Source organism: Pedobacter changchengzhani (genome assembly GCF_004354365.1).
In the GTDB taxonomy this organism is placed as follows: domain Bacteria; phylum Bacteroidota; class Bacteroidia; order Sphingobacteriales; family Sphingobacteriaceae; genus Pedobacter; species Pedobacter changchengzhani.
Genome location: NZ_SJCY01000006.1, coordinates 57,672 through 115,342, shown reverse-complemented (window position 1 = coordinate 115,342; position 57,671 = coordinate 57,672). Strand labels below are relative to the sequence as shown.

Annotated in this window: 54 protein-coding genes and 1 tRNA gene (2 of these 55 cut by a window edge); 30 read left to right on the top strand and 25 right to left on the bottom strand. The window is 34.9% G+C overall.

Annotation, left to right across the window (positions count from 1 at the left end; genetic code table 11):
- On the top strand, positions 1-530 hold the 3' portion of the coding sequence (locus EZJ43_RS10305; RefSeq protein ID WP_133262630.1) for an AI-2E family transporter. It extends 592 nt beyond the left edge of the window; 530 of the gene's 1,122 nt are visible here — the last part of the coding sequence; its start codon lies beyond the left edge, outside the window; its stop codon occupies positions 528-530.
- A gap of 204 nt (positions 531-734) precedes the next feature.
- Here EZJ43_RS10305 and EZJ43_RS10300 read toward each other — a convergent pair whose 3' ends face one another.
- From EZJ43_RS10300 to argS, 3 genes are all read right to left on the bottom strand, one after another.
- The gene (locus EZJ43_RS10300) at positions 735-1,124 is read right to left on the bottom strand and encodes a GreA/GreB family elongation factor (protein ID WP_165953140.1); all 390 of its coding nucleotides are present in this window, start codon (positions 1,122-1,124) and stop codon (positions 735-737) included.
- Positions 1,125-1,264: 140 nt separating this feature from the next.
- Positions 1,265-1,648 (bottom strand): GreA/GreB family elongation factor, encoded by a 384-nt coding sequence (locus EZJ43_RS10295; RefSeq protein WP_133262628.1) that lies wholly within the window; start codon positions 1,646-1,648, stop codon positions 1,265-1,267.
- Positions 1,649-2,143: 495 nt separating this feature from the next.
- On the bottom strand, positions 2,144-3,916 hold the full coding sequence (argS, locus tag EZJ43_RS10290) for an arginine--tRNA ligase (RefSeq protein WP_133262627.1): 1,773 nt from the start codon (positions 3,914-3,916) through the stop codon (positions 2,144-2,146).
- Positions 3,917-4,218: 302 nt separating this feature from the next.
- On the opposite strand from argS, the gene EZJ43_RS10285 reads away from it, so the two are divergent.
- The 11 genes from EZJ43_RS10285 to pbpC all read left to right on the top strand — a co-directional run bounded on the left by EZJ43_RS10285 (position 4,219) and on the right by pbpC (position 16,527).
- Entirely contained in the window at positions 4,219-5,988 is a 1,770-nt protein-coding gene (locus EZJ43_RS10285; RefSeq protein ID WP_133262626.1) for a CotH kinase family protein, read from the top strand.
- 19 nt (positions 5,989-6,007) lie between these two features.
- Entirely contained in the window at positions 6,008-7,432 is a 1,425-nt protein-coding gene (locus EZJ43_RS10280; protein WP_133262625.1) for an arginine deiminase family protein, read from the top strand.
- Between the two features lie 55 nt (positions 7,433-7,487).
- Positions 7,488-8,492: a citrulline utilization hydrolase CtlX gene (gene ctlX, locus EZJ43_RS10275; protein WP_133262624.1), complete on the top strand. Its 1,005-nt coding sequence runs from the start codon at positions 7,488-7,490 to the stop codon at positions 8,490-8,492.
- Between the two features lie 1,044 nt (positions 8,493-9,536).
- Positions 9,537-10,115 carry a PhnA domain-containing protein gene (locus tag EZJ43_RS10270; RefSeq protein ID WP_133262623.1) on the top strand — a complete coding sequence of 193 codons (579 nt, stop codon included), beginning with the start codon at positions 9,537-9,539 and terminating at the stop codon, positions 10,113-10,115.
- Between the two features lie 294 nt (positions 10,116-10,409).
- On the top strand, positions 10,410-10,616 hold the full coding sequence (locus EZJ43_RS10265) for a hypothetical protein (protein WP_133262622.1): 207 nt from the start codon (positions 10,410-10,412) through the stop codon (positions 10,614-10,616).
- A complete protein-coding gene (locus EZJ43_RS10260) occupies positions 10,606-10,929 on the top strand; it encodes a type II toxin-antitoxin system RelE/ParE family toxin (RefSeq protein WP_133262621.1) in 324 nt (107 codons plus the stop codon). Before EZJ43_RS10265 ends, EZJ43_RS10260 begins: the two co-directional genes overlap by 11 nt.
- Before the next feature lie 217 nt (positions 10,930-11,146).
- Complete coding sequence (locus EZJ43_RS17150) at positions 11,147-11,305, top strand: hypothetical protein (protein WP_165953139.1); 159 nt, start codon at positions 11,147-11,149, stop codon at positions 11,303-11,305.
- A gap of 118 nt (positions 11,306-11,423) precedes the next feature.
- Positions 11,424-11,582, top strand: coding sequence for a hypothetical protein (locus EZJ43_RS17145; protein WP_165953138.1), 159 nt, complete (start codon positions 11,424-11,426; stop codon positions 11,580-11,582).
- A gap of 189 nt (positions 11,583-11,771) precedes the next feature.
- Positions 11,772-13,160, top strand: a complete 1,389-nt coding sequence (locus EZJ43_RS10255) for an arginine decarboxylase (protein ID WP_133262620.1) — start codon at positions 11,772-11,774, stop codon at positions 13,158-13,160.
- A gap of 75 nt (positions 13,161-13,235) precedes the next feature.
- Positions 13,236-13,868 carry a tetratricopeptide repeat protein gene (locus EZJ43_RS10250; protein ID WP_133262619.1) on the top strand — a complete coding sequence of 211 codons (633 nt, stop codon included), beginning with the start codon at positions 13,236-13,238 and terminating at the stop codon, positions 13,866-13,868.
- Between the two features lie 274 nt (positions 13,869-14,142).
- Complete coding sequence (gene pbpC / locus EZJ43_RS10245; RefSeq protein ID WP_133262618.1) at positions 14,143-16,527, top strand: penicillin-binding protein 1C; 2,385 nt, start codon at positions 14,143-14,145, stop codon at positions 16,525-16,527.
- Positions 16,528-17,121: 594 nt separating this feature from the next.
- On the opposite strand, the gene EZJ43_RS10240 is transcribed toward pbpC, so the two are convergent.
- Entirely contained in the window at positions 17,122-17,814 is a 693-nt protein-coding gene (locus EZJ43_RS10240; protein ID WP_133262617.1) for a lysoplasmalogenase, read from the bottom strand.
- Positions 17,815-17,926: 112 nt separating this feature from the next.
- Positions 17,927-18,613 carry a DUF421 domain-containing protein gene (locus tag EZJ43_RS10235; RefSeq protein WP_207924607.1) on the bottom strand — a complete coding sequence of 229 codons (687 nt, stop codon included), beginning with the start codon at positions 18,611-18,613 and terminating at the stop codon, positions 17,927-17,929.
- 235 nt (positions 18,614-18,848) lie between these two features.
- On the opposite strand from EZJ43_RS10235, the gene EZJ43_RS10230 reads away from it, so the two are divergent.
- The 6 genes from EZJ43_RS10230 (at position 18,849) to EZJ43_RS10210 (ending at position 27,757) form a co-directional block, all read left to right on the top strand.
- Entirely contained in the window at positions 18,849-19,478 is a 630-nt protein-coding gene (locus EZJ43_RS10230; RefSeq protein ID WP_133262616.1) for an autotransporter outer membrane beta-barrel domain-containing protein, read from the top strand.
- 362 nt (positions 19,479-19,840) lie between these two features.
- Positions 19,841-21,214: an exonuclease domain-containing protein gene (locus tag EZJ43_RS10225; RefSeq protein ID WP_133262615.1), complete on the top strand. Its 1,374-nt coding sequence runs from the start codon at positions 19,841-19,843 to the stop codon at positions 21,212-21,214.
- A 251-nt stretch (positions 21,215-21,465) separates the two neighbouring features.
- A complete protein-coding gene (locus EZJ43_RS10220; RefSeq protein WP_133262614.1) occupies positions 21,466-21,882 on the top strand; it encodes a VOC family protein in 417 nt (138 codons plus the stop codon).
- 236 nt (positions 21,883-22,118) lie between these two features.
- A complete protein-coding gene (locus EZJ43_RS10215) occupies positions 22,119-22,643 on the top strand; it encodes a hypothetical protein (protein WP_133262613.1) in 525 nt (174 codons plus the stop codon).
- Positions 22,644-22,650: 7 nt separating this feature from the next.
- A complete protein-coding gene (locus EZJ43_RS17140) occupies positions 22,651-22,818 on the top strand; it encodes a hypothetical protein (protein WP_165953137.1) in 168 nt (55 codons plus the stop codon).
- Positions 22,819-22,924: 106 nt separating this feature from the next.
- Positions 22,925-27,757, top strand: a complete 4,833-nt coding sequence (locus tag EZJ43_RS10210; RefSeq protein ID WP_133262612.1) for an AAA domain-containing protein — start codon at positions 22,925-22,927, stop codon at positions 27,755-27,757.
- A 274-nt stretch (positions 27,758-28,031) separates the two neighbouring features.
- On the opposite strand, the gene bioA is transcribed toward EZJ43_RS10210, so the two are convergent.
- The 3 genes from bioA to glmM form a co-directional block, all read right to left on the bottom strand.
- Entirely contained in the window at positions 28,032-29,309 is a 1,278-nt protein-coding gene (gene bioA / locus EZJ43_RS10205) for an adenosylmethionine--8-amino-7-oxononanoate transaminase (RefSeq protein WP_133262611.1), read from the bottom strand.
- A gap of 80 nt (positions 29,310-29,389) precedes the next feature.
- Positions 29,390-30,538, bottom strand: coding sequence for a cysteine desulfurase family protein (locus EZJ43_RS10200; protein WP_133262610.1), 1,149 nt, complete (start codon positions 30,536-30,538; stop codon positions 29,390-29,392).
- Between the two features lie 77 nt (positions 30,539-30,615).
- Positions 30,616-32,004 (bottom strand): phosphoglucosamine mutase, encoded by a 1,389-nt coding sequence (gene glmM / locus EZJ43_RS10195; protein ID WP_133262609.1) that lies wholly within the window; start codon positions 32,002-32,004, stop codon positions 30,616-30,618.
- Positions 32,005-32,279: 275 nt separating this feature from the next.
- Here glmM and EZJ43_RS10190 point away from each other — a divergent pair, with 275 nt between their 5' ends.
- The 4 genes from EZJ43_RS10190 to EZJ43_RS17130 all read left to right on the top strand — a co-directional run bounded on the left by EZJ43_RS10190 (position 32,280) and on the right by EZJ43_RS17130 (position 34,537).
- Entirely contained in the window at positions 32,280-33,011 is a 732-nt protein-coding gene (locus tag EZJ43_RS10190; protein WP_133262608.1) for a class I SAM-dependent methyltransferase, read from the top strand.
- Entirely contained in the window at positions 33,008-33,571 is a 564-nt protein-coding gene (locus tag EZJ43_RS10185; RefSeq protein WP_133262607.1) for a phosphatase PAP2 family protein, read from the top strand. Before EZJ43_RS10190 ends, EZJ43_RS10185 begins: the two co-directional genes overlap by 4 nt.
- The gene (locus EZJ43_RS10180) at positions 33,571-34,290 is read left to right on the top strand and encodes a ZIP family metal transporter (protein ID WP_133262606.1); all 720 of its coding nucleotides are present in this window, start codon (positions 33,571-33,573) and stop codon (positions 34,288-34,290) included. Before EZJ43_RS10185 ends, EZJ43_RS10180 begins: the two co-directional genes overlap by 1 nt.
- Positions 34,291-34,372: 82 nt before the next feature.
- Positions 34,373-34,537 (top strand): hypothetical protein, encoded by a 165-nt coding sequence (locus tag EZJ43_RS17130; RefSeq protein ID WP_165953135.1) that lies wholly within the window; start codon positions 34,373-34,375, stop codon positions 34,535-34,537.
- 23 nt (positions 34,538-34,560) lie between these two features.
- On the opposite strand, the gene EZJ43_RS17125 is transcribed toward EZJ43_RS17130, so the two are convergent.
- The 4 genes from EZJ43_RS17125 to EZJ43_RS10165 form a co-directional block, all read right to left on the bottom strand.
- A complete protein-coding gene (locus EZJ43_RS17125) occupies positions 34,561-34,704 on the bottom strand; it encodes a DUF5522 domain-containing protein (RefSeq protein ID WP_165953134.1) in 144 nt (47 codons plus the stop codon).
- Positions 34,705-34,793: 89 nt separating this feature from the next.
- Positions 34,794-35,738: an exonuclease gene (locus tag EZJ43_RS10175; protein WP_133262605.1), complete on the bottom strand. Its 945-nt coding sequence runs from the start codon at positions 35,736-35,738 to the stop codon at positions 34,794-34,796.
- A gap of 36 nt (positions 35,739-35,774) precedes the next feature.
- Positions 35,775-36,386 carry a dephospho-CoA kinase gene (coaE, locus tag EZJ43_RS10170; RefSeq protein ID WP_133262604.1) on the bottom strand — a complete coding sequence of 204 codons (612 nt, stop codon included), beginning with the start codon at positions 36,384-36,386 and terminating at the stop codon, positions 35,775-35,777.
- A complete protein-coding gene (locus tag EZJ43_RS10165; RefSeq protein WP_133262603.1) occupies positions 36,386-37,333 on the bottom strand; it encodes a YbbR-like domain-containing protein in 948 nt (315 codons plus the stop codon). The genes coaE and EZJ43_RS10165 overlap by 1 nt, the downstream gene beginning before the upstream one ends.
- Positions 37,334-37,513: 180 nt before the next feature.
- Here EZJ43_RS10165 and EZJ43_RS10160 point away from each other — a divergent pair, with 180 nt between their 5' ends.
- A complete protein-coding gene (locus tag EZJ43_RS10160) occupies positions 37,514-38,446 on the top strand; it encodes a toxin-antitoxin system YwqK family antitoxin (protein WP_133262602.1) in 933 nt (310 codons plus the stop codon).
- Between the two features lie 48 nt (positions 38,447-38,494).
- Here the strand turns inward: EZJ43_RS10160 and yajC are convergent, their stop codons facing one another.
- The 4 genes from yajC to EZJ43_RS10140 are packed head-to-tail and all read right to left on the bottom strand — an operon-like array spanning position 38,495 to position 41,384.
- Entirely contained in the window at positions 38,495-38,809 is a 315-nt protein-coding gene (yajC, locus tag EZJ43_RS10155; RefSeq protein WP_133262601.1) for a preprotein translocase subunit YajC, read from the bottom strand.
- 47 nt (positions 38,810-38,856) lie between these two features.
- Positions 38,857-39,303, bottom strand: coding sequence for a DUF1573 domain-containing protein (locus EZJ43_RS10150; protein WP_133262600.1), 447 nt, complete (start codon positions 39,301-39,303; stop codon positions 38,857-38,859).
- Position 39,304: 1 nt separating this feature from the next.
- The gene (gene nusB, locus EZJ43_RS10145; protein WP_133262599.1) at positions 39,305-40,255 is read right to left on the bottom strand and encodes a transcription antitermination factor NusB; all 951 of its coding nucleotides are present in this window, start codon (positions 40,253-40,255) and stop codon (positions 39,305-39,307) included.
- 40 nt (positions 40,256-40,295) lie between these two features.
- Positions 40,296-41,384 carry a Glu/Leu/Phe/Val family dehydrogenase gene (locus EZJ43_RS10140; RefSeq protein WP_133262598.1) on the bottom strand — a complete coding sequence of 363 codons (1,089 nt, stop codon included), beginning with the start codon at positions 41,382-41,384 and terminating at the stop codon, positions 40,296-40,298.
- A 139-nt stretch (positions 41,385-41,523) separates the two neighbouring features.
- Between EZJ43_RS10140 and EZJ43_RS10135 the strand changes: the two genes are divergently transcribed.
- Positions 41,524-43,314, top strand: coding sequence for an ABC transporter ATP-binding protein (locus tag EZJ43_RS10135; RefSeq protein ID WP_133262597.1), 1,791 nt, complete (start codon positions 41,524-41,526; stop codon positions 43,312-43,314).
- A gap of 76 nt (positions 43,315-43,390) precedes the next feature.
- Positions 43,391-43,714, top strand: a complete 324-nt coding sequence (locus EZJ43_RS10130) for a DUF3276 family protein (protein ID WP_133262596.1) — start codon at positions 43,391-43,393, stop codon at positions 43,712-43,714.
- Between the two features lie 457 nt (positions 43,715-44,171).
- On the opposite strand, the gene EZJ43_RS10125 is transcribed toward EZJ43_RS10130, so the two are convergent.
- The gene (locus EZJ43_RS10125; protein WP_133262595.1) at positions 44,172-44,639 is read right to left on the bottom strand and encodes a DUF5362 family protein; all 468 of its coding nucleotides are present in this window, start codon (positions 44,637-44,639) and stop codon (positions 44,172-44,174) included.
- 309 nt (positions 44,640-44,948) lie between these two features.
- Between EZJ43_RS10125 and ychF the strand changes: the two genes are divergently transcribed.
- A complete protein-coding gene (gene ychF / locus EZJ43_RS10120; protein WP_133262594.1) occupies positions 44,949-46,043 on the top strand; it encodes a redox-regulated ATPase YchF in 1,095 nt (364 codons plus the stop codon).
- A 123-nt stretch (positions 46,044-46,166) separates the two neighbouring features.
- Here ychF and EZJ43_RS10115 read toward each other — a convergent pair whose 3' ends face one another.
- From EZJ43_RS10115 to recR, 5 genes are all read right to left on the bottom strand, one after another.
- Positions 46,167-46,781, bottom strand: a complete 615-nt coding sequence (locus tag EZJ43_RS10115; protein WP_133262702.1) for an HAD hydrolase-like protein — start codon at positions 46,779-46,781, stop codon at positions 46,167-46,169.
- Between the two features lie 10 nt (positions 46,782-46,791).
- Entirely contained in the window at positions 46,792-48,168 is a 1,377-nt protein-coding gene (gene mgtE, locus EZJ43_RS10110) for a magnesium transporter (RefSeq protein ID WP_133262593.1), read from the bottom strand.
- A 168-nt stretch (positions 48,169-48,336) separates the two neighbouring features.
- Complete coding sequence (locus tag EZJ43_RS10105) at positions 48,337-49,167, bottom strand: alpha/beta hydrolase (RefSeq protein WP_133262592.1); 831 nt, start codon at positions 49,165-49,167, stop codon at positions 48,337-48,339.
- A gap of 129 nt (positions 49,168-49,296) precedes the next feature.
- A complete protein-coding gene (locus tag EZJ43_RS10100; protein ID WP_133262591.1) occupies positions 49,297-50,115 on the bottom strand; it encodes an SDR family oxidoreductase in 819 nt (272 codons plus the stop codon).
- Between the two features lie 105 nt (positions 50,116-50,220).
- Positions 50,221-50,838, bottom strand: coding sequence for a recombination mediator RecR (gene recR / locus EZJ43_RS10095; protein ID WP_133262590.1), 618 nt, complete (start codon positions 50,836-50,838; stop codon positions 50,221-50,223).
- A 149-nt stretch (positions 50,839-50,987) separates the two neighbouring features.
- Between recR and EZJ43_RS10090 the strand changes: the two genes are divergently transcribed.
- Together EZJ43_RS10090 and EZJ43_RS10085 are read left to right on the top strand one after the other, a co-directional pair.
- Entirely contained in the window at positions 50,988-52,496 is a 1,509-nt protein-coding gene (locus EZJ43_RS10090) for a sodium:solute symporter (protein WP_133262589.1), read from the top strand.
- Positions 52,497-52,513: 17 nt separating this feature from the next.
- Positions 52,514-53,221, top strand: coding sequence for an LOG family protein (locus tag EZJ43_RS10085; protein ID WP_133262588.1), 708 nt, complete (start codon positions 52,514-52,516; stop codon positions 53,219-53,221).
- A 117-nt stretch (positions 53,222-53,338) separates the two neighbouring features.
- On the opposite strand, the gene arsC is transcribed toward EZJ43_RS10085, so the two are convergent.
- From arsC to EZJ43_RS10070, 3 genes are all read right to left on the bottom strand, one after another.
- Positions 53,339-53,683 (bottom strand): arsenate reductase (glutaredoxin), encoded by a 345-nt coding sequence (gene arsC, locus EZJ43_RS10080; protein ID WP_133262587.1) that lies wholly within the window; start codon positions 53,681-53,683, stop codon positions 53,339-53,341.
- Positions 53,684-53,694: 11 nt separating this feature from the next.
- Positions 53,695-54,285 carry a DUF502 domain-containing protein gene (locus EZJ43_RS10075; protein ID WP_133262586.1) on the bottom strand — a complete coding sequence of 197 codons (591 nt, stop codon included), beginning with the start codon at positions 54,283-54,285 and terminating at the stop codon, positions 53,695-53,697.
- 151 nt (positions 54,286-54,436) lie between these two features.
- A complete protein-coding gene (locus EZJ43_RS10070) occupies positions 54,437-56,896 on the bottom strand; it encodes a bifunctional UDP-N-acetylmuramoyl-tripeptide:D-alanyl-D-alanine ligase/alanine racemase (RefSeq protein WP_133262585.1) in 2,460 nt (819 codons plus the stop codon).
- Between the two features lie 59 nt (positions 56,897-56,955).
- Here EZJ43_RS10070 and EZJ43_RS10065 point away from each other — a divergent pair, with 59 nt between their 5' ends.
- Together EZJ43_RS10065 and EZJ43_RS10060 are read left to right on the top strand one after the other, a co-directional pair.
- The gene (locus EZJ43_RS10065; protein ID WP_133262584.1) at positions 56,956-57,441 is read left to right on the top strand and encodes a regulatory protein RecX; all 486 of its coding nucleotides are present in this window, start codon (positions 56,956-56,958) and stop codon (positions 57,439-57,441) included.
- Between the two features lie 167 nt (positions 57,442-57,608).
- Positions 57,609-57,671 (top strand) — tRNA-Gly (locus tag EZJ43_RS10060); it runs 10 nt beyond the window's last position.

The following is a 57,671-nucleotide window of genomic DNA, read 5'->3' as shown; positions in this document are numbered from 1 at the left end:
TCAAAAGCTACTTAATCGGCCTGCTTATTCAAATTACCTACATGACTATCCTTTTGGGTGGAATTTTAATGCTCATTGGGATTAAGCATGCTTTATTAATTGGCGTAATTTTCGCGATTTTAAATTTAATTCCATACATCGGTGCGCTGATTGGCAATTTGATTGGTGTATTGCTTACCCTTACATCTTCCCAAGAATTATGGCCGGTGATTACCGTTTTAGGTGTTATTGCTTTTGTTCAGTTTTTAGATAACAATATTTTAATGCCACGTATTGTAGGTTCTAAAGTTAAAATAAACGCGCTATTCGCAATTCTCGGTGTGTTTATTGGGGGAAGTATAGCTGGAGTTTCGGGTATGTTTTTGGCTTTGCCGACAGTAGCTGTGTTAAAAATTATTTTTGATCGTACAGAAATGTTCAAACAGTGGGGTGTGTTGTTAGGGGATGAACGCCCAGCGAAAAGTCCTATGAGTTTTCCACGATTTAGACGTAGACAGCATGTTCCGAGTAAAGAAGGAACTGAAAAATAAGATATTGGTAATAAATCTACATGTTTGCTGTTATCAGCGCACCGATTTAAATCCATCAAACCTTTTACAGCGTAGTAAAAGATGTTTTTAGACGACACCAACCATGGATAATCCTAGGCATAACTATTAAAAAAAAAAGCTAATAAGCGGCTTATCATTAACCGCTTATTAGCTTTATCATTATAAGAAATAAAGAACTGAATTTTATAAATCACTCACTTCTTCAATTCTAAAGGCTTTTTCACCTTCTTCAGTATGCCACTCGATAATCGAATCAACTTCGTGACCTAATAGCGCAAGGCCAACTTCAGATAAAATTGAAATGGTACCATGTTTTGCACGGGCAACATTTGCCGGCACAAATAAATAAGTAAGTGCTTCGCCAGAATTAATTTCTCTAACTACTACTTTTTTGTAAACATCTACAATGTTTGCTGGTAAATCTCTTCTATTTACCTGTTTAGCGGTTCTTAGTTCAGATACAATTTGACCTTCATTTTTAGGGTTAATTTTTTTCCTTCTAATTTGATCTTTTAAAATATCAAACATTCCTGTTGTTAATATAATCTGTTTTTTTGTTTCTTGGGTAGTCATAATAAATGTGATAAAATTTAATTTAAAAATAATTTCCATAGCATATTCTTATCGCCCCGGTGGCTATAGTCCCCCGAGGCAGAATTACTAAAATCCATTATAATTTTAAATCTACATCTATTCATATTACTCTTATTTAATTAGGGTGCAATCACCTCCGTTATTTTAAATTGCTTTAATCCTGCCGGAACTTTCCACTTTACAACCTCCCCTTCTCTGAAACCAATAAGCGCAGCGGCAATTGGCGTCAATATCGAGATCTTTTTTTGCTTAATATCAGCATACTGAGGCAATACGATGATAATCTCCATGGCTTCTCCAGTGGTTTCCTCAACAATTTTGATTTTAGAATTTAATCTGATGGCGTTTTTCGGAAAAGCGTCGTCTTTAATCACCACTGCTCGACTTAATTCTGAAGAAAGCGACATGGCTTCATCAGGTTTTGAAATCTTACTAAAAAAAGGTTTCAATAAATTATAGTCACTTTCGGTGACAATAACTGGATTGCTTTCATTTAAGTTCATATTTTCATTTAAATTAAATAATTGTAATTGGGTTAGTTTTTTGTATCAGGAATTTAAAAAATTACCATTATCGCTGTTAACTGCGTTAAATTTTGTTCGGGATATTTTTAAAAAAAACAAAAGAATCATCACGCAAATGCGAATGTTCTAAATTTTAAATAATAAAAAGATACAAGGAATCCCCGGTCCTGAATTTGCTTTCTTTGTTTTAGAAGGCCGGGGCAATATTATCAAAATCCTTAAAGGAAGGAATGTAAAAAACGATACTACAAAAACCAAATGCAGTTTTAAGCACCATACCTTTAAATAAGGTAAAATGCTTCAGAAGCTTAAAGCCTCTTTCTTTTAGGTCGATATGTAGATATTTGTTTTTCAAACTTACCAAACATAGCAAATTAAATTGCTAAAACAAATTAATTGTAGCAATGGTAATGCAAAAGTTACTTAACATAACAGCCAGTTTTCTCCTCGCTAGAAAAAAAAATAAACCGAAGCTTACATCCTTTCTGGCGAAGTAATGCCCAATATAAGCATACCTGCGTTAATGATATCAGCGGTTTTTTTGCATAAGTTTAAACGAAACTGCTTTGCTTCTCCGGCTTCGGTTTTTACAATTGGTGGTACTTCATGGTAAAACTTATTAAACAACTTAGCCAATTCGTATAAGTAATTGGCTAAACTCGCCGGACTAAAAGCTTTTGCTGCAATTGCAAGCTCCGAAGGATATTTAGCCAACAGTAAAATCATATCTAACTCTACATCAGAAATACCAGAAAACTCACTTCCGTTAACTTTAAATTCGTAATCAGCTTTGCTTAACAGCGATTTTATTCTTGCATGTGTGTATTGTATAAACGGGCCCGTATTACCTTGAAAATCTATGCTTTCTGCAGGATTAAACAACAATCTTTTCTTCGGTTCTACCTTGAGCAAGAAGTACTTTAAAGCGCCTAAACCAATATTTTTATATAATTCTTCTTTATCGGTTTCGCTAAAATCGTTGGTTTTACCCAATTCTTCCGTCTTCTCACGAGCAGTGTTAATCATGCTTTCAATCAACTCGTCGGCATCTACAACGGTTCCTTCCCTACTCTTCATTTTGCCGTTTGGTAAATCAACCATCCCGTACGATAAATGATAAAGTCCTTTCGCCCAGCCTTTACCCAATTTATCTAAAATCAAAAACAAAACCTTAAAATGATAATCCTGTTCATTGCCCACCACATAAATAGATTCATCCATTTGGAAATCATCATGTTTCATTTCGGCAGTGCCCAAATCTTGCGTAATGTAAACCGAAGTTCCATCGGCACGCAAAACAAGTTTTTCATCTAAGCCGTCGGCTGTTAAATCAATCCAAACCGAGCCATCTTCCTTTTTAAAGAAAACGCCCTTCGCCAAGCCCTCATCAACTGTTCCTTTGCCCAATAAATAGGTATTGCTTTCGTAATAAAATTTATCGAAATCTACACCTAAGTTTTTATACGTTACGTTAAAGCCAGCATACACCCATTCGTTCATGGTTTTCCAAAGCCAAACCACAGCTTCATCGCCTTGCTCCCATTTCAAAAGCATTTGTTGTGCTTCTTTAATTAATGGTGCATTTTTTTTCGCTTCGTCTTCTGTTTGTCCGCCGGCTTTTAAGGTTTCAATTTCTTTTTTATATTCTTTATCGAAAATTACATAGTATTTCCCTACCAAATGATCGCCCTTTAAGCCAGTACTTTCTGGTGTTTCGCCGTTGCCCCATATTTGCCAAGCCAGCATCGATTTACAAATGTGGATACCACGATCGTTAACCAAGTTTACTTTAACTACATCGTAACCATTCGCTTTCAGCAATGCTGAAACAGAGTAACCTAATAAATTATTGCGAACGTGCCCTAAATGGAGTGGTTTATTGGTATTTGGCGAAGAATATTCTACCATTACTTTTTTACCGTTTTGCGGAAAAACCCCGAAATCGGCGCCTAAGATCTCCGTATTAAATTGATTAAGGAAGAAACTTTCGGCAATGCTTAAATTTAAAAATCCTTTAACTACATTAAATCCAGTTACCTCTGCTACGTTGGCTACCAAATACTCGCCAATTTCATTTGCAGTTTGCTCAGGCGATTTTTTTGATATTTTGGTAATCGGGAAAACAACAATCGTTGCCTGACCTTCAAATTCTTTACGCGTATCTTGTATGTTGATCACACTTTCGGCAACTTCTTCTTTGTAAAGTTCTAAAATGGCTTTCTGTGCTTTGGAAATAATAAAATTCATGGTGCGAAATTAATAAAAAAGTCGGGAAGTGAGGAAGGTCGAGGGTTGGAAGTCCGAAAAGTACGAGGTTGAAGAACCGAAGTTTGAAGTTTGGCTGCAAAAAGGTTGGGAAGGTATGAAAGTCTAACGTTGGTAGATTAGGAGACAAAACATTAAGATTTGAAGGTTGGTTCGATGTAGTAATGAGCTAGCTAGTTAGATGTAAATACTTTGTTATTTAAAAACTAAACTTCAACAACAAACCGGCTAAAATGAAAAAAAATCTTAATTTAGCCCGCTAACCTATAAATAGCATAAAGTATATGAGAATTTATTTAAAGCTGTTCTTTATCATATCCATAGTTTCTGCAGTAACATCTTGTAAAAAAAAGGAAGATATTTTAGAACAAACTAAAATTCCTGGTAGATTGATTGCTTTTAAAATTGAAAGTAAGAATAACGCTGCCTACATCCAATCGGATCTTTATGGCATGACTGGAGATAATGAAATTAAAATAGATGTACCTAACGGCATAAATTATTCATCATTAGTTGCTACATTTAGTTTCGAAGGTGCAAAAGTTGAAGTAAACGGTGTAAACCAAGTCTCTGAAAAAACTGTTAATGATTTCTCGAAACCGCTAATTTATAAAGTAACTGGCAGCGATGGTACTGTTGGCTCTTATACGATAACTATTAATAAGGTAGATGACGTTGGCTTGAAATTTTCTTCATTTTACATTTTAAAAAGTTATAATGATAAAATTTCAAATGATATACAATTTTCTGTTGTAAATGACACTTTAACAGGCGATTTTAGTGGTTACGTTAAATCCTTTAAACCAACTTTCGTAACCAGTGCAGTAGATGTTAGGGTTGGCAACGAAAAGCAATATTCGAATATTTCTACTTTAGATTTAACACGTGTAATCAATTATACCTTAACCTCGCCTACTGGGCAGAAAAAGGATGTTGTGGTTAAATTAAACTACAAAAATATACCACATCTATATATCAATACAGCTGGTAAACAACCAATTATTTCTCAAGATGATTACTTAACTGCAGATTTAGATATTGTTGGCAATCAGGATTATGCGGGTTTTAAAGCAACAACAAAAGTAAAAGGAAGAGGAAATAGTACGTGGAGCTATGATAAAAAGCCTTACCGATTAAAATTGGATAAAAAAGTATCAATTTTTGGTATGAGAGAAGGTAAAGATTATGTGTTGTTGGCTAATTATTTAGATCCAACATTGATGTTAAATGCCACAGCACTAAATGTAGGCAAACTTTTAAACATGCCTTATACCAACAACATTGTGGCAGTGGATGTTACTATAAATGGTGTAGATATGGGCAATTATATGCTAACGGAACAAATTGAGGTTAGTTCGAGCAGAATTAATATTGAAGATGGTGGAAAACTTTTGGAACTGGATAGTTATTTCGATGAGGATTATAAGTTTTACTCTAATGGCTATGGTTTGCCTGTAAATATAAAGTATCCTAAACTAACAAATCAAAGCGAAGTTGTTGCGATTAAAAGTGATTTCCAGATTATGGAAAACTTAGTAAAAGCAAGCAGTTTCCCTAATAATAATTATGCTGATTACATCGACTTAAATGAATTGGCAAATTACCTTTTGGTTACCAATTTAATTTGTAATATCGAAATTGGCCACCCAAAAAGTGTTTACATGTTTAAACCAAAAAACGGAAAATATACCGCTGGCCCACTTTGGGATTATGATTGGGCATTTTCTTTTGATGGTGGTGGTACTTATTTTACATCTGCGAGTACCAGTATGTTTTACACTGAAGGCGCTGGGAAAAACTTCTTTTCGAGATTTTTTCTTGATCCAAATTTTAAAACCATTTACAAACAAAAATGGCTCGCTTTTAAAGCGACGAAATTTCCAGCTTTGCTAAGTTATGTTGATACTTATTCTGCCACAATTAAGGCTTCTCATGCTTACGATCAAACGTTATGGCGCACTGGTCAGCTTGATATTAGTTCATACACACAATCGTTAAAAAATTGGTTAAACGGAAGAGCAACTTACATGGATAATTATGTAGCCTCTTTTTAATTTTACAAAGGAAAATATTTTGAAAATAAATGTAACAACGGAGATTGGCAGATTAAGGAAACTGCTAATCCACAGTCCGGATAGTGGTTTAGGAAAGGTTGTACCCTCAAAAGCACAAGATTGGCTTTTTGAAGATATTGTGCATTTAGATACCATTCGCAAGGGCGAGTATGATTACTATCTTAAGCTTTTGATGTATTTTCTTGATCCTGAAAAGATTAAAGGAAAGTTAGCACAAATAGATTCGGAAGACGGCAATAGAAATTTTTATAAGCCAAACCATCCCGATTTTCACAATTCGAAATCTGTTATTGAGATTCAAAACTTATTGAGCGAGATGCTTCAAGGTGAATCTATCCGGAAAAAATTAGTTGCTGCAGTTGCTTCCATAGAAGGTTGCACGTACAAGGTTCAAATGAAGTTGACCAATACCGACCCAAAGGAATTGGCAGAAATTTTGATTTCGGGTACTTTGGCCGATGATACCATGATATTTGCGCCAATCCCTAATTTAATTTTTACTAGGGATGTTGGTACAACAATAAATAATCATATTTTACTAAATAAACCTGCAAAAAAGGCCCGTGTAAGAGAAACGCTCTTAATGCGTTATATTTTCTTTAATCACCCATTATTTGCGCATTACAGCGAGAATATCCTTGAAATTCCGGATGTGACCATGCATTTTTTACGCCCCGGCGATGAACCTGCGTTTAGCACGACTTTAGAAGGTGGCGATGTGATGATGGTGAGTCCAAATCATGTTTTAATTGGATGTAGCGAACGAACATCAGAACACGGCGCAAATGAAGCCATTAAGTTATTGTTCGATAATGATGTGGTAGAAAAAGTAACGGTTGTTAAAATACCGAATAAACGGGATTATATGCACCTTGATACCGTTTTTACGCAGGTAAAACGTAATGTATGGGTAATTTTAAATTCGATAGCACATTCGCCAAAATACAATCCTTACGAACCAATTAATTTTTTAAAAGAACCCGAAAAATCAGAAGCGACCACAGCGATACAGTTTACAAAAGCCAACCCAAGTACACCAAAACATTTCGAACACGTAGAGGCATTATTGAATGATATTAGTCAGAATGATTTGAAAAGTACCGAGCCAACCAAAATTATATATAGCGGAAACAATACATTTCCGTACGATTCCAGAGAGCAATGGACGGATTCGTGTAATTTATTGGCCATTAAAGAAGGCGTTGTTTTAGGTTACGATAGAAACGACAAAACTGTTGATGCTTTTAAGGAAGCGGGATTTAATGTTGTTGATGTTAAAGACTTGATTCAAGATTTGGAAAGTGGTAAAGAAAATGTAGAAACCATTACCGATACTTTGGTTTTAATGCCTTCGGCCGAATTATCAAGAGCACGTGGCGGTTTCCATTGTATGAGTTTGCCGTTGCTGAGAGACGATATTTGAGGCTGAGGCCGATGTTGAAATCAAATCTTGATACTAAATACTTGATACTAAAAAAATGCAGACCACCAACCACCTTTTAATGATTCGTCCAGTTGATTTTAAATTCAATGAGCAAACCGCCGCGAATAATAAATTTCAAATTGCATCAACAGAGAGTGATGTACAAGCGAGTGCGTTAAAAGAGTTTGATGATTTTGTGGATATGCTACGACATAACGATATTGATGTGAGCGTAATTAACGATACCTTACAACCTGAAACACCCGATTCTATTTTTCCAAACAATTGGATTTCGTTTCACGATGATGGATCAGTTTTCTTATATCCGATGTTTTCAGAAAACCGAAGGTTGGAGCGTAGAAAAGAAATAATAGAAGGCTTACAGGAAAAATTTGAAGTAAACCACATCACCGATTTAAGCTTTTACGAAATGCAATATGCGTTTTTAGAAGGTACAGGTAGTATGGTTTTAGATCGGGTAAACAAAATTGCTTATGCTTGTTTAAGTGTGCGTACCGATCAAGAAGTATTAGATAATTTTTGCATGTTAACAGGTTATTCAGCAGTATCATTTCAAGCTGTTGATGGCTCGAATTTCCCAATTTACCACACCAACGTAATGATGTGTATTGGGACTGATTTTGCAGTAATTTGTTTAGATTCAATACCAAATCCCGAAGAAAGACTTAATGTATCGGTTAGTTTGAGTGGTTCAGGCAAAGAAATTATTGAAATTTCGCTAGATCAAATGAACCACTTCGCTGGCAATATGCTCGAGGTTTCTAATAAAAGCGGAGAGCGATTATTGGTGATGTCAGACCAAGCCTATTTATCTTTAAATGCGGAGCAGATTTCTAAATTAGAAAAGTATTGCAGAATTATATATGCGCCACTTTACACCATCGAAAAAAATGGTGGCGGTAGTGCAAGGTGCATGTTGGCAGAAGTGCATTTGCCAGAGAAATCGAAAAAATCAGATCTAAAATTAACAGACGGACGACATTCTAATTTTACAGATATAATAAACGGGGCTTATAATGAAAGTACAGATACGAATTAGCAATAATTACACTGCTCCGTTAATCTGGATTTACAATCCAGATTTTTGAGTAGAGGATTTAAAATCCTCAGTTAAATAGTTCAGGAAAACATTTCCTCAACAACGAGGATTGGAAAGTTATTGCAGAATTATTTATGCACCACTTTAATCCATCTGGCGCATGCGTTTTCGCTTGTGCCCAATGTATTTAAATTAAAATTGGTAAAATATAGTCTTGCTTGATTGCGAATCTGATTTTTTATAATAATAATATGCAACAACCGAAAAAGACTAAAACTTGTTTAAATTTAGCACAAGCGGGACGCTATGCGCTAGAATTACCAATTATTTGCTTGCACTAAATGGGACAGTTCGAAACTTAAAGGCAGTGCACAAAAACGAACAGATATCTCGTCGCCATGCTCACTCGATAAGACGTTGACTAACCCATTAATCGTCTTTTCAAAGGAGTTTTTCACGAGGAGAAATCCTTAAGATAAAAAGCAGTTGCTAACTTACCAGCAGTGCACAAAAACGAACAGATATCTCGTCGCCATGCTCACTCGATAAGACGTTGACTAACCCATTAATCGTCTTTTCGAAGGAGTTTTTCACGAGGAGAAATCCTTAAGTTAAAAAGCAGTTGCTAACTTACAAGCAGTGCACAAAAACGAACAGATATCTCGTCGCTATGCTCACTCGATAAGACGTTGACTAACCCCCATTAATCGTCTTTTCGAAGGAGTTTTTCACGAGGAGAAATCTCCAAGTTAAAAAGCAGTTGCTAACTTACCAGCAGTGCACAAAAACGAACAGATATCTCGTCGCTATGCTCACACGATAAGACGTAGACTAACCCCATTGATCGTCTTTTCGAAGGAGTTTTTCACGAGGAGAAATCTCTCCCGCTTTTTATACATCGTTCCCTTTTGGTTGGTGATAACACCAACCAAAGGCGAATAAAAGCCGAAATCCACCTACTTCTCCGTGCAAACCTCCGTGTTCTCTGTGGTAAAATAGACCGATAATCCTTTAAATTTCGTATTTTCGCCGAAAACCAACACTATGTCTTTACAGCAACAACTAGAAACTAGATCGGGCAATACATGCGAATTATGCACCTCTGATAAAAATTTATCGGTTTACGAAGTGCCACCGACAAGTAATGCAAATGCCGATAACAATATTTTAGTTTGTAAAACCTGTTTAGATCAGATTGAGAAAAGCGAACAAATTGATCCCGAACATTGGAAGGTTTTAACCGATACCATGTGGTCTGAATTTACGCCGGTGCAAATTGTAGCTTGGAGAATGTTGAGCAGATTGCGTAACGAAGGCTGGGCAAGCGATGCTTTGGATATTTTGTATTTAGACGATGATACTTTAGAATTAGCCAAAAAAACTGGCGATCATGAGCAAGATGCAACAGTAGAATTTCACCAAGATAGCAACGGAACCCGTTTATATGAAGGCGATACCGTTGTTTTAATTAAGACTTTAGATGTTAAAGGCTCTACTTTGAGTGCTAAATTAGGTACAGTGGTAAAAAGCATTCGTTTGGTACATGATAATACCGAACAAATTGAAGGTAAAGTAGAAGGACAAACAATCGTGATTTTGACTAAGTATTTAAGGAAAGGGTAGATCTACGCACCGTACCAATTTATCGTCATTGAGAGTATTGAATCCAGAAAGTTGATCATAAAATTCTAAATCTTTAGGTCGATAAGCAAAGGAAGCATTCACTGACCAACAGAGATTTAGATTAGCTCATATTTCTTTTGATAAACTATATTACTTAAATTTGTATTACTATTAATTATTCGGCTGCAATAGATAACTCGTATACTTAAAAAATTAAGTATCTTTCTACTGTAATAGATATAGAAATTATAAATACAGCCGCAACAATAACGCACGCAATTAAATAATGACATTATGAAAGTGATTTTGGATATAAAGGATAATAAAGTAGAATTTGTGATGGAACTACTTCAAAGTTTATCCTTTGTAAAAACCGAACCGATAAGTACTGCAAAGGCAGAATTATTTAAAGAATTACAAGCTTCTGCAGAAGAGGTTGTATTAGCTAAACTAGGGAAAATCAAACTAAAAACTGCTGAAGAACTATTGAATGAGTTATAATATTGAAGTTACAGCTTATTTTAGTAAACAATTAAAACGATTAGCCAAAAAATTTCCGTCTCTAAAGGAAGAGTTTGCAACACTCATTAACTCGCTAAAAGAAAATCCTACACAGGGTACAAACATTGGCAACAACTGCTACAAAATACGTTTAGCCATCTCTTCGAAACGAAAAGGCAAAAGTGGTGGTGCTAGGGTAATTACGCACTTACAAGTGACTGATACGAAAATCTACCTCCTTTGTATTTATGATAAAGCTGACCAAGCAAACATTAGCGACAAAGAGTTAGGTATCTGGCTAAAAGGCTTATAATAATTAAATTTGTCGGATTTTGTTAAAGTGGAATATCAAATGATAACCGTTTGTTTAGATGATGAATTAGAGAGGCATTTGAATCTCTAAAAAAATCTTTTCTCAACAACCATTTAGTTGGAATATTCGCAGAACTCTTAATGACGAAAGAACAAATGATGATAATTGTAGCATTTCATATCAGATTCTCGTTTTACTAAGTACAAACCAATTAAATATGAACTCAAAATTTACTTCACTCAAAAAAGTAATCACGTCGATTGTAATTATTCTAATTACATTATCTTTCAGTTCGTGCAAAAAAGATCAACTTAAAATCGATTCTGTAAAGAAATTTTCGGAAGGCGATTGGAAGAGAACATCAGCTTCATTTTAAGATAATCCATATCAGTTAACACTAAACCCTGGAAATGTCACCGATATACTACCAGGTGGGGATATAGTTTATAGAGGAAACTATAAAATAAGTGGTAAATCTATAAATGTTAAAGCCGATGGACAAACCTACAAATTCGAAATTCTGTCAGAAACAGGTATTAAAGAAAAATCTACAAATGTTAATTTACGCCAAACCGATAATTGAAAATCAGGCCCTGCCACCTAAACCCGATAGCAATGGAAAGCCCGATTTTTCATCGGCTTGGAATGTATAGCGGGACTGCACGGAGTTCAGTGCACCAAACCTTGGTTTTCCAAAAAAAATCATTGGTGCTGACTTGAGGTAACAATTTTTATTGTTTACAAGCAATAAATACGCATCTGCACATTAAAAATATTGTTAATAACGATTAATTCTCGATTTAAAATTACATTTTTGCAAAAAAAAATTATTTAATAAGTAAATGCAGAGTTATTCAGAATTTCTCGATCTAAGCGTTGGCTTTCCACAGGAGGGCTTTGATGTTATAGATGATGAATTATATTTTCAGGATTTAAACCTGATGGAAATGATCGAAACTTATGGTACTCCCCTACGTTTCACGTACTTACCAATGGTGAGTAAGAAAATTCAGCAAGCGAAGATTCTTTTTCAAACTGCCATTTTAAAAAACAATTACCGTGGCGATTACAAATATTGTTATTGCACAAAAAGCTCGCACTTTAAACATATTGTAGAGGAAGCACTGAAGAACAACATTCACTTAGAAACGTCTTCGGCTTTTGATATGCCAATGGTAGATGCTTTAGAGAAAAAAGGGCATTTAACTAAGGATACAACCATCATTTGTAATGGTTTTAAAACCTATCAATACAAGCAATATATTATTGATATGTTGCACGATGGCTACAAAAACATCATCCCGGTTTTAGATAATAAGGAAGAATTTAACCTTTTTGATGATGAGGTTGAGATGGATACGCCGTGTAATTTAGGCATCCGCATTGCAGCCGAAGAACAGCCAGATTCGCAATTTTATACTTCGCGTTTAGGCGTTCGTATGGAAGATATTATTGATTTTTACAACAGTAAAATCGTTTCAAACCCAAATTTTCGTGTAAAGTTATTGCACTTTTTTATTAACTCCGGTATTACCGATTCGCCATATTATTGGAATGAATTGGAGAAATATGTAACGCTTTATTGCAAATTCAAAAAAATTAATCCTGATTTAGATACCTTGGATATTGGTGGCGGTATGCCATTTAAAGATTCATTGGTTTTCGATTTCGATTACGAGTACATGGTAAACGAAATTGTTAAACGGATTAAAGAAATATGTGCCATCCACGAAGTAATGGAGCCAGATATTATTACCGAATTTGGAAAATATACTGTGGCTGAGGCTTCGGGAATTTTATATAAAGTTTTAGGCCGTAAGCAGCAAAACGACCGTGAGAAATGGTTAATGTTGGATGGTTCTTTTATCACCAATTTACCTGATGTTTGGGCGCTAAACCAAAAATATATTTTGCTACCGATTAACAACTGGGATGCTGAATATGAGCGTGTAAACTTAGGTGGAATAACCTGTGATGGACAGGATTATTACAATCAGGAAGCGCACATGAACAGTGTTTTTATGCCTAAAACAAGAAAGGTGCAGTATTTAGGATTCTTCCACACCGGTGCTTACCAAGAAGTTTTAAGCGGTTACGGCGGTATTCACCATTGTTTATTGCCGAGTCCGAAGCATGTTTTAATCCGTAGAAATCGCGATGAAAGTTTCAATTTCGAGGTTTTTGGTGAGGAACAGAATAGCAAGCAGGTTTTGAAAATACTGGGTTATTAACTCCTAAATCCCCTAAAGGGGACTTTTGAGTAAGTTTTATACAGCGTCGAGAATTTCATTTTAAAAACAACCACTATGAAATATTTTAAAAATATTGCATTAGGCTTAATAACTGTATTTTTTGTTAGTTGCAATTCTTCTAGTGAAGATAGAGCCGACCAACTATATAAAGATGGTAAAAACGACGAAGCAGTTACTTATTATGAAAAGGCTATTGCCGAAGGAAGCGAAACCGCAATGAATAAGTTGGCGTTATTATACGATAATGAACACCAACCAGACAAAGCGAAAGAATGGTATATAAAAAGCTTTCAAAAAGGAAACGTTAAGGCGACTGAGTATTTGGCGAGTGGAAGTTTGAGGGATGGAAATTACGCTGATGTAATTAAATACAGCAAACCTCTTGCGGATAAAGGCAACAAAGAAATTGTTTACAGCTTGGGGAGCGCATATTACAAAATTAACGATTATGATAACGCCATAAAATATTTATTAAAAGATTCTAGCGATGTGGCTACAAAACATATTTTAGGATGCAGTTATTATGCTAAAGGTGATTTGAAAAATGCAGAAAAACAGTGGCGGGAAGCTGTTGATAATTACAGATCTGGAGCAATTAATTCTTACAACAAATTAATAGCACTTTATAAAGAGCAGAATAGAATGGCAGATTATAATGCCTACAAAGGAAAATATGACGGAGACTAACCCCTAAATCCCCTGAAGGAGACTTTGATTAAGTTTTAAAAAGCGCTAAGAATTTTTTCTTGGCGCTTTTTGTTGGCTATTATTTCTATTTAATAAACTTTGCTTTGGCTATATTTGGATAATACCAAAATTTACAACCTTGGCCAAACGTTTACCATTATAAAGCGGATAAAACCAATTGAGAATTTTAAAAAAGTAGTTATTTTTTCCATGATTGATATGATTTAACTTTATATCAATCGTTTAATAAAAATGTTACCCCTAAAAAGCAAAAATGTTCAAACACAATAAAGCGATATTTATTTCTGATGCAATTTGCTTGGTGCTATTGATGCTTTTTCTTTTCTGCTTGCCCACCAAACTTTTTAAATCGCCTACTTCTTACGTAATTGAAGCCAGTAACGGCAATTTGTTAAGTGCATCAATCGCAAGCGATGGACAATGGCGTTTTCCTTTAGCCGACTCTGTACCTGTGAAGTTTAAAGACTGTATCATTGCCTTTGAGGATAAACGCTTTTACAGCCATTTCGGAGTCGATTTTATTGCGATGAGCCGGGCAATGAAACAAAATTTTAAAGCCAAAGGGATTGTTAGCGGTGGCAGTACACTTACCATGCAAATCATTCGCCTATCTCGACAAAAGAACCGAACCGTTTGGCAGAAATTTTTAGAAATAATATTGGCTTTCAGACTTGAAATTAGATACTCGAAAGAAGAAATAATTGGACTTTACGCTGCAAATGCACCTTTTGGAAGTAATGTTGTCGGCCTAGAGGCTGCAAGTTGGCGTTATTACGGGCGTAATGCCAAAACACTTTCGTGGGGAGAAATGGCAACCTTGGCCGTGCTTCCAAATAGTCCTTCGTTGGTTCATCCTGGTAAAAATGCAGTTCGTTTAATTAAAAAGAGAAATGATTTACTGGATAAATTAGTACAACTTAAATACATCGATCAAACTACGGCAAACCTTTCCAAACTCGAGCCCATTCCTGGTAAGCCTATTGCACTGCCTCAAGATGCTCCACATTTATTAAATCGTTTTAAAGTAGAAAGGTTGGCTCTAAAAGTAAATTCTACACGCATTACCACTACGTTAAACCAAGATATTCAGTTAAAAGTTAATTCTATTTTAACCCGCTACAACAACCGTTACCGAGCGAACGATATTAACAATATTGCTGCCTTGGTTTTAGATGCCCGAACTGGCGAAGTGGTGAGTTACGTAGGCAACATCTATCAACCCGAAAACGCTGCTTTAGAGAGTCATGTAGATATGATAAAAGCACCCCGAAGTCCGGGAAGTACATTAAAACCTTTTCTTTACGCCAGTATGTTAACCGATGGTTTCCTCTTACCGCATACTTTAGTGCCTGATGTGCCCACGCAAATTTCGGGTTATGCGCCCCAAAACTACGATTTAGGTTACGATGGCGCCATTGCTGCCGATAAGGCTTTAAGTCGCTCGTTAAATGTTCCGGCAGTAAAAATGTTGCAACAATACAAATACCAAAGGTTTTACGATAAACTTAAAAAAATGGGTATTGGTACGCTAAATCAACCCGCCGATCATTATGGATTATCGTTAATTTTAGGTGGCAGTGAGGTGACTATGTGGGATTTGGCAAATACCTATATGGGTATGGTGCGAACGCTCGATCACTTTAATACCTATAAAGGCCTTTATAATGCGCATGATTACGACCAAGCAAATTACATTAAACCTAAACAGAAACCAGAAAAAGACGAGCAACTTAATTCATACATCGATCACGGTTCTATTTGGGCCACGTTTAACGCCATGGAAGAAGTAATGCGCCCTGGAGATGAAGGCTTGTGGGAACAATTTTCATCATCGCAACGTGTGGCTTGGAAAACAGGAACAAGCTTTGGCTTTAGAGATGCTTGGGCGGTTGGCTTAACGCCAAATTATGTAGTTTGTGTTTGGGTTGGCAACGCCGATGGAGAAGGCAGACCGGGCTTGGTGGGCATTGAAGCCGCTGCTCCTGTCCTATTTGATATTTTTAGGCTTTTGCCGAACGGAAAATGGTTTGAAACACCAAAAAGCAAGCTCAAAAAGATTAAAGTTTGCAAGCAAAGTGGTTATAAAGCTGGCGATTATTGTACCGATGTAACAGAAGAACTTGTTCCATTTGGAGGTGAGAAAACTGTGGTTTGTCCTTTCCACAAGCTCATCCATTTAGATAGAACAGGGAAATATCGTGTAACCGATCAGTGTGAAAGTGTTTCGAATATGCAACATAAAAACTGGTTTATATTGCCACCGGCGATGGAATATTACTACAAAATAAAAAATAGCGACTATAAAGATTTGCCTCCTTTTATGGCGGGATGCGATGCAAATGGCTCAACAAATATTATGGAGCTTATTTATCCAAAAAATGACGCGGTGGTTTATATCCCTTTGGAGTTGGATGGTACACGAGGGAAAATTGTATTAAATGTAGCACATCGAAATCCACGATCTAAAATATTTTGGCACATTGACGGTGAGTTTATCGCCACAACAATTAATTACCATCAGCTGGCTGTTAGTCCGCCACCAGGAAAGCATACGCTTACTTTGGTTGATGAAAACGGCGAAAGATTGGTGCAGGTTTTTACGGTGCTAGACAAGAAGAAAAAGAGTGATGAGTTTTGAGTTATGAGTTATGAGTGCTGAGTTATGAGTTGGTTAAGCGTATAAAGGAGGGAGTATAAAATCGCGGGTTGTTCTAACAAACTCCGTTCGATAATTGTTTTATTGAAGATCACGCTTTATTAGCGTTACACTTATGCCTGTCGTCTTGCTCTGTTTTTAGTGATGAATTATGAGTGCTGAGTTATGAGTTGGGTAAGCGTGTAAAGGAGGGAGTAGAAAATTGCGAGTTGTTCTAACAAACTCCGTTCGATAATCGTTTTATCAAAAAATATGCTCCATTATTTTTACACTTAAGACTTTCGTCATGCTGTGTTTTTAGTGACGAGTTATGAGTTGGGTAAGCGTGTAAAGGAGGGAGTAGAAAATTGCGAGTTGTTCTAATAATCTGCGTTCGATAATTGTTTTATTGAAGATCATGCTTTATTAGCGTTACGCTTAGGCCTGTCGTCTTGCTGAATTTATTTCAGCATCTTTCATGCTATAAAGGTCCTAAACTGAATCCGATGACTGTCGGATAAGGGTGATGATAGTTCTAACCCGAAACAGCATCTAGACTTTAGAAATCGCCAATTAACACCACTATCCTCACAAAACCTAAATCTCTGTTCTGGTTACTACCAATTTTCTTGTAACTGTACCATAAACGATTAAAAACTGTGCAATCATGTACGAAGCCATAACCAATGCCCTGCTTTCTGGAATCGGCTGAACGAACTTATTTACAGCCAAAACAGCATCAGACAGCAAGAAAAAGAGTGCACCAATTACAATAAGCTTAAAACTTAAAATATTAACTTTTCCGTATCGATTAACAGCCATTATGGCCATCACCGAAATAATAATCGCATTTAATAAAACAGGAAATTGTAATCCTCCTAAATAAGGTTGCAAGTAAAAAAATAATCCGGTACAAAATACAGAAAAAGCGCCCACCGCCCATAAAAAATATGGATTTTTATGATCGGGGTTTGATTTATGATCCAATGAAAATGCCCGAATATAAAAAATGTGACACATTAAAAAAGCGACCAATCCGTAAATAAAAAAACGATCAGATACATCTACATACATTAAAAGTATATCACCTAAAAGGGCAAAAACCAACCCTATAAAAATCTGCTTTGTAAATCGACCCTTTAAATTGGTGCTCGCAAATAACCACGCCAATAAAGTAATCACGATTAGCGGTTTAGAGAATATTGCGAATGATTGGTCTGTTTCGTAAATACCATATAATTGAATCGCAAAAACGATTCCGAATAAAGCAGAGAATATTTTATTTTTCATAGGGATTTGGCATTAAAAATATTGTTAAAAATTAAACAATGAACGAGAAGCTAATCAAAAGCAATTCTATGCGCTAAAATACCTAAATTAAAGTGTTACCAACTGCAAATGTTTATGTAATTCTCTTTTCATTTAAAGATTTAACCCATTTTGTTTTGTTGCACCTGCTACATAAAATTTGTTTTGTGGGCAGTAATTTTAAAGTATTTCCGCAGAAAGCACAGGAGTAAATACCTTCCTCTTTAATCTCCTCAGCACGATTTTTAAACAAATCAGGTAGAATTGGCAAACCATATTTCACGTCTTCATCACTATAATAGTACACGCTCATTTCGCCAGATGTTTCTATAAGTGTAAGTTTTATTTGTCCTAAATGAGAAATACTTTTTTGCCTAAGTTCGGCAAAAAACTCATCCTGAGCCAGTGATTCTTTTTTAAAGTTATCGATTGAGAAAGTACCTTCCTTAATTAAACAAGTGCATTCCCCTTCAATTAATTTCTCTATTTTTTTACTCTTCCCTACAAGGTACGATGTTGTTTTGTAAGCCAATACCACCATAAAAAACACCAACATCGCCGAACCTAAACCTACTTCTTTATAAAACATTGGGTCGCCCGCTGCCGAACCTAAACTTATAATTACTACAAGCTCGAAAACCGAAAGTTGCTTTACCCCTCTTTTGCCGAGCAAACGCAAACTGAACAAAATTATGATGTACATAATTAAAGTTCGAAGAAGAATTTCAGGAATAAAATCCCATCCTTCACTTCCGAGTAGTAGTTTTTGTAAATCTGCCATTTAATTTGGGTTTATAATTAAACTTTAATTAGCACAATATGTTTATAAAAAATCAAAATTAACGAAATGAAACATTCTAGTTGCCTTATGTGTTAAGTAGCTATCTTAACAATCACATACACATTACCTAAACTTATTAACTTAGTCGTTTTAGATTAAAATCATAACAATAAAAAATACCAATATCCTATTTAAAGGCATTAAACCAAATAAACGAATTACTTATCCAACATACATGAAATTAAAATTACTTACTTCGATTGCTATAATAAGCATCTCATTTTCTATCCGTGCGAATGCCCAAAACAACAGACAAGACAAATTATACACCGTTAGTGGCGTAGGTTTTGCCATTCCCGTTGGAGAAACTGCCGATTATTTAACACCAAAATTTTCGAGTTCTATTGGTCTAAATTTTGGTATTGGCAAGGGCGGATTATTTTTATATCCAAAGGTAAGTTTACATGCCTTTGGCTTTAACCAAATTACGCCAGATGCAGGTTATACTTATACCGTACAAAAAGGTAGAGCCACAACTTATTTGCTAAATGTAGCGTTGGGCTATAGAAAAATAGTAAATAAATGGGCATTTTATGGTTTTGCAGGTGCTGGTGGCGGTATTATTTTAACCTCGCAGGCAGCCGTTAACACAAGTACTTTGCAAGTTAATATGGATAATAAATCGAATAGTATGGGCATTATAGAAGCCGGTGCAGGTTTAGAATATAACATTGGAGGTGCAAATTTATTTGCTGAAGCTGACTATATGTACGGTTTAAGTAAAATTCAAAATCGTAGTTTCAATACGGTACCAATTTCTGTTGGGGTAAAAACGAATTTGAGTAAGCTGTTTAATAAGAAGTAAATCTCAAAACTTGGCTGACAATTTCTGACGGTATATTTATAAATTGTCGAAGTTAACTAATAGTCAGTTTTTTTCGTGATTTTATTATAAGCCATGCTGGCGTTAGAGATGGGCGGGGCTTGGTGCCAATTTTTTATTGGCACGGTAGCGAAGCGAACCCCCAGACAGCCCGGGCCCGATTTTTCATCGGGCAACGCACAAATTAAAAAAAATCTGACTATACCTTCAACAATTATTTGAAGGCAATAAAAGAAAGATTTGCTTTTAAAAAAATAGCCGGAAAAATAAAATAGAGACATATTGATTTTAATACTTTAAATACTAAATTTTTTAGCATAAATTTGTATTAAAATCATCGTAAAATGTTATATGCAATTGTAGATATTGAAACCACCGGAGGGCATGCTTCGGCGAATGGAATTACCGAGGTTGCCATAAACATTCACGATGGCGAAAGAATTGTCGAACGTTTTACCACACTTATAAATCCGAAGCAAGAAATACCTGTTTACATTACGGCTTTAACAGGCATCGATAAATCGATGCTTCACAATGCGCCAACTTTTGATGAAGTTGCGCCACAAATTTACCAATTACTTAGTGATAAGGTGTTTGTGGCACATAATGTAAACTTCGATTATTCTTTTATTAAATACCATCTTTCTGCAGCTGGCTTCGATTTACAATGTAAAAAACTTTGTACCGTACGCTTAAGTAGAAAGTTGTTGCCAGGTAAGGCATCTTACAGTTTAGGGAAACTTTGCACCGCGCTTAAAATACCGATTGAAAATAGACACCGGGCTGCGGGAGATGCAGATGCTACAAGTATTTTATTTGATATGCTGTTGGCAAATGATGGAGAAGGAATTATTGCCGAGATGTTGAAGAAAACATCGAAAGAGCAAGTTTTGCCACCACATTTAGATAAAAAGAAAATTCTGAGTTTGCCAAATCAACCGGGCGTATATTATTTTAAGGATAAGAAAGGCAAAATTATTTACGTTGGTAAAGCCAAAGAAATACAGAAAAGAGTAACCAGCCATTTTACAGGCAACAAACCGAATAAGCAACGACAAGATTTTTTACGTGATATTTACGACATAGACCATGTGGTTTGTGGCACAGAGTTGATGGCTCTTATATTAGAAGCGAGTGAGATTAAACGCTTGTGGCCAGAAAATAATCGCGCATTAAAACGTTATGAGCATAAGTATGATTTATATGTTTTTGAGGATCAAAATGGATACCTCCGCTTAGCTATTGACAAGCACAAAAAGAACAATAAAGCGTTGCAAAGTTTTAATAATTTACTAGAAGGATATAATTTTTTAAACCGTTTAATCGATCATTATCAGCTTTGTGCCAAGCTCTGTTACTTACAAAAAACCACAACCAAATGTACCGCGCACGAAAACGGGCAATGCTTTGGCGCTTGTAGCGGGATAGAAACTGTCGCCATTTATAATAAAAGAATAAATACAGCATTGTCAGAAATTGAAAATTTACAACCCAGCTTTGCCTTAGTAGATGATGGCCGAAAAGAGGATGAATTAAGTTGTTTGGTAGTGGAAAAAGGCAAATTTTACGGCATGGGTTATTTTACTGATAAAAATTATTTACAAGATGGATTAAATCCCGTAAAAGAAAACTTATCAATCTACTCTTCTAACAATTATATATTAAATTTGATATTAAATCATGCCGAACAGCATCCGCAAAAGTTGTATAAACTATAATAATATCAGTGCAATAACTTAAACTTGTAAAGCAAAATAAAGAATGTTGAGATTTTGAATAATCTTTCGAAAAATTGGCCACGGAAACACGAAAAACACGGAAAGGAGCAATCAAAATTCCGTGCAAATCTGTGCTTCCGTGGCAAAAAAAAAAATAATTAACACCCATGAAGAAATTTGTTTTAAAAATCTTGATTAACCACCGAGGCATTTTACCAATTAATCGTTCTAAATCTTAATAAAATACAATCATGACTAAATCAATTTGGATCAATCTTCCAGTTAAAAACCTTAAAAATTCTATAGCATTTTTTACGCAATTAGGTTTTACCCTCAACTTAAACTATGGCAGTAGAGAAGATTCTGCTTGCTTTTTAATTGGAGAATCTAACTTCGTATTGATGCTTTTTGAAGAGGCATTATTTGAGAACTTTATTTCATCTGCAATTGCTGATACCAAAATTGGGAATGAAGTGCTTGTATCAATTGATGCCGAAAGTGCTGAAGAAGTGGATGAAATGATTAAGAAAGTAATTGATGCGGGCGGAACAGTTTACGCAGAGCCTGGTTTTAATGGCGATTGGATGTATGGCGCAGGCTTTATAGATTTGGATGGCCATAAATGGAACCTTTTATTTATGGATTTGACTAAATTACCTTTAGGATAATTATTAACTTTTTCTTATTATTTATCGAACATTTAACGATTATATTTTAGTCAATGTAATCCTTTGCAAAAACAACGCGAGTGAAAGCGCAACTAATAATGTAAATTTGGGCTATTAAAATGTCGCTTTTTACATATAGAATTGGGGGTATCTATGAGTTATTAATCATACCAACGGAGATTTCAAAACACACATATTGGTTTGCAAAGCATACAAAATTTTCGTAAATTGGCTTAGTGAAAAAACAAAAAGATATAGGTCTTGACTTTGAAATTGACAAACTGACGAATTCGATTGAAAATGTAAAATCTAAAGATAGTTTCCCAACTGAAATTTCACTATTGACAAGGCTAGAGTTGAACGGATTAACGAAGAAAAATGGCTGGCAATTCAATTGGGATACTGAACTAAAAAACCCAATTAGAGAGATTTATAAATTGACCATTGCCAACAATCCGTTAATTATTCAAGGTGTTGTAAGTTTGGAAGTGAAGGCTGACCATGTTTATATGCATTTGGTTGAAAGTGCCCCCTTCAACATTGGTAAAAGCAAAACATATTTAGGTGTACCTGGAAATCTTGTAGCTTTTGCTTGTAAACTTTCATTTCAACGAGGAGGAGAAGGATATGTTTCTTTTCTTGCTAAAACAAAGTTGATTGAACATTACGAAAAAAGCCTTGGTGCAACTCATTTGGGAGGACAAAACATGGTTATTACCACCGAAGTCGCATTAAAATTAACAAATAAATATTTTAAATAGTGTAACTATGGGAATTATTAAAGAACCACTTGACGTTGACTTTGTAGTTGACCCAAGACCATTAACAAAAACGGAAGAAATGGCTATCAGCGACTTTATTCGTATGGATAAAGAAAAGCGTAAAATGCAAGAGCGTGAGAAAAAAGTGAGTGGAAAATCAAAACAACTCGCATAATAAAATCTACTAAACTTAATGTGTTTACGGTTTCCCATAATTTTATTGCAAATTATTATTCTACTTTAGCGAAACAAAATTGAGTTTATTCGTATCACTCAACAGTATGGAATTAACAGAGAAACTTTTAACAGAACTACAAAGACGGCTGAAAATAGGAAATCGCAGAGGCGTTCATCTTAACGCTATTCCTGCAAATTCAAGATATAAGTTCGACTTAAACAGACTTTCTCATATTGACAAGAATCTACCCGACAATTTCGTAAAAGCATTACTTTCTGAATTGCCCCTAAAGTTCCGAATTAGTTGGAAAGACAATGTGCCTGACTTGAATTCACTTTTTGAAGAAGACCAATCACAGTTGGTTAGAATTACAAAAGCATTTGAAAATCTTATCAATCAAACCGAAGCAATCGAATCTGAAAAAGGTATAAATACATTCGGTTTTGGTTTTCCAATTTTAGCAAGACGAGACAGAGCAGACAACAAATTGACCGTTGCTCCAATTCTGATTTGGTCGTTACGAATCAAAAGGACAAAAGAGTTCAATACTTGGGAAATATTACGAAACGAAGAAGACCCAATTTACATAAACGAAGTTTTAATAAATCATTTACAAAGCGATGCAAATGTTGAAATAGAACAGATACCAAGCGATATGCTTGATGATGGACTAATCAATAAAAATGAACTTATAGAAATTTGCTCAAAGCTAATTAGAACTGTAAACACTACGGCTCCAGATGATTTAGAAGAAACCTTCAAGAAGAAACTTGAAAAAATTTCGCCTATTGGCGACAAAGCCCTTTATGATAAACTTCCTTTAAACTCAACAAATTCCTTTATTGACTTTGGTGGTTTGTTTTCAATTTTTGAAGTTCAAAAACAAAACATTATTAATGACTACGGCAACCTTATGGAGCTTGAAGGAATTAATATTGACCTTGAAGATTTAGAAGGACATTCGTTTCAACCAATTTCATCGGTTGAAACCGACCCTTCTCAACAGAGCATTTTACATTCCTTGGAAGCCACAAGAAATATTTTAATTCAAGGCCCTCCAGGAACAGGTAAAAGCCAAACGCTGACAGCAGTTCTAATCAATGCACTTGAAAATAACAAGAAAACAATTGTTGTATGTGAGAAAAGAACTGCACTTGAAGTTTTACACAATGCACTTATTGAAAAAGGCTTGAACTATCACTGTGTCTTAGTTCGAGATATTGTAAAAGACCGTAAAACAGTTGTTGATTCTGTAAGAGACCGAGTAGATAATTCTGAATACAAACGTTACCGATATAACTATTCAAAGGAATCTTTAGACAACTTGATTCAAAAAGCTAAAGATTTAATAAGTAACATAAATAACAAGCATCAAAAACTTGATAAGAAACTTATTGGTAATAAATCTTGGTCTGATGTTGTTGGGAATTTATTAGCCGAAATAAAAGGCAACACAGATGACAGTAACTTGAATATTGAAAAGAACTTATTCATTTATTCAACACAAGAACTAAACACTTTGCTTGACCTTGTTCAAAAAGGGCAAATACTTTATAATGAGTTTCTACCAATAGAATCAACATCATTCATCAATTCTTTGAAGTTGGTTGGCGACAATCCATTCATAATTGAGCAGACATTAAATGAGGACTTTGATGTTTATTCAAAGCAACTTGAACAAATCAAACTTCTTTTGGAAGCTAACAGAAGTGAATTTATAATTTTAAGAAAATCTGAATTAAAAAATCAAATTGCTTCAATTTCTAACTGCATTGAAAAGACAATAGCGAAGGAGAATGAATTGAGTGCTTTGGTTTCAAATACTAAAGATGTTTTCAGCAATTTTAGAAATATTGAATTTGCCCAACAACTTGAAAGTATTTCTCAAATTATTTCTCAAATTGATGCCATTTTCAGCAAAAACACAAACAATCCCGACCTAACGAACACAGATAAAATAAATGGGTTTGGTTTTAAACTTCTATCTGTTTTTTCTAAAAGCAAGAAACAAACTATTGCTGACCACATAGAATTACAACGCAACTCCGTAAAACTCGACGAGTGTTTAAAAATTTCCAAAGATTTCCAAACACTCAATTTTACAGGCAATTTGGAAGCAAAGAAAAATTCTTTGCCGACATTGAAAACTGAATTAACAAAACTCAAGACCAGTTTTAGCGAAAAAATTGAAACTGAGTTTACCATATTCAATCTTAATTCAGTTTTAGACACAACTGATAACGGAAAACATCTTGAAGCAATACATTCAGTAATAAACGATTCAAATAATTCAGAAGCTTTTAGAACAAAACTCCAATCAATTCAAACCACTTTCAAAAATTACCTCTCTGAAATTGATTTAGTGTTTAAAGCACTTTCAAAGGATTTAGCAGAAAGCAAAGACATTAAATTGAATCAGACATTCGACAAGAGTTTCAAAGAGAATAAGGAAGCGGTGTCAGAATTGCAAGCGAAAATTGAATTGATTAAAGTTGAGTTTGATTCTAAAATTCAAAATGAGTTTCAACAAATTAGTTTGCTAAAAGCTAACTCGAACGAAATTGAAATAAAAAGCCTACCGATTCTTCAAGAAAAAGTAAATGCCTTAGCCGACAAAATAAAAGGCGATAGTTGGACGGTTGAAAAAGTGAAATTTACTGAGTTTTACAAATTTATTTCGGACATCGAAACGCTTATCCGAAACAAAAACGAATACTTCAAAGCAGAGAAGGATTTGTTCACGATAGAATTTAAGTGGTTTCAATTTTACAATGGTTTATCTGAATCAAACAAAAAAATTGTAAATGAATTAAAACAAAAAAGCAATTGGAGAAAATCAATTTTGGTGTTTTACTTAAACTCAATGCTTGTAAATTCAGCAAACTTGGATTTACCTACTAATGACGATGAACATAAGGAACTTGATAAAACATTAAACGGAGTCGAAAAGGAACAACTAAATTTCATCAAAGAGTTTTGGTTTTCCAAGCAGATAGATACAACACGAGAATTTGAACAGAAAAACGTTAATTTATCAGTAGAGAATTTATACAACAAGCGAAGTAGCAACCGCTTCAAAAGGCTCTCATTAAGGCAGATTGTTCAATATGACGCAAATCTTTTTACAAACTTTTTCCCGATAATCTTGACTTCGCCTGATGTTGCAAGTAATTTATTCAAAGGAATGAATGGCTACTTTGATATTGTAATGTTTGACGAAGCCAGTCAATTAAGACTTGAAGATAATTTGCCAGCAATTTTAAAAGGAAAGCAAATCATTATTGCCGGAGACGAGCATCAAATGCCACCTTCAAATTATTTTAGCAAAGTTTTTGATGGTAGTGTAGAAGATGAGGATGAAATTGAAGATGAAGAAAACAATCAAATTAGAATTGACAAAGATGACATTCTTTTGTCGTGTGAATCTTTGCTAGATTTTGGCTCAGAATTAAACTTCCAGAGAAAACACTTGGATTTTCACTATCGTTCAAGACATCCGTTTTTAATAGACTTTTCAAACTATGCCTTTTACAATCAAAGGCTAAAACCTTTGCCGAACAACTTTGATTATATGCCGATAAAATATGTTCAAGTAAACGGAACATTTTCGGAGCATACAAATGAAGCAGAAGCCGAAATGGTTTTATCAATTTTAGATAAAAATATAAACAGATTACCAAACGGAGAATATCCAACCGTTGGAATTGCAACCTTTAATATTGCTCAACGAAATTTGATTAAGAGTAAAATATTGGAAAGACAAAAATTTTCAAAATTCGAGGATTTCAATGCTAAAATTCAAGAGTTAGAAGAAAAAGGAATGTTCATCAAAAACTTGGAAAACATTCAAGGAGATGAAAGAGATGTAATAATTCTTTCGACAACTTACGGAATTGGTAAAGACAGAAAATTTGCACAAAGATTTGGTCCGATAAATCATTCTAAAGGCTACAAGCTTTTGAACGTAATTATTACACGAGCAAAGTTTAAAATTTATTGCTGTTCTTCTATTCCAGAACAAGTATTTATGAACTATAGAGAATACTTGACAACAGAAGATTCAAATAATAAAAGAGCCGTTTTATACGCATATTTAGCTTATTGCAAAGCGGTAAGCGAATCGAATAACGACTTGCGTTTGTCAGTCCTTACAACACTTGCAGAGAATACAACAAAGAGTGCAGGTTTTGACTCATTCAAAGGTGGTGATTTGGAATCTCCTTTTGAAGAAGAAGTTTATCAAAGTTTAGCAGACCATTTAGGAACAGAAAAATTAATTCCCCAATTGCAGTTTGCAGGATTTAGAATTGATATTGTTTACGACCCAAAAGTAGTTGGAGTTCCTAAAATTGCTATTGAATGTGATGGAGCAAAATATCATTCAAGCAGAGAAGCATATTTGTATGACCGACACCGACAAAAAATATTGGAGAATCACGGTTTTGTATTTCATAGAATTTGGAGCACAAATTGGTGGCGTAATTCAAGCAGAGAAACAACCAAACTTGTTGACTTTATTAAACAAATTGAATCAACAACAAATCCAAATTACAAAGACCATTCTCATACTGCGGTTGCATTTACAGACGACATTGTAATAATTGAGGACAATGTTTCACAGACATCTTTCATTGACATTGAAAAGGACAACGAAACAATTCAAGCAATTGAAAAAGTTGCTCCAGTTCAGACAAAGATTTTTACTGACGAGGTAAAATTAAACAGCAAAGTGCAAGTAAAATATGTGAACAATGGTAAAGACATCAGCATTCATATTGTATCGACAGAGAATAACAAAAACGACAAGTTAGACGGAATTCAAAAAGTTTATTACAAATCACCTTTAGCTCATTCCCTACTTGGACAAACAGTTGGGGACATTGTGAAAATCGGCAACCTTGACAATTTTGTAGAAATATTAAAAATAACAAACTAATGCCGACACTTCGCAGTCATACACATTTGCAAGCCCCACAAGCCAACGCACAGACCAAAGCTTGCAAAACAGTTGCTTTAAGCCGGCAATTTTGTGTTTTCACTAGTGTTTATTTTTTAACTGTGTTCAAGCTAGCTTTGCTGGTCTTTTTTTGTCAAAAGAAAAAAGCCCGTCCTGCCACGGCAAGGGAAAACATTAATACAAAAGATAATCCTGTCTAGCGCTTTAGGATTCCCGCCTACGCGGGAAAGACGAAAGCCTTACAAAAACATCCCTAAACCTCCTCCAACGCTAATTTTATCGCGTCGTAAATATAATCTAACTCTGCATCGCTAATAATATATGGAGGCAAAATGTAAACTATGTTTCCTAGCGGGCGAAGAATAATGCCTTTATCTAAAAAGTACTGATAGAGCGTGTTGCGCAGGTTACTTAAATACGAAGTTTTATTACCTGTCTCCCACTCTATGGCGATAATAGTTCCTGTTTGTCTAACCGTTTTAACTTTTTTATGATGAGCAATCTGATTTCTAAAGTCTGCATGTTTTGCTTCAATCCTTTTAATATTCTGCAACGTTTCTGGTGCCAACAATATATCCAAACTGGCTAACGAAGCTACGCACGAAAGCGGATTTGCGGTAAATGAATGACCGTGATATAAGGTTTTAACTTTATCGTCACTAAAAAATGCTTCGAAAATTTTATTGGTACATGTTGTTACGCCCAATGGCATTGTTCCGCCGGTTAAGCCTTTACTTAAACAAAAAATATCGGGCTGATTTTGTAATTTTTCACAGGCAAAGTAAGTCCCAGTTCTACCAAAACCCGTCATTACCTCATCAGCAATAGTTAAAATTTCAGCGTTTTTGCAGGCTTCTAAAAGTTGATCTAAATATTTTGCTTCGTACATCAACATGCCTGCGGAGCCTAAAATTAGAGGTTCAAAAATAAAGCAGGCAACTTCCGAACTCAGATATGAGATGTGAGATGTGAGACGTGAGATGTTTTCCGCGTTGGGTAAATCGATAAATTCTACATCAAAAAGCATGCTGTTAAAAGCATCGGTAAAAATACTTCTGCCACTTACGCTCATTGCACCAAATGTATCGCCATGGTATGCGTTTTTAAAAGCTAATATTTTAGTTTTTGGTTTATCTTGATTATTCCAATACTGCAGACACATTTTCAAAGCAACTTCAACCGCTGTTGAGCCATTATCGGTGTAAAAAACTTTGTCTTGCTTGCCAGGTAATAATGGCAATAATCGTTCTGCAAGCAACACCGCCGGCTCATGTGTAAAACCAGCAAAAATTACGTGTTCTAAAATACTTAACTGTTCAGAAACTTTTTTAGCAATATGTGGGTGTGAATGACCGTGAATATTTACCCACCAAGATGAAACGGCATCAATATATTTTTTTCCATCCTCATCAAAAACATGAACACCTTCTCCCCTCACGATTGGAATGTGAGGCAGGGCATCTTTCATTTGTGTGTAAGGATGCCAAATTACTTTTCTGTCTCGTGCTGCTAAATTGGTTTGACTGCTCATTTTTGTTTTCAATATCGATGAAACAACTGCTAGAAAAGATTGACGATTGTTACTTTATACCCTAAAAATGGCTAAAATGTTTAAACTAAAGCATTCTGTTTAACCACCATTTTAACTTTCTCCACAACGTAATCTAATTCTTCTTTTGTAGTAAATTTACTGAATGAGAAGCGAACTGCAGGTCGGTTTGGATCGGCGTGAATACCATTTAACACATGCGAACCGATGTTAGAACCTGATGAACAGGCACTTCCGCCTGAGGCGCAAATTCCATTAATATCTAAGTTAAACAACAACATATCGGCCATATCCATCTCTGGAAAGGAAACATTTAATACAGTATATAAACTATTGGAGGCGTCGGTTTCGCCATTAAAACCAATACCCGGCACGGCAGCAATAAGTTCTGCCTTTAAATAATCTTTTAAGGATTGAATATGATTTTGATGTTTTTCCATGTCAGCATAAGCCAATTCTAAGGCTTTTGCTAAACCAACAATACCGTAAACATTTTCGGTGCCACCACGCATATTTCGTTCTTGCGAGCCACCATAAATCATCGGCGGAATTTTAATATTACTATTTACAAATAAAAAGCCAACGCCTTTTGGACCATGTAATTTATGCGCTGCACAAACCATAAAGTGCGCTTTCAGCTCGCGAACGTTATGTTTGTAATGTCCCATAGTTTGTACAGTATCGGCGTGATAAATTGCATTGTACTGCTCACAAATATCGCCCACCTTAATCATATCCGTAAGCGTACCCAATTCATTATTGGCGTGCATTAACGATACAAAAGTACGATCATTGTTTTGCAACAATTCTTCTAAATGATTTAAATCTACATTGCCTTTTCCATCAATATTTACAAAACTAAGCTTATCAATTTCTCCGTTTTGAAGCATGACGTTTAGCGTGTGCTCTACCGCATGATGTTCAATTTTTGATGTAATTGCATGCCTAATTTTATAAGCAGCAATACCACAACGAATTGCAGTGTTGTCTGCCTCAGTACCACCCGAAGTAAAAAATATTTCAGATGGAGAAGCATTTAATAGTCCCGAAACGGTTTTACGCGCCTTTTCCACCAAAGTTCTAACCTCCCTGCCCATTGCGTGAATTGCCGATGGATTACCGAAGTAATTCTCCATCACATTTGTCATTTCTGCAATAACTGCCGGATCTAATGGTGTTGTTGCTGCGTTGTCTAAATAAACCCTTTTCATATATTTGCTTTCACCGATTGTATAATTTTAAGCCCTAATCGCATCATATTCTTCCGCTTAATTTTGCGAAAAAACACTTAAGAGAGCTTTAAAATCTCTTTTATATCTGATATAATTTTATTGGCCAAATTTTCTGCAATAGTTTCGTTTTCAGCTTCGCTGTAAATTCTAATAATTGGCTCTGTATTCGAACGTCGTAAGTGAACCCAAGTTTTATCGAATTCAATTTTTAGCCCGTCAATTGTACTTAAAGGCTGGTTTTTATATTTCTCTTCTACTTGTTTAAGTAAATGATCAATATCCATTTCTTCGGTAAGGGTTATTTTATTTTTGGAAATATAATACTGCGGATAATTGCTTCTTAAAACTGAAATAGACTTACCAAACTTAGCAAGGTGGGTTAAAAATAGCGCAATACCAACCAAAGCATCTCTACCGTAATGCGATGCAGGATAAATAATCCCTCCATTACCTTCTCCACCAATTACCGCATTTGTAGCCTTCATTTTATTAACAACGTTTACTTCGCCAACGGCAGATGCATTATACTCAGCGCCTGCTTTCTCAGTTACATCTCTTAGTGCGCGTGTTGATGATAAATTGGAAACTGTATTTCCAGGCGTATTTTTCAACACGAAATCGGCCACAGCCACTAATGTATATTCCTCGCCAAACATACTTCCATCCTCATTTACAAAACACAAACGGTCCACATCAGGATCAACAACAATACCTAAATCGGCATTATTTTTTTGTACTTCTTTGGCAATTTCCGTTAAATTTTCTGGCAGTGGTTCTGGGTTATGCGGAAAATGACCATCTGGCGTGCAGTATAATTCTACAATTTTATTTACACCTAGCGCTTTCAATAGTGCAGGGATAAAAATACCTCCCGAAGAATTTACACAATCTATAACCACTTTAAAATCAGCGTTTCTAATCGCTTCTACATCAACTAAAGGTAAAGCCAAAACTTTGTCAATATGTTTTTGCAAATAGGTGTCATTTTTTATAACCTTTCCTAAATGGTCAACATCAGCGAAATCAAAGTCTGCACTTTCTGCCAAATCTAAAACTTCTTTGCCATCGGTATCGCTAATAAATTCGCCCTTATCATTTAAAAGTTTAAGTGCATTCCACTGTTTTGGGTTATGGCTGGCTGTTAAAATAATACCGCCTCCTGCATTTTCATCAGGCACTGCAATTTCTACCGTTGGTGTGGTGGATAATCCAAGATCGATGACTTCAATTCCCAATCCTTGCAACGTACCAATAACTAAATTATTAACCATTTCGCCCGAAATCCGCGCATCTCTACCCAAAACTATTCGTCGATTATTCGTTTTTTCGATTACCCATGCACCAAATGCAGCCGTAAATTTTACTACATCAATGGGTGTTAAGCCATTACCAGACTGACCACCTATGGTCCCTCTAATTCCCGAAATCGATTTTATTAATGTCAATGTTTGCAAAGTTTTTAGTGAGCCCAAAAATAAGAAAATTTTCAAGAGCATAGCGATATTTTAACCGCTGATGAATGTTAATTTACATAAATAATATATCCATCAACACGATATAATTAGTAGTTTTTAATGTAAAAAATCGGTAAACTAACATTCAGTTGTAAAACTTTAATTAAACGATAATTGTAAAACTTGCTTTTATATGTGCTTAATTAGATAATTTTAAAGCAATTTATCTAAGTTTGTGCTTTTCCAAAATAAAACACTGCTTTTGTATGCAACGTAAATGGTTTCAATATTGGTTTAACTCACCTTATTATCATATCCTTTATCAAAAAAGAAACAATGCAGAAGCAGAACACTTTATAGATAATTTAACTGATTTTTTAAAACCACCATTAAATAGTAGAATGCTGGATATTGCCTGTGGAAAAGGCCGACATGCCATTTATTTAAACAAAAAAGGCTTTGATGTTACTGGAATCGACTTATCTGAACAGAGCATAAATTACGCAAAAACTTTTGAGAACGATCATTTGCATTTTTTGAAGCATGATATGCGGAAATTATTTTACATCAATTATTTCGACATCGCGTTTAATCTTTTTACAAGCTTTGGTTATTTCGATACCGAAATTGAGCACGTTAATGCATTAAAATCGTTCAAAAAATCTTTAAATAAAAATGGCTTGTTAATCATCGATTATTTTAATACCGAAAAAATTGTTCGAAATTTAAACGCTGAAGAATCAAAAACCCTAAACGATATTACTTTCAATATTAGTAAAAAGGTTATGGATGGCAAAGTGATTAAAGAAATTAAATTTGAAGATGAAGGACATGCTTACAATTTTAAGGAAGAAGTGAAAGCTTTTTCGCTGGCCGACTTTGAGCGAATGTTGCATCAAGCTGGCATGGCAATTAGTAACGTATTTGGGAATTATGCGTTAGCAGATTTTAATCAAGTAACATCAGACCGATTAATTTTAATTTGCAAAAAAGTATGATAGAAAAAATACAACATTTCGATGCAAATTTATTTCTAAAAATTAATAGAGGAATGGCTAATCCATTTTTCGATTGGCTTTTACCCTTAATGCGCAATCCTTATTTTTGGGCACCATTGTACATTTTTATTATTGCATTCTGTATTATACAGTATAAAAAAACTGGCTGCTATTTAATCGCAGTGCTTTTACTTACTGTTGGGCTGAGTGATTTAACGGCATCGAGAATTATTAAACCTTTAGTAAGCAGGCCCCGACCTTGTAATGAGATCACCTTGGTTAACGATATTATGCCTAGAGTTAGGTGTGGAACGGGTTTAAGTTTTCCATCGGCCCATGCAACCAATCATTTTGCCATTGCAGTATTTTTAATTTTTGTATTTTACAGCCGTTGGAAAGCTATTTTACCAATCGGATTAGCATGGGCAGCAATTATAAGTTTTTCGCAAATTTATGTTGGGGTGCACTACCCTATTGATGTTGTTGCCGGATCACTTTTAGGCATTTGCATTGGATTAATTTGCGGAAAAATATTTAAAACTTTACAACCAGAATTTTAATGGAAGCTTGGAAATTTGCGGTACTTTTTTTCTGTGCTTTTTTAGGAGGATCGGCCATCTTCTTGGTAAAAAGTGACAAATCGAAACTCTTAAAACTGATTTTATCTTTTAGTGGCGCGTACTTATTTGCCATTACGGTGCTACACTTAATTCCGGATGCATATAGTGGGAAAGACAGCAATCAAATTGGTATTTTTATTTTAATCGGTTTTTTACTGCAAATAGTACTCGAGCAGTTTTCTGAAGGTGTAGAGCATGGGCACATTCACAAACACCACGATGGGCATGTTTTTCCTTACGGGATTATGATTAGTCTTTGTTTACACGCGTTTTTAGAAGGCATGCCTTTGGCCAAGGATCAACATAATGAACTGATTTTCGGAATCTCATTGCATCACATCCCTGCTGCGTTTGCGCTAGCGAGCATATTGGTGCAAAATAACTTTAAAAAAGGTAGTGTTGTTTTGTATCTACTCTTATTTGCGATTATGGCACCACTTGGTTTTTACGTAAGTATTGGTTTAAGTAACGGAAGTATTGGCGGTATTGATGCGTATTTTAATAAAATAATGGGCATTGTAATTGGTATTTTCTTACACATTTCTACCACCATTTTATTCGAATCGAGTGCCGATCATAAAATAAATGCACGTAAAATGATTGCCGTTTTATTGGGTATTGGCGTTGCACTTATTGGCTTTTTTACAGGAGGGCATTAACTTTATTAAATTTGTGGCGTAAAGTGACCTCTTTTTAATCTGTTTTTTTTTTGAAAGTTTTTAGTAACTTAGGGAGTATATTTTGGTTGATTCAGCGTGTATTTCTGTAGAGGCTTTCCACATCAATAAAAAACAAAATTGGGAGTTGAAAGAATATGATCAGTTACAGCAAGAATTAAGCTTTGTGAACTTTGGATTGGAGATTTCGTTAGCTGAAATTTATAATAATGTTGATTTTCAAGACTAAAAGAGCGATTTTTCTGGATCAAATTATTTCGTTTCTTTCTTTTTTCCATAACCCCACGGACAGTGCTTGCATTTATTTTTACAACAATAGCCCCGTTTTAAATGATAAGCTTCGGTAAATACCATAAATCCATCTGCATTAAAATAAAAATCTTCTCCTTCTTTCATGTTTAATTATTGGGGATTGAATTTTAAATGACCTATCAGTTCCTTCATTCCGTATAGAGATGCTTTTCGAACAAATTCACGCATTCATTTTATGGGTTAAGTATTTTCACTGTTAACCTATCTTTAAAATATTCTTTCAGCGGTTTTCCATCTCCATGCAAAGTCCAAACTTGTTTGGGGTCCACTTTATCAATCGTTTTTAATACGGCATTCCAATCTGCATGATCGGATATATATAGCGAAATTCCATTTTGTTGTTGCAGGTTTTTCCAGCCAGAGGCAAATACACGAATTACATTTATTGCTTTGTGATAACTGTGAAAAACCATTGGTGGCACGATGTAAACTTGTTGTTCTTGGTTATTTTTCATCGCTTTGCGATCGTATAATTTGTAATTGCCCAACTGCACGCCATATTGTTCATATATCTTTACAAAAGGTAAAATACTATGATGTACCATAATGGTTTTATCGGAACAGTTTTCGTTTAACAAATGAATAATGCGCTGACTTTTACCTAAAGCATACGCACCGAGCATAATATTTGAGCGCGTTTCATTAAACTTTTTAATTTCATCAATCGACGAAGGGTGTATCGTTTCAGGATTGGCAAATGTACTTTCGGTAATTAAAACATCGGCATTTACAAACTCAAATGGTTCGCAAGTAGGGTCAAATTCTATTTTATAATCGCCAGTATATAAATACTTTACACCTTGGTACACCATAAGTACTTGACTAGAACCCAAAATATGTCCGGCTGGATAAAATGAAATTTCAACTTCTTTTATTTTAAAAACTTCTTTATAACCTTTTAAATGAAAATCGACAGCGGCAAATTTTCTATACCGGTGTTGCATAAATGTTGCTGTAGGTTTGGTGCAATAAACGTTCTCACTTCCACCAATTGCATGGTCGCCGTGCGCATGAGAAACCACAGCTTGTTTAACTGCTTGTTGCGGATCCAAATAAAAATCGCCATAAACGCAGTACAATCCTGCTGGCGTAATCGTAATAAAATCGTCTAAAATCATTCTTAGGATATAAATTGGCTAGCCACAATGTAAAGTTTAAAGATTTCTTTGAGCACTTGCTTTTGCTAAAAAGTGATTGTGCAAAGCAAAAACCTGTTCAATAATGGCATTTTTTTCATCATTTACAATAAAGTGTACGGCCAATTTAGCTTTTTCCTCATCGCTAAACTGTTTATCCATTCTTGCTTTAACTTGCGCTTCGGTTACGCCATCTCGTTCCATTACTCTTTGTAATCTCAATTCAATCGGCGCCGTTACCAAAATGGTCGTATCGCACATCGTGTACGATTTACTTTCGAAAAGCAAAGCAGCCTCTTTTAAAGTATATGGCACCGTGTTGGGCATTGAATTTCCCCAATCATTAAAGGCCCTAAATACTGCGGGGTGAACAAGTGCATTTAGCTTTGCAAGTTCTGCTTCGTTATTAAAAACAATGTTTGCAATGTGTTTATTATTTAATTTACCATTTGCAAAATAGCTTTCTGCCCCAAAAGTGGCTTCAATGCCGTTAATTAGTACATCATCTTTTACCATGATTTCTTTAGCCACCGTATCTGCATAAAACACAGGAATGCCCAAAACCTCGAAAACCTTACAAACCGTGGTTTTTCCGCTACCAATACCACCTGTTATTCCTACTTTAAACATTATTTATCTACTAAAAAATCAACTTTTGATGGTACAATACTAACTAATTTACAATAGGCCGGAAATTGAAGCACCTTAACTGTGAGTTTTGAATGGCCAAAATTTTGCCACTCTTGAACATCAACACTCGCCTCAATAAAATCTTCGTCTATTTGACTGAAGTTGCTCAGCGCCACAACAAAAGTTACCTTAACTTTATTAGGATAAAGCTTAATATTGTTGTAACTATAATTATTTAAAATTTTAATCGGCACTTCCAATGTCTTTTCGGTAAACTCATCAACAGGAAGCGTAACCTGAACAGAAGATGGAAATATACTCACATTCTTTAACGTGCTGTGTTGCATTGCTATACGTTTAGTTATATTACCTGATACACCAACTATTTTTAAAGTATCTGTTGGCCAATCTGTTATTTTCTCCAATTCTTCTAACGGACCCGAAATAGTTACAAACTTTGGTACCATTTTTATTTCGCTCGAAAGATCAAATTGCTTAACAAAGCCAACTTTCCTAATCAGCCGAATGGGTACGCGTTTTACCGTTCGCTTCGAAAAATCGAAATATAATGTGTCTGGTATTAACGATATTACTTTTTGCCTACTGTCTAACTGCTTATTTATACTGCTTAATTGATCAGACGAAATGATAAAGTTTTTGGTATTAAGCTGATTTAGACTTAAAATAATAGATTGTGGATTGATACGCAACCTAGAAAATAGCAATTGCCAACCTGTACCCTCAACTTTTAAGTTAACGGTATCAGATTGCAGTGGATTAAACGCTCGCTTTTGAGGAAAATCTTTATAAATCAGCACCGTTTTGGCTGTGTAAATATATTTATTCTTCAATGCCAAAAAAAGCCAAGCACCAATAGCAAACAATAGGCATGCTAAAAAGGTAAATACCCTGCGTTTCTCTAATTTTGTAAGTTTAATAAATGGCATAAAAAAATAAAATAACCGATTTTTGGGCTAAACTGCGCCTAAAATATAGGATTCGATCAAATGTAGTAAAAGTAAAGTAAGGCGATAAGGAATTAAATCATTATTAACGGTTTATTAATTTTACCTGTTCAATTTGCATCATCTAAAATTATATATATTTGTGAATAAAAATACTCTTGAATGAAAAAACATTACTTATTAGTGGCTTTATTACTCGCCTGTTTATGTACATCTGCGCAAAAACGCCAAAATGTATATTATATTAAAGATGACGTTATTACAAAAGATAAGGCGAATGCTGATTATCGACGCGTCATCGCAGAGCCCGATTCTGGTTCTATACTATTCAATTTATCTGAATTTTACATGAATGACAATCAAAAGACGATAGGACAACTTTCAAGATATGAGCCTACTTTAGTTTATGAAGGAATAGTTAAAAAATTTGATGAGCAAGGGGTTTTAACAGAGGAAGTTAATTATGTGGGAGGAAGACCTAACGGTGAAGATCGTACTTTCTATAGAAATGGAAAAATAAAATCCGTCAGTATCATCAGTTATGATTTGAAAAAGAACTTTTCGAGCAAAATTATTAGCTACTTCGATTCGCTAGGAAACCAAACCGTTAAAGACGGCACAGGATATTTTAAAGAGGAAACCAAAGAGAAATTGGAAGAGGGAAATTATGTTAATAGTGTTCAGGATGGGTTATGGAAAGGAAGATTTGATAAAGGAACTTATGAAGAAGTTTTTAAAGATGGAAAATTTATATCTGGAATATCAACCTCAAACGACGGGAAAACTCACAAATATAAAACCGAAGGTGCTCCGCCAACTTATGCCGGTGGTAGGGATTTATTTTATGAACTTCTACGTCAAATTAGATTTGCAGATGATTTTGTTATACCCAAGGAAAGTAAAAAATTATATCTCCAATTCGTGGTAGATACTGACGGCGCTATAAAGGAGATTATATTTCCAGATAATGTTGATAATGTTATAAAAAAAGAGATAGTGAGGGTATTTAATAAATCAGGTTATTGGCATCCTGGAATACAACATGGGATAGCTGTAAAAGTAAAGTTTGGTATTTCTATAACTTTAGCTGAATAAAAAAGCTACTTGATTGCTCAAGTAGCTTTTTAAAAAATATTATTAAAATTATGCTTTTGGCGCTAATGCTTTTGTTGCATCTAAAGAAACTGCAGTTTTATCGAAACGGATTTTAGTTCCACCTTCTACTTCAATTAAAAAAGTAGTATCGTTAGAATCGAATATACGACCGTGAATACCCGCAGTAGTTACAATTTTATCGCCTTTCTTTAAATCATCTACCAATTTTTTATGGTCTTTTGCTTTTTTAACTTGCGGACGAATCATAAAAAAGTAGAATACGATTACGATTGCACCCATCATGATTAGCATCTTCGGATCAAAACCGCCTGCCGCTGCTTGCAAAATTATTGTTGTTGTCATGTTTTTTCTATTTTATATTGAATTTTTATATGCTTTTTTAAGATAAATTAATTCTTCTCTACAACTTCGCCAACTAAGTGAACCATACTTTGTGATGGATTTGCATTTGAAGTAATGGTAATTACTTTATCTTGAATGCCCATTTTACCTTGGCTACTAAATATAACTTTAACAGTGCCTTCTCCGCCTGGTAAAATAGGTTCTTTTGGCACTTCGGGCATTGTGCAGCCACAAGTTGCAATTGCTTCTGTAATAATTAGCGGTGTTTTACCTTTATTGATGAATTTAAAATCGTGTTGAACTTTTTCGCCCTCTACAATTTTACCAAAATCGAAAACTTCTCTTTCAAAAGCAATTATTGGCGCATCTGCGGATGGAATTATAGCTTTTTTTTCATTTCCTACGGATACATTTGGCGCTTTTGCACCGTTATTGGCATTGTGGCAAGCTATTAATGTAACAGCACAAATGGCAATAATAATTAAATTCTTCATATTAATCTTCTATCAGTCCTCTACCAATTTTTTTAAGCGTGTTGTTCTTTTTAAGATCGCCTAAAATTTTATCTAAAATACCGTTAATAAACGAATTACTTTTCGGTGTACTGTAATCTTTTGACAGTTCTAAGTATTCGTTTATGGTAACTTTAACAGGAATTGAAGGGAAATTAAGTAATTCGCAAATTGCCATTTTCATTAAAATGGTATCCATTAAAGCAATTCTTTCCGATTCCCAGTTTTTGGTTCTCTCGGCGATCATTTCTTGATATTTTGCGTCGTTTTGCAAAGTATAAATAAACAAATCTTGCACAAATTTGCTATCTTCTACCCAATCGGCACTAATTTCAGTCAGCTTATTTTTAAAAGGATCTTCCGAAGTGAAATTCTTTAGCGTTTTTGCTACCATTCCTTTCATCACTTCGTTATCTACCTGCCAATTGATAAACTTTTCTTCAAACACTTGAAGAACGGTTTGATTTTTTAGCAAGATTTTACGAAAAATGTATTTGATGATATCTTTTGAAGATTCAAGACTATCATTTTCATCAGCTAAATAAGTTGCATATTCTTTTGATGCTTTTAATGCATTATAAACTGTTTTACGGATTTCTGGATCAAAACCCCAGCTTACATCATACTTTTTTATGGCCGAAACATAATCAGGGTTTTGTTGCAACATTACACTAAACTTGTTGTGCAACAACTTCATGTTCGGGTTTAAATCATCAGCAGATTTAATATGCTTGTTTGCACGTTCGGCAGCATCATTAGCCGTAAACTCGGTAACCTCTACCATTAACGATAGCATCCAAATGTACATTTCATAAACACTATCAATGCTTTGCATTAAGGTTTTTAACTCGCCTTTAATGTCTTTTTTGTTTGTAAGATGCCAAGCAAATATGTTTTGCAAAGCTTTAATTCTTAAGTGCCTTCTATTTAACATGAATGTAAGAACGATGTGGCTGTTAGCCTTTTTTAATTATTTAATAAGTTGAGTTAATTTTCTTTATATCAGCAATCCGTTTTTCTGCAATTCGGTTTGCTGCAATATTTGTAGCAATATTTTCTGCTTTGCTTAATTTAATTACATTTCTGGTAGCTTCATAAATGTTTTCGGTAAGCTGTACCGTTCTTTTTTTGCTAAAACCTGTCAATTCTGAATAGCAAGCAATTAAACCACCTGCATTTATAACGTAATCGGGCGCAAATAAAATCCCTTTTTTCAATAATAATTCACTGTCTGCTATTTCATCTTTCAATTGATTATTTGCAGAACCTGCAATAATAGCGAACTTCATTTTTGCAATCGTTTTACTGTTTACCGTTGCTCCCATTGCGCAGGGTGCGTAAACATCAGCAGCAATACCGAAAATTTTATCGGCATCAATTGGTTTGGCTTTATATTTTTTAGCAACATACGTTAATTGCTCTTGGTTAATATCGCTAATTAACACTTCAGCATTTTCTTTTCTTAGTAATGCTACTAAATGCTCACCCACATTCCCAATTCCTTGTACAACAATGGTTCTGCCTGCAAGCATATCCGTACCAAAAACTTCTTTTACGCTTGCTTTTATGCCTAAATACACACCTTGAGCAGTAAATGGAGCAGGATTTCCGGCACCGCCCAGCGATTCGGGCACACCTGTAACATGGCTAGTTTCCATGCGGATAAACTCCATATCTCTGGTATTGGTGCCCATTTCTTCGGCAGTTATAAATTCACCGTTTAGGTTTTTTATAAATTTACCGTAGCTGCGCATCAAGGCTTCAGTCTTGTCTTTTCTCGAATCGCCAATAATTACACCTTTGCCACCTCCTAAATTTAAACCTGTAATAGCTGCTTTATAAGTCATCCCTCTCGATAAACGCAACGCATCTTGCAAAGCTTCACCTTCGGTGGCGTAACTCCACATCCTTGTACCGCCCAATGCTGGGCCCAGTGTGGTATCGTGTATGGCAATAATTGCTTTTAAACCAGAATCAGCATCATTGCAAAAAACCAACTTTTTGTGCCCATAGGCACTCAATTGATTTAATATTGAATAGTCTGAATTAGAATTTGTAGGCATAATATTAAGTATTCTTAACGGCGCAAAATTAAAATAAAAAAACCACTTATACACGATTTTAGTATAACAATAATAAAATTACAGTTCTATTAAACAATTTGTTGGCTGAAGCTATACAAATTATATAAGTTTGTACAGTATGAAACATTTACGTTATCTAAATAAATACTTTTATAAATACAAATGGAGAATTATCCCGGGCATCATTTTCGTGGTTATCTCTAATATTTTTGCCGTAATACCAGCGCAGGTAATTGGCTATGCTTTCGATTTAATTACCGAAAATATCCAGGTTTATACACTTTTTAATGGCTTTAACCGTCAAGAAATCATCTATGATATTTTTAGCAAAACACTTTTATTTTTCGGTACTTTAGTTATTAGTTTGTATATTTTGCGTGGCTTATTTTTATTTTTAATGCGTCAAACCATCATATTAATGTCGAGACATATTGAGTTTGACATGAAAAATGATATTTATCAGCATTACCAGCGATTAAGTTTAGGTTTTTACAGGCGAAACAACACCGGCGATTTAATGGCCCGTGCAACGGAAGATGTAAATAGAGTACGTATGTATGTTGGCCCTGCTATTATGTACACCATTAATACGTTTGTACTTTCGCTTCTTATCATCACATCGATGTTTAATGTAAATGCAAAACTGGCCATATTTTGTTTACTGCCACTCCCCTTATTAGTGGTGATTATTTATTATGTAAATACGCTAATTTTTAAAAAGAGTGGTAGAATACAAGAACGCTTATCCGATTTATCCAGCTTTGTACAAGAGCGTTTTTCAGGTATTAGAATTATAAAATCTTACGTGCGTGAAGATCATACCCGTGATACTTTTAAAATTCAGAGCAATGAATATAAGGAAGATTCGATGAGCCTAGTTAAGGTATCGGCACTTTTTTACCCAACCATGCTTTTGTTAATTGGCATGAGTACGATATTAACGATATATGTAGGTGGAATTCAAGTTATAAATGGCAGTATAACGGCGGGTAACATTGCCGAATTTATCATTTATATTACGCAGTTAACTTTTCCGGTAACCATGTTGGGTTGGGTTACATCACTTATTCAAAGGGCAGCCGCTTCGCAAGAAAGGATTAATGAATTTTTACATATTGCGCCCGATATTCAATCTGGCAAGCAAAGTGAGGTAGAACTTACAGGGAACATTAAATTTGAGCACGTAAATTTTACTTATCCGGATACGGGAATAAAAGCGCTGACGGATATAAATTTTGAGATTAAAAGTGGAGAATTTGTTGCGATTATTGGTAAAACGGGTTCGGGAAAATCTACTTTAGCCAATTTAATTATGAGAATGTATGATGTGGATAACGGAAAAATTAAAGTTGATGGTTATACATTGCCTGAGCTTAATCTTAGTAATTACCGCAACCAAATCGGGTTTGTGCCGCAAGAAGTTTTCCTATTTTCAGATTCGATTAAAAACAACATTGCTTTTGGTTTAGATAGCGTAACAGATGAAGCGGTGTACGATGCCGCCAAAAGTGCTTCAGTTTACCATAACATTATGAATTTTGAACTCAGATTCGAAACCATGCTTGGCGAACGCGGAATTACTCTGTCGGGCGGACAAAAACAACGTGTTTCTATTGCTAGAGCGTTAATAAAATCGCCAAAAGTGCTTATTTTCGACGATTGCCTTTCGGCTGTTGATACTAAAACGGAAGAGGAAATTTTGCAGAACTTGGGCAAAATAATGAAGGATAAAACAAGTATCCTTATTGCACATAGAATATCGACCATAAAAAATGCTGATAAAATTATAGTGTTGGATGAAGGGAAAATTGTAGAACAAGGCACACATAATGAGCTACTTAAACTAGGTGGACGTTATACCGATTTGTATAATAACCAGTTATTGGAAGAAGAAAGCAACGTGTTTTAATTTATGCTTTTTATATTTTGAACTTTAAATATTTGCTTTATATTTACCGAAACCAAAATCAACACTAATACCAACCATGGGAGAATTTGACAACAAAGAGAGAGAAGAAGTTTATTCGAAGAAAGTAAGGGCAGGTAAAAGAACTTATTTCTTCGATGTTAAAGCAACTCGTTCGGGTGATTATTACCTGACAATTACCGAGAGCAAGAAAAGATTAGAAGACGGTGTCTTTGTGAAGCACAAAATCTTTTTGTATAAAGAAGATTTTGAAAAATTTACTGAAGGTTTAACTGAAACTGTGGATTATATCAAAACAAACCAAGATGTTGTTGAAAAGCGCTACGAATATTCTGAAAATAGCGAGCATACTACAAAACCAAACGACGATTTTTCTTTTTAAATGTTAATAAATTAAATACCAAGCCTTCGATTTTTATCGAGGGCTTTTTTTATGCCTGCGCTTTTGTATTTACAGCGAACACATCGCTTAAGAAAATTAGATCAAAAAGCATCCTAAGTTTGAAAAAGAGTGCTTCTGATGTTTTAAGGATAGTTATTGTATTTTTAAATGCGCCAATAGGTGATTAAATTTTTTAATGATTGCGCTTATTAACTTAAGTTCGATAATTTTTTGGATGAAGATAATTCTCCACTAGCCTTACACTTAGGGTTATGGTACTGCTATCGCGCCTTTTAGGGATTAGCATATTTCTTGCTGTAAAGTCCCTGTCCCGATGCATCGGGACAGGGTGACGGCCGCGCTAACCAAAAACGGAATTTAGCCTCTCGAAAGTAATATTTAGTTATCAAGCTCCACTTATTAACTACTTAACCCACGAAAGCACACATTTAAATAATTACATTTTCAACAACCCTGCTCCCATTACTAAAACGAAAATAAAATAAGTAGCAACCAGTACAATAGTAAGGATACCCATAAACTTGAAAAGTGATTTTATGCTTAAAAAAGCTTCGTTCAAACTTGCCTGATCGCCAAATAAAACACCCTGCTTACCTTTATTTGCAAACTTATAAAGCAAAATACTCGGGTAAAAATAAAGTAACCCCATTAATAGGTAAAAAATAGTAACCCCCAAACCGCCAGCACTTGCTAAAGGCCCTAACTGCGCTTGCATTTTAGGATCGGCATTAATTAAGGCACCAATGCCGAAAGAACCAATTAACAGAAATATAGAAACAACAATGCCCACAATAGCCAAAAGTTTACACCATTTCGTTGCGTCGTAAATGTAACTCCTCATTTCTTCGGTAACTACTAATTTAACTTCAGATGGCTGCGTAACTTCTTGATCAAAATTTTCCATAAGGACAAAAATATAAATTTGCGCTAAACTACCACAAAATATCTGCAATGGCATAAACCTTAACATTAAATAAGATTTTAAAACCTTATCTTTGCAAACTTTGGAACTAGATATGAGTTTTGAGTGATGAGTGATGAGTTGAAATAGCGAATTGGAAATAGCACTTCTATTTTGAATCAAACATGTATTTTTAACACGCAAAGGATAACTAGTAACTGACAACTGTTAACTTACAACTGACAACCGGTAACTAATAACTCACAACCCGTAACAAAAATAAAAGAATTGAAAACGTATAATAATATATAAATGGCATTACAATGTGGTATTGTAGGTTTACCAAATGTTGGGAAATCTACTCTTTTTAACTGTTTATCAAACGCAAAGGCACAGGCTGCTAACTTTCCGTTTTGTACGATTGAGCCAAATATTGGTGTAATAACCGTACCGGATGATCGCTTAACAAAACTAGCTGAATTGGTGAAACCGAATAAGGTACAACCCAATACGATAGAAATTGTAGATATAGCAGGCTTGGTTAAAGGCGCTTCAAAAGGTGAAGGTTTAGGCAATCAATTTTTAGGGAATATCCGTGCTACTAATGCAATTATTCATGTTTTGCGTTGCTTTGATGATGGTAACGTAATTCACGTTGATGGTTCTGTTGATCCGATAAGAGATAAAGAAATTATTGATACCGAATTACAACTTAAAGATTTAGATACCGTTGATAAACGTATTCAGAAGGTTGAAAAAATGGCTAAAACGGATAAAGATGCTAAACGTACTTTCGAAATTTTAAACTTAGTTAAAGCGCACTTAGAAAACGGAAAATCGATTCGTACAGCAAACTTACCTCAAGATGATTTCGATTATATTGAAGATTTAGGTTTACTTACTCAAAAGCCAGTAATGTATGTTTGTAATGTTGATGAGGCATCGGTTGTTGCAGGCAATAAATATGTTGATTTAGTAAAAGCAAGTGTTGGTGATGAAAAAGCAGAGGTTTTGGTGATTTCTGCGAAAATCGAATCAGAAATTGCAGAATTGGAAAGTTATGAAGAGCGTCAGGAATTTTTGGCCGATTTAGGGTTAGATGAATCTGGTGTAAATAAACTGATTCGCACAGCTTATAAATTATTAAACTTATACACTTATTTTACTGCAGGTGTACAAGAAGTTAGGGCTTGGACAATAACTAAAGGCTTCACTGCGCCACAAGCAGCGGGCGTAATCCATACCGATTTTGAAAAAGGTTTTATCCGTGCTGAAGTGATTAAATACATTGATTTTGTAACTTTAGGCTCAGAAAACGCTTGTAAAGAAGTTGGCAAATTAGGCGTAGAAGGAAAAACTTACGTTGTCGAAGATGGAGATATTATGCATTTCCGTTTTAACGTTTAATCCCTAAATCCCCTAAAGGGGACTTTGAAAAGCATAAAGCTACCTGAAAGGGTGGCTTTTTTTATGCCTTAGTTACCGAGAGAATTATTTATATATACAGAATAGTTTTTCCAAAGAAGTCAATTAAAGTTCTAACCCAAAGCCTTTCAATTGACTTTTAGTATCCTCGTAATCTACATGGTGAATGCCTTTTAAACCAAGACTTTCGGCAATTTGCACAAACAGCATTCTGTCATCGATATAAATACTGGTCTCTAAATCACTTTGTGAAATATCAATAGCCACTTTAAAAATATCGGCATCGGGTTTACGAAAATGAACAAAACTCGAAGAAACGAAAAAATCGATAAAGTCGGTTAATTTAAAAGTTGCAATTCTGTATTGATTGAGTTCTCTGCCTTCGTTGCTAATTACCGCGACTTTAAGATTGTATTTTTGTTTCAATTTACACACCAAATCAATCATATTTTGATAGGGTAACGATTTGCTAAACATGAAATTTTTAAAATCGTTAATCGTAAAACTTCGTTCTTCATAAAAAACAATTCGCTCCAAATACTCATCGAGCGTAATTTTGCCCACTTCATAAGTATCAAAAGTTAAATGATGTCTTTCTTCAACATCTTTCACGCTTAAATTAAACAATTTACATGCCTCTGCCCTCGCTAAATGATCCCATCCATTGGTTAAAAGCACGCCACCGATGTCGGTAAAAAGCGTCGTAATTTTCTTTTTCATCATTTTATTTTTAGAGTAAAACGCCTTTTAAAATCAAAAGTGCAATGCTAAAATAGATCACAATACCTGTAACATCAACCATCGTGGCCACAAAAGGCGCCGAAGAAGTTGCTGGGTCGAGTTTAAGTTTTTTCATAATTATGGGCATCATTGAGCCGATTAAACTTCCCCAAAGTACAATGCCAATTAAAGTAAAAAATATCGTTAAAGCAATTAAAAACCAATGCTCGCCGTAATTGTACAAATGTAAATTTTGCCATATCGCAATGCGGATGAAACCAATTGTGCCTAAAATTAAACCCAATAAAGTTCCAGAAAACAATTCTCTTTTCATCACATTCCACCACGAAGTAATGGTTACTTCGCCAAGCGCCATTGCTTGAATAATTAGTGTTGATGCCTGAGAGCCACTATTTCCGCCACTGCTCATAATTAAAGGAATAAATAAGGATAGCACAACCGCTTTTTCCAGTTCAATTTCGAAATGTTGCATAGCTGTTGCAGTAAGCATTTCGCCTAAAAAAAGTACCACTAACCAGCTGGCTCTTTTTTTAACTAACTTTAATATCGGGATATCGAGATAAGGTTCATCTAAAGCCTCAGTTCCACCAAATTTCTGCATGTCTTCGGTGTATTCTTCATGCGCAATCCATAAAATATCATCCACCGTAACGATACCCAACAACACTTTATTTTCATCAATAACAGGCAGTGCAACCCTATTATTCATTCTAAAAATATTAATGGCTTCTTCTTGCGGATCGTTTGCACCTAAAAAGATGTAGCGTTTATCGGTAAGTTCACCTATTATAGAATCTGGATCGGCTAATAAAACCTCTCTAATTCTAATATCATCAATTAGTACACCGTCCTTATCGATAACGTAAATAACATCAATGGTTTCTGAGTTTTTTCCGTAGCGCCTAATGTGTGCCAAAACCCTTGCAATACTCCATTCTGGCTTTACGGCAATGTAATCGGGCGTCATTAATCGCCCAACACTATCTTCTTTGTAACCCAATAAAGAAAGCGATTCTTTACGCTCTTCTGGCGGAAGAAGTGAAATCATTTTTTTTACAACATCACCTTTCAATTCGGTAAATAATGCCGTACGATCATCTGGAGGAAGATCTTTTATGATTTGATTAAGTTTATTGCCAGATAGTTTTTTTATAATTCTTTCCTGTGTAGGGAAGTCTAGAATTCTGAAAACGTTTACCGCTCTATTTACAGATAAGGTTTCGATAAATTTGGCAGCATGCTGTGGAAGTTCATCTATTAATTCTTCAACATCAGAAATATTTAGTTGATCTAAGTACTTTTTTAAAGCCTTATCATTATCCTGATCCAATAACCCGAGGATATCTTCTACAACCAATTCTTCCATAACTAAAAAATGTACTTACGACATAAAAAACCTCATTTTAACAGGTTGCAAAAGTGCAGTTTTATTTTTACAAAAGCCAATATTCCAGTATAAATAAAAAGTAGTTTTGTACTTCATTATAGCTGCATAATATTTTATTTTCAATTATCGTAAAACGGAATAAAAATACTACTCATTAACGAAAGAAACGATTTTCGCATACAATTTATTGCAACCAAAAATCATTTGGGTAATCATCGGCACATGGCTTTTACCCTTAACTTCTACAATTTCTGACGGTACATGATTTGCCTTTAAAATTTGATTTAACCTTGGGGTTTGAATTTTAATGGCATCATAGGTTTTTGCACCGTAAAAAAGTAAATGAGGATTTTTAATATTATCTACATAAGTAAGTGGCGAACCTTTCTTCCAATTTGCGGGATCATTGGTAAATGTTCTTAAAAAATTAGTGTACGAATCGTCTTTCTCTGCTTTTGTTAAATATTCGTACATATCCAACCCGAAAGGATCGTTTAGAATAACACCTTTAACTGGGTTTTTTATGCCAATATTTTTAAAATATTTAGGATCGGCGTTAATTAACTCCGCTAAATGCGCACCAGCAGAGTGCCCCATTAAAAATATTTTTTCACCACTTCCCTTATAATTTGCAATATTTTCTTGCACCCATTTCACAGCAGAAGCACAATCTGTCGCCATTTTTTCATAGCCTGCATTTGGTGCCAATGGATAATTAATAATCACCGTTACCACACCTTTTCTCGCAAAATTTCGCCCTAGCCACCAATAGGTTTCCTTTTTTCCGGTACTCCAAGAGCCACCGTGAATGAAAATAATTACAGGTTTGTTTTTTATAGAGTCGTTTTTGTAATAGATATTTAGCGTATTGCTAACCTCATCATTACCGAGGTAATTGAGGTTTTTGGCGGTTTTAACCTGAGCGGACGTAACTAAAAATGGGAATAGAAGAATAATGAAAAGGATCTTTTTGTACATAAAAATGTTTGTGTTTATTTACACCTAATTAACGGAATTGTTTATGCTTTGGATTTTGACGTAGTAAAACTACTGCATTAAAATTCTAAATGCGCTAAATATCATCGGCGCAAATTCTTGTACTACTTTTTAAACTTCAAGTAGCGGATTTTTTTCCTTTGCGAATAATTCGAATACTTTTTTATCGGTAAATTTCGGGAACAGTTTATTCATCCAAACGGCTAATTTACCTTGTCCGGTCATAATTAGCGTTCGTTTTCGGTTTTCAATTCCATCGGCAATATTGCTGGCAACCGCTTCTGATGTCATCATTTTACCTTCTTCCATGCTGGTTTCGCCATGTGCAATACCATCTTTAGCCAGCGCCGCAACGCGGATATTTGAAGTTGTAAAACCCGGACAGGCCAAAAGCACATTAACGCCAGTTTTTAAAAGTTCGGTACGGAGCGATTCTATAAAACCATTCATCGCAAATTTAGAAGCAGAATAGCCCGTTCTGCCGGGTAAACCGCGATAGCCGGCGATAGAAGATACCGCCACAATACTGCCTTTGGTTTTTAAAATCTCTGGCAATGCATATTTTGTGCAATAAACTGCTCCCCAAAAATTAACATCCATTAAATTTTTAAGTACGGCTAAATCTACATCTTTAAACAAAGCCCGCATAGAAAGTCCGGCATTATTTACTAAAATATCAATTTGGTTAAAAGACGCCATTGCGTGCTTTATAATCAGCTCGCAGTCTGTTTCTCTACTTACATCTGCCTGTACGGCAACTGCTCTAATACCATATTTTTGCTCTAAATCGGCCGTTATTTCACAAAGGGTAACATATTGGCGTGCTGCTAAAACTAAATTTGCACCTCTTTTAGCAAATTCTTCGGCACAAGCTTTACCAATGCCACTCGATGCGCCAGTTACAATTATCACTTTATTTTTTAAATTCATTTAGGGCCTAATTTTAATATCAACAAAAATAATAAAGGTAAATTTTTTACTCGATTGATACTTTGTTACTACGTGTTTAACAGCTAGATAATTCAATTTTGTTTTTTATCTCATCATTGCATTTTCATAAGGCACTCTTGTAATGATAGATCGACCTAAAGTAATCTCATCCGTATATTCGAGCTCGCCACCAAATGCAATACCCCGCGCAATTGTAGAAATGGGAATGTTAAAATCTTTTAATTTTTTATAGAGATAAAAAAGCGTGGTATCACCTTCCATGTTTGGACTTAGCGCTAAAATAACTTCTTTAATATCGCCCACGGCAACTCTAGCCACCAATCCATCAATAAATAAATCAGTTGGACCAATACCGTCCATCGGAGAAATTAAGCCACCAAGCACATGGTAAACGCCAAAATACTGACTCGTATTTTCTATTGCCATCACATCTCGGGTATCTTCAACAACACAAATAGTTGCTTGATCTCTTTTGTGCGATGTACAAATTTCACATATCGAAAAATCAGATATATTTCTGCAAATGGTGCAATTCTTAATCTCTTTTTTAAGTTTAATAAAAGTATTACCAAACTGATTAACTTCTTCCTGTTCTTTATTTAACAAATGCAAAACCAATCTCAAAGCTGTTTTCTGGCCAACGCCGGGCAACTTCGAGAATTCATTTACCGCATCTTCTAACAGTTTGGATGAAAAATTCATATTACAAAAATAGAGAAAAAACAATAATTAATGCGCCATAGAATATTCAAATAAAAACAATTTGAAGGCTAATTAACTAAAATGAATTTATAAAAACGAAATCCTTAACATTAATTGTAAATTGCTACTTTTAACCAAAAAACTATGCTATGTCGCCAACCATACTCTTAATTTTTTTAATTGCGTATTTTGTAATATTGATTGTAATTTCCCTGGTAACTTCAAAAAATGCATCAGATAATGCCTCATTTTTTATCGCCAACCGCAACTCGAAATGGTATTTAGTTGCTTTCGGGATGATTGGCACCGCACTTTCTGGCGTTACATTTATCTCCGTACCCGGAGAAGTTGGCGCGCCCGCTGGCAATCAATTTCAATACTTTCAGTTTGTTTTGGGCAATGCAGTTGGTTTTGTAATTATCGCCACGGTTTTACTGCCCTTATACTACCGGATGAAATTAACATCCATTTACAGCTATATTGAGCAAAGATTGGGGTATTACAGCTATAAAACTGCCGCTTCTATATTTTTATTAAGTCGTACACTTGGCTCTGCAACCCGATTGTACCTCGTGGTAATTGTTTTGCAACGCTTCATTTTTGATAATTATGGCATACCTTTTTGGTTAACGGTACTTATTTCGCTGGCTTTAATTTGGTCTTACACTTTTAAAGGTGGTTTAAAAACAATCATTATTACCGATACCCTGCAAACATTTTTTTTAGTGCTATCTGTATTTTTAACTATTTATTTTATTTGCAGGAGCTTAGATTTTAATATCCCCCAAGCTTTCGAGACGGTAAAAAATAGCAGCTATTCTAAAATTTTCTTTTTAGATGATTTTTTGGGCAGTAAATTCTACTTCAGCAAACAATTTATCGGCGGTATTTTTGTAACGATTGCGATGACGGGTTTAGACCAAGATTTAATGCAAAAGAACTTAAGTATGGGCACAATAAAGGAAGCGAAAAAGAACATGTTTACCTTTACCGGTGTATTTGTAATTTTAAACGTATTCTTTTTAAGCGTTGGCGCATTGCTCTATATTTTCGCTGCTAAAAATGGCATTGAAATTCCCTTAGATCATATAACAGGCAAGCCACGAACAGATTTATTGTTTCCCGAAATTGCCTTAAATCATTTAGGTGCAGTACCCGCAATTGTATTTATGTTGGGCTTAACAGCGGCTACATTTGCCACAACAGATTCTGCACTAACGGCGTTGACTACTTCTTTTTGTGTAGATTTTTTGGGCATGGATAAGGCAGACAAAGTAAATGCTACAAATGCGGTTAAAAAGCGCCATACGGTACACATATTTTTCTCCATATTGATGTTTTTGGTTATCTTAATCATCAACGCAATGAACAGTTCTTCGGTTGTGAGTTTAATCTTCACGATTGCGGCTTACACTTACGGACCACTTTTAGGTTTATACAGTTTTGGTTTATTTGTAAAAAAACGGGGTTTAAAGGATAAATTAGTTCCATTGGTATGCTTATTATCACCTTTTTTATGTTACTTGCTTGCAAGCAATTCAGTCAAACTTTTTGGAGGATATGTTTTTAGTGTAGAGCTCATTTTAGTAAATGGTTTAATTACGCTTTTAGGTTTGCTGTTGATCAGCCATAAAACTGATGCGCAAACGAAATTTTAACATTAGAATTACAGTATATGAATAGTGAAGAAAAAATTAGAAGTGCCTTTGAAAATAAAGATTGGCAAGAAATTAAGGTAACAGACAGTTGGCAAATTTTCAAAATCATGGCCGAATTTGTGGATGGTTTTGAGAAGTTAGCTAAAATTGGTCCTTGTGTAACCATTTATGGTTCGGCACGAACTGCAGAAACCAACCGATATTACAAACTAGCAGAAGAATGTGGCCGATTATTAACCGATAGAGGTTACGGTGTTATTACAGGCGGTGGTCCGGGTATTATGGAAGCTGGTAATAAAGGCGCTTATAATAATGGTGGAAAATCAGTTGGTTTAAACATCGAATTGCCTTTTGAGCAATTTCACAATAAATATATCGACCACAACAAACTTTTGGAATTTGATTATTTCTTTGTTCGTAAAGTGATGTTTATGAAATATAGTCAAGGTTTTGTGGTTTTACCCGGTGGATTTGGTACCATGGATGAACTTTTTGAAGCCTTAACGCTTATTCAAACTGGTAAAATTGCACGTTTTCCGATTGTTTTGGTAGGTGTTGCGTACTGGAGTGGTTTGGTAGATTGGTTAACAATTACGATGATGGCGATGGAACATAACATCCATAAAGAAGATTTGCAGTTGTTCCGTTTGGTTGATACTGCTGAAGAGGCTGCAGAACATATTTTCCGCTTTTACGATAAATATGTACTTAAACCGAACTTTTAAGTTGGGTTTAATTGCTTAAAATGATCAGCAAAAGCAATCGAACTTGAGCTTGTTGAGCGCCTTTACATTTGTTAAGGTTTTCGACAAGCTCAATAAAATTATTTTTAAATACGGGTTCTACATTAAAATTTCGTTCATTCTTTCTGTTGGTCTTGCAATAATTGCTTTATCTCCGTCGATTACAATTGGTCGCTCAATTAAAATGGGATTTGTAATCATCACCTCAATCCACTCGTTATCGCTCAGCGATTTATTTTTATACTTTTCGATGTAAACTTTCTCCGTTTTTCTAATTAAATCAACAGGCTTAAAATTTAATTTTTTCAAAATTGCAATAAGTTCAGTTTCGGTAGGTGGCGTTTCGAGGTAATTGATTACTTCAAAAGGTTGCCCACTTTTTTCTAGTTCAACTACAGCACATCTACTTTTGCTACACCTATTGTTATGAAAAATTTGAATCATTTTATTGGGTTTTAAAATCCACTTACACCACCACTTACCACTAATTTCATTGCATCTGAGGCGCTCATTTTCAAATCAGCAACCTTATCGCGTTTAACAATACAGAGTTGGCCCGCAAAAGAATACGAAAGCGGAAAATAGACAGCCACTTCATCAGGTAATTCGAGCTTTTTTAAATCATTTTGTGTTAAGAAACCAATTTTTTTTAAACCACCCTCAACCTCAACAAGTACCGGGTGATTGAATTTCTTTTCATCACCAACGAAAGCTTCTGTTAAATCTTTTATAGATGTGTAGATGAAATTAAGGAGCGGCAAACGGTGCATAACGCGATGAAACCAATTGTACATGGGCTCGGTAACTAAATTAGTTACAAAAATCCCTGCCAATAATATAATCGTAATAACGGTAAGCAAACCTAAACCGGGTATATTTCTACTTTCGCCAGTAACTGGATTTACGCCTAAAATATTGTTAACATTTAACCAGCTATCTACCGTAGTAACTGCCCAAACCACTATAAAAATACTCACCGCAATGGGCACAACAATTAATAAACCCTTAATTAAATAGTTTAAAATGGCTCTCCCGATTTTGTTCATGTTACAAACTTAGATAAAATTTGTTGAGTAAGATAGTTGTATATCGTTTAGTTGCAACTCGGTCATTATTTTGTTTATAAATCTAAAAACAAATATGCTCCCCAAAAAACCAATTCAACCAAAAAGCTAACAAACTAATCAACCAAAAAAACTAATCGTAAAAATAAACTCTTTTTACCCGTTGCGAAATATTGGTTAAAATTTCATAGGGAATGGTATTAATTTGTTTAGCTAGCGTAGCAATGTTGTGATCATGATTAAAAACAATTGCCTCATCGCCAGCTTTAACATCCAAACCTGTAACATCGAGCATCGTCATATCCATGCAAATAGAGCCGATGGTGTTTACGCTAATGCCGTTTATAACCATTGCACCAACGCCATTGCCAAAAGCTCTGCTATAGCCATCGGCATACCCTATTTTTACAGTTGCAATTTTGCCGTCTTCGGCCATCACTCCTCGCCTACTGTAACCCACGGTTTCACCTTTTTTTACTATTTTAACCTGCGTAACGGTTGTTTTTAGCACCATTGTAGTTTGTATATTGCGGTTATTCGGCAGGCCAGCATCAAAGCCGTACAAACCAATACCAAGCCTTACCATATCCATTTGCGCGTTTGGCCAACGGGTAATTGCAGCTGTGTTTGCGATGTGCAAAATAGGTTTGTAGCCCAAAACTGCAATTAATTTAGCTACAACATGCTCAAATTTATTTAGCTGAAGCTGTGTAAAACCATCATGCTCAGCTTCTGCGCTGGCAACTAAGTGAGAAAAAATACTCTCTATTTTAATTTTTTGGTTGTTTTTAATGAGGTTGATTAAGTCATTTAAGTCACAATCATCGAAACCCAAACGGTGCATACCTGTATCAATTTTAAGATGGATTGGATAAAGCGATGTCACATCATCTAACGCATTTAAAAACGCTTTTAGAATTTCTGTACTGTAAATTTCGGGTTCAAGTTTATGAGTTATAATGGCCTCGAATGCCGATTCTTGCGGACTCATAACCATAATGGGCAACGTAATTCCAGCTTTCCGCAGAGCGATACCTTCATCAGCATACGCCACCGCTAAATAATCTATTTTATGAAATTGCAACAAATTAGCAATTTCGAAGCTTCCGCTGCCGTAAGAAAATGCTTTTACCATAGCCATAATTTTAACCCTAGCTTCGGTTTTGGAGCGATAAAATTGCAAGTTGGCTACCATGGCATTTAAGTCTATCTCTAAAACGGTATCGTGTATTTTCTGCGTGAGTAGTTTACTTATTTTACCAAACTCGAAACGCCTCGCTCCTTTTACTAAAATGGTTTCGTGGTTAAATTGCCCATTGGAAAATGATTGGATAAATGCATCAGTATCTACAAAAAAAGCTTTTTCAAGCCGAAATAAATAAGCAAATTTCGAAATATGAGCGCCGATGCCAATTAGTCTATGCACTTTCTTTTGTTTTAATAAATCAGCAATTTCAGTATATAGTTTCTCATCTGCACGACCAGTTTCAAACAAATCCGACAGAATAACAGTTTTTTTTGGATGTTGATTTTGTTGATTTAGAAAATCGAGCGCGATGCCTAGCGAGGAAATATCTGCACTGTAAGAATCATCAATTATAGAACATTGGTTAATGCCATTTTTTAGTTCCAACCGCATCGTTACTGCACTCAACCTCGATAACCGATTACGAGATTCTTCGGCCGTATAGCCAAGCGATAATAAAGTTGCCCAACAAATAATACCATTTTCTATCGATGCTTTATCTTTAAAAGGCAAAACACAGTCAATATTTATACCATGATAAATGGCCTTTAAGGCGCACTTATCTTCAAAAAAATGTTCATCAATAACTTGTAAATCGGCTTTTTGCATACAGCTCCAAGTAAATTTATTTTTCGCAGGTAAATGCACTAAGTTAAATTCATCTACATAATCTGGCGAATAAATAAGCAGTTCGGCATTTTCAAAAAGTTTGAGTTTTTCTTTAAGTTTTTCTTCTTTTGATGAAAACCCTTCGGCATGCGCTTCGTTAATGTTGGTTAAAATCCCTATTTCTGGCCCAATAATTTTTTCTAAACTTCCCATTTCATTCAATCCAGAAATACCAGCTTCAAAAATTCCAAGGTTGTTATCGGCTGTTATGCCCCAAACCGATAACGGAACACCTATTTGAGAATTATAACTTTTTGGACTTCGAACGATGTTAAAATCTGAAGATAGTAACTGATAAAGCCACTCTTTAACAATTGTCTTTCCGTTACTCCCTGTTATCCCTATTGTTTTAAGGCTAAAACGATGGCGATGGAAAGTACTTAAGCTTTGCAATGCTTTCAATCCATCATTAACACATAAAAAATTACAGTCTTTATATAGTTCAATAAATTTGATATCCGTTATTACAAAATTTCTAACGCCTTGCTTGTAGGCATCTGGAATGAAATCGTGTCCATTGCGATGCGCATTTAAAGCAAAGAACAACGAACTTTCTGGCACCAAAACCGAACGGCTATCTATAACTAAATATTGAATAATAGCATCTTTGTTAATTAAATTAGCATCGGCATTTAAAATTTTAGCAATTTCGGCAATAGTATAAGTTGTGCTTTGCATGCTTTTTAGGTTCAGAAATATGATATTGATATTTATTTTACGAATTTCAGCAATTAATTATGAAAAGCGGTAAACAAGAGGTAGTATATTTAGATAAAAAACAAGCTTTGGCGAAAGCGGAGCATTTTTGCGTTTATCAAGAACGATCTCAAAAAGAAGTGCGTTATAAATTGGTAGAATGGGGAATTAGAGGGGATGAATTAGAGGAAATACTTGCGGAGCTGATTGTAAATAATTTTTTAAATGAAGAACGTTTTGCCAAAATTTATGTTTCGGGTAAGTTTAATATTAAAAAATGGGGCCGTATTAAAATTAAACAAGGTTTAAAATTGAAAGGTGTACCCGAAAGAATTTTGCAAAAAGCACTGTATAGTATGGATGATGACGATTATGAGCGCACTTTACGACATATAGCGGAGAAAAAAAGTGAAACTTTAACTGAAAAAGACAAAAATAAACGGAAGTATAAGCTAATTACATACCTGCAAAGCCGGGGTTTTGAGCTGGATTTAATTTATAGCGTGCTAAAACAAGACACAAATTAGGTGTTAATGCCAAGAATATAGCTTATAAACATAATTGCTCATTGTTGCTTGAAAATTTATTTCAATGATAAACAGCCAATTAAAGGAATAATTGAAATTTTTATAAAAAAGAATTTGGAAGACTTACAAATCTCACTATATTTGCATCACCAAAAACAAACGGTAATGCGAAAGTAGCTCAGTTGGTAGAGCACGACCTTGCCAAGGTCGGGGTCGCGAGTTCGAATCTC

Coding starts and splice junctions, on each gene's coding strand:
- EZJ43_RS10270 (WP_133262623.1), top strand. CDS start 9,537: ATGTCTTTACAGCAACAACTAGAAACTAGATCGGGCAATACATGCGAA.
- EZJ43_RS10165 (WP_133262603.1), bottom strand. CDS start 37,333: ATGCCATTTATTAAACTTACAAAATTAGAGAAACGCAGGGTATTTACC.
- mgtE (WP_133262593.1), bottom strand. CDS start 48,168: ATGGAAGAATTGGTTGTAGAAGATATCCTCGGGTTATTGGATCAGGAT.
- EZJ43_RS10115 (WP_133262702.1), bottom strand. CDS start 46,781: ATGAAAAAGAAAATTACGACGCTTTTTACCGACATCGGTGGCGTGCTT.
- coaE (WP_133262604.1), bottom strand. CDS start 36,386: ATGTTTAAAGTAGGAATAACAGGTGGTATTGGTAGCGGAAAAACCACG.
- EZJ43_RS10285 (WP_133262626.1), top strand. CDS start 4,219: ATGAGAATTTATTTAAAGCTGTTCTTTATCATATCCATAGTTTCTGCA.
- EZJ43_RS10135 (WP_133262597.1), top strand. CDS start 41,524: ATGAAACATTTACGTTATCTAAATAAATACTTTTATAAATACAAATGG.
- EZJ43_RS10065 (WP_133262584.1), top strand. CDS start 56,956: ATGAAAAGCGGTAAACAAGAGGTAGTATATTTAGATAAAAAACAAGCT.
- EZJ43_RS10070 (WP_133262585.1), bottom strand. CDS start 56,896: ATGCAAAGCACAACTTATACTATTGCCGAAATTGCTAAAATTTTAAAT.
- EZJ43_RS17140 (WP_165953137.1), top strand. CDS start 22,651: ATGGGAATTATTAAAGAACCACTTGACGTTGACTTTGTAGTTGACCCA.
- EZJ43_RS10300 (WP_165953140.1), bottom strand. CDS start 1,124: ATGACTACCCAAGAAACAAAAAAACAGATTATATTAACAACAGGAATG.
- EZJ43_RS10220 (WP_133262614.1), top strand. CDS start 21,466: ATGACTAAATCAATTTGGATCAATCTTCCAGTTAAAAACCTTAAAAAT.
- pbpC (WP_133262618.1), top strand. CDS start 14,143: ATGTTCAAACACAATAAAGCGATATTTATTTCTGATGCAATTTGCTTG.
- EZJ43_RS10160 (WP_133262602.1), top strand. CDS start 37,514: ATGAAAAAACATTACTTATTAGTGGCTTTATTACTCGCCTGTTTATGT.
- EZJ43_RS10265 (WP_133262622.1), top strand. CDS start 10,410: ATGAAAGTGATTTTGGATATAAAGGATAATAAAGTAGAATTTGTGATG.
- EZJ43_RS10180 (WP_133262606.1), top strand. CDS start 33,571: ATGGAAGCTTGGAAATTTGCGGTACTTTTTTTCTGTGCTTTTTTAGGA.
- EZJ43_RS10185 (WP_133262607.1), top strand. CDS start 33,008: ATGATAGAAAAAATACAACATTTCGATGCAAATTTATTTCTAAAAATT.
- EZJ43_RS10125 (WP_133262595.1), bottom strand. CDS start 44,639: ATGGAAAATTTTGATCAAGAAGTTACGCAGCCATCTGAAGTTAAATTA.
- EZJ43_RS10140 (WP_133262598.1), bottom strand. CDS start 41,384: ATGCCTACAAATTCTAATTCAGACTATTCAATATTAAATCAATTGAGT.
- EZJ43_RS17125 (WP_165953134.1), bottom strand. CDS start 34,704: ATGAAAGAAGGAGAAGATTTTTATTTTAATGCAGATGGATTTATGGTA.
- EZJ43_RS10230 (WP_133262616.1), top strand. CDS start 18,849: ATGAAATTAAAATTACTTACTTCGATTGCTATAATAAGCATCTCATTT.
- arsC (WP_133262587.1), bottom strand. CDS start 53,683: ATGATTCAAATTTTTCATAACAATAGGTGTAGCAAAAGTAGATGTGCT.
- yajC (WP_133262601.1), bottom strand. CDS start 38,809: ATGACAACAACAATAATTTTGCAAGCAGCGGCAGGCGGTTTTGATCCG.
- EZJ43_RS10295 (WP_133262628.1), bottom strand. CDS start 1,648: ATGAACTTAAATGAAAGCAATCCAGTTATTGTCACCGAAAGTGACTAT.
- bioA (WP_133262611.1), bottom strand. CDS start 29,309: ATGAGCAGTCAAACCAATTTAGCAGCACGAGACAGAAAAGTAATTTGG.
- EZJ43_RS17145 (WP_165953138.1), top strand. CDS start 11,424: ATGGACAAACCTACAAATTCGAAATTCTGTCAGAAACAGGTATTAAAG.
- EZJ43_RS10075 (WP_133262586.1), bottom strand. CDS start 54,285: ATGAACAAAATCGGGAGAGCCATTTTAAACTATTTAATTAAGGGTTTA.
- EZJ43_RS10255 (WP_133262620.1), top strand. CDS start 11,772: ATGCAGAGTTATTCAGAATTTCTCGATCTAAGCGTTGGCTTTCCACAG.
- EZJ43_RS10150 (WP_133262600.1), bottom strand. CDS start 39,303: ATGAAGAATTTAATTATTATTGCCATTTGTGCTGTTACATTAATAGCT.
- ychF (WP_133262594.1), top strand. CDS start 44,949: ATGGCATTACAATGTGGTATTGTAGGTTTACCAAATGTTGGGAAATCT.
- EZJ43_RS10240 (WP_133262617.1), bottom strand. CDS start 17,814: ATGAAAAATAAAATATTCTCTGCTTTATTCGGAATCGTTTTTGCGATT.
- ctlX (WP_133262624.1), top strand. CDS start 7,488: ATGCAGACCACCAACCACCTTTTAATGATTCGTCCAGTTGATTTTAAA.
- EZJ43_RS10190 (WP_133262608.1), top strand. CDS start 32,280: ATGCAACGTAAATGGTTTCAATATTGGTTTAACTCACCTTATTATCAT.
- EZJ43_RS10200 (WP_133262610.1), bottom strand. CDS start 30,538: ATGAAAAGGGTTTATTTAGACAACGCAGCAACAACACCATTAGATCCG.
- EZJ43_RS10130 (WP_133262596.1), top strand. CDS start 43,391: ATGGGAGAATTTGACAACAAAGAGAGAGAAGAAGTTTATTCGAAGAAA.
- argS (WP_133262627.1), bottom strand. CDS start 3,916: ATGAATTTTATTATTTCCAAAGCACAGAAAGCCATTTTAGAACTTTAC.
- EZJ43_RS10100 (WP_133262591.1), bottom strand. CDS start 50,115: ATGAATTTAAAAAATAAAGTGATAATTGTAACTGGCGCATCGAGTGGC.
- EZJ43_RS10260 (WP_133262621.1), top strand. CDS start 10,606: ATGAGTTATAATATTGAAGTTACAGCTTATTTTAGTAAACAATTAAAA.
- EZJ43_RS10250 (WP_133262619.1), top strand. CDS start 13,236: ATGAAATATTTTAAAAATATTGCATTAGGCTTAATAACTGTATTTTTT.
- EZJ43_RS10210 (WP_133262612.1), top strand. CDS start 22,925: ATGGAATTAACAGAGAAACTTTTAACAGAACTACAAAGACGGCTGAAA.
- EZJ43_RS10090 (WP_133262589.1), top strand. CDS start 50,988: ATGTCGCCAACCATACTCTTAATTTTTTTAATTGCGTATTTTGTAATA.
- EZJ43_RS10085 (WP_133262588.1), top strand. CDS start 52,514: ATGAATAGTGAAGAAAAAATTAGAAGTGCCTTTGAAAATAAAGATTGG.
- EZJ43_RS10225 (WP_133262615.1), top strand. CDS start 19,841: ATGTTATATGCAATTGTAGATATTGAAACCACCGGAGGGCATGCTTCG.
- nusB (WP_133262599.1), bottom strand. CDS start 40,255: ATGTTAAATAGAAGGCACTTAAGAATTAAAGCTTTGCAAAACATATTT.
- recR (WP_133262590.1), bottom strand. CDS start 50,838: ATGAATTTTTCATCCAAACTGTTAGAAGATGCGGTAAATGAATTCTCG.
- EZJ43_RS10105 (WP_133262592.1), bottom strand. CDS start 49,167: ATGTACAAAAAGATCCTTTTCATTATTCTTCTATTCCCATTTTTAGTT.
- EZJ43_RS17150 (WP_165953139.1), top strand. CDS start 11,147: ATGAACTCAAAATTTACTTCACTCAAAAAAGTAATCACGTCGATTGTA.
- EZJ43_RS10175 (WP_133262605.1), bottom strand. CDS start 35,738: ATGATTTTAGACGATTTTATTACGATTACGCCAGCAGGATTGTACTGC.
- EZJ43_RS10235 (WP_207924607.1), bottom strand. CDS start 18,613: ATGGCAGATTTACAAAAACTACTACTCGGAAGTGAAGGATGGGATTTT.